Origin of the sequence: Streptomyces triticirhizae (assembly GCF_003696235.1) — a bacterium.
Lineage (GTDB): Bacteria > Actinomycetota > Actinomycetes > Streptomycetales > Streptomycetaceae > Streptomyces > Streptomyces triticirhizae.
In genome coordinates this window covers 1-46,844 of the sequence record NZ_RFFJ01000022.1, presented here as the reverse complement: position 1 = coordinate 46,844, position 46,844 = coordinate 1, and the positions used below count along the sequence as shown (strand labels likewise).

Sequence of the window (46,844 nt, the reverse complement as noted above, 5' to 3'; positions counted from 1 at the left end):
GCTGGCGGCGGCGGCCCTGCGGGCGGCGCGCTGACGGCGGCGCCGGCCGGGGTGTTCGGGAACGGGTTCAGCGGCGGCGCCGGAACCAGCGGCGCCGCCGGCCCGGGGCGGCCCCGCCGTTCCCCGGCTCCGCGCTCCCGTCGTTCTCGCTGTCCTCCTCGTCGGAGAGCAGGTACCGGACCGGGCCCGACAGTCGGGAGGCCGGGCCGGTCTCCGGCGCGGCCGTGACCAGCACCAGCCGTTTTCCCAGGCCGGGCGACATGATCGGCACCACCCGGGTGCGCTCCATCAGCCCGCCCTCGCTGATCTGCCCAAGCCGTTCGTAGAGGCCGACCAGCACCAGGCCCATGCGCCGTTCCATCGTCTCCCCGTCCCCGGGGCCCGCCTGGTTCACCTGGGACCTGACGACGATGCCCGCCCGGTCCTGCCAGGTGCAGGCCAGATCGACCAGGAACTCGGCCTCCTCCCGGTCGACCGGGACGTCCCGCCACAGGATCAGCACATGCTCCAGCTTCTCGGTGAACGAGTTGGCGGGGCAGCCCTGCGGTCGCCCGGTCGGCAGCACCGGCACCCCCAACGTCCCGTCGCAGTCCGGCTCGGGACAGCGCACGTCGGCCAGGTCGTAGCAGGCGCGGCACAGCGAGTAGCGGCAGCTCTGGCACTGCACCCCGAGCGGGTTGGCGACGCTCAGGCCGCCGCCCGCGCGAGGGGCCATGCGCCTGCCGGCGTGGATGTCGTGGGAGGAGAACCAGAAGCGGGCGCAGGCGGCGCACTCCGTGGCGACCGGCGCGAAGTAGGGGTTCGAGCGCCGCTCCAGCGGGATCGGCTCGGCGACGCCGGGGCCGGCGGCGCGCTGCGTGGTGATCAGCAGCGTCGTGGCCCAGAAGAACGCGTCCTCCGATGGCCCCTCCTCGCGCAGCTGCCGCAGGACCAGGTCGAGCGCGGTGGCGTACCGGCCCTCGTCGTGCGGCCGCCGCACCGCGTCGTCCAACTCCGGTACCGGCTCGTGGTGTGCGGGGGCGTGGAACGCCTCCCCGTCGTGCCTGGCCACGGTCGTCCCCTCTCGACTCGGTGCCGGCACCCTACGGGCGACCTCCCGGGACGGGTCCCGGGAGGCGGCGGAACCGCCTGTCCTCGCGGGCAGTTCGCCCCCACCGCGCGCCGCCCGACGAGGAGAGCGGGACCGTGCCCCCGACCGTTCCCGGAGTCCCCTTCCCGTTGGCCGCCCCCGACGCCACGCCCTGGCACGTGGACCCCGACGCCGGACGGCTCACCGCGACGGCGGCTGACCGGACGGCGGCGGCCGGGCCCCCCGGGGTCAGGAGGCCGGACGCCACCACTCCCAGTGCGCGGCGGCGTCCGCGACCGGCTCGATGACCTCCCAGCCCTCCACGATCAGCCCGTCCTCAAGACGCCAGATGTCCACCCCCAGAATCCCGGGGCCGCCGCCGTCCAGCCAGCGCCGCGTGTGCATGACCACCAGGTCGCCCTCGGCGACCACATGCGTGATCTCGACCCGCAGCGCGGCCAGCGGCAGCGCGCCCACGCCGGCCAGCCACTCGTCCTTCGTCCGCGTGCCGACCTCGGGCCTGTGGTGCGCGAAGTCGTCCCGCAGCAGCGGCGCGAGCGCCCCGACGTCCCCGGTCGTGACCAGCCCCGCCAACGCCCGCTCCACGACGGCCCGGTTCGCCCGGGCGGTGTTCTTCCGGGCGGTGTTCTCTTCCGTCCTGCGTTCGCTCATGGGCCGCAGTGTTCACGGCGCGCGGCGAGCCTGTCGATGAACTGGGATGTCATGGCCGCCGGCCCGCCGGGCGGCTACGCTCGCCGCTCGTGCACACCGTTGGGGAGCTGTTGCGCCAGTGGCGCCGCCGACGGCGGCTGAGCCAGCTCGACCTGGCGATCGCCGCCGATGTCTCGGCGCGGCATGTCAGCCTGGTCGAGACCGGCCGGTCCAACCCCAGCGCCGAGATGGTGCTGCGGCTCGCGGAACAGCTCGACGTCCCGCTGCGTGAGCGCAACCGGCTGCTGCTCGCCGCCGGGTTCGCGCCCCGGTTCCCCGAACGGCCGCTCGGCGCCGACGCGTTGGCCACGGCGCGGGACGCGGTGGCCCGGGTCCTGCGCGCGCACGAGCCCTACCCGGCGCTGGTCATCGACCGCCACTGGAACATCGTGATGACCAACCGGGCCATCGGCCCGTTCCTCGCCGACGTCGCACCCGAACTCCTGCGCCCGCCGGTCAACATGGTGCGGCTCGGCCTCGACCCGCGCGGGTTCGCGTCCCGGCTGGTCAACCTCGCCGACGTCCGTTCCGTGCTGCGCGCCCGCATCGGGCGCCAGCTCGCCGCCGCGCCGGACGCCCGGCTCACCGCCCTCTACGAGGAGCTGTTGGCGCCGGCCGAAGGCGAGGAGGCGACGCCCCCACCGGCGGACTCCGACGTCGTGATCACGATGACCTTCCGCTTCGATGACCGCGAGCTGAGGCTGTTCTCGACGATCACGACGTTCGGCACGCCGTTGGACATCACGCTCGACGAGGTGGCGATCGAGTCCTACTACCCGGCCGACGCCGAGACCGCCGCCTACTTCACCGCCGGCGCCGGCGGCCGGGCGGCCGGTTAGGCGAGCCGGTTCGGGTTGGCGCCCGTCACGACGGTGGCGACGCGCTCGCCGTCCACCCTCCCGGCGGCGATCGCGGCGATTCCCGCCGCGCCGGCCGGTTCCGCGAGGACGGACAGGTGGCGGGCGACCAGCCCCATCCCGTCCCGGAGTTCGCGCTCGTCCACCAGGACGATGTCGTCCACGAGGGCGCGCACCCGCTCGACCGACTCCGGGTGCGGCCGTGGGATCGCGATTCCCTCGGCGAAGCCGCTGGTGGGCCTCGCGGTGACGGGCTCGCCCGCCCGCCAGCTGCGCAGCATGGCGGGCGCCTCCGCCGGGTTGACGCCGATGACGCGGGTGCCGGGCGCGTGCCCGCGCATCCAGAGCGCGAGCCCGCTGATCAGGCTGCCGTCGCCGATCGGCGCGACGAGGGCGTCGAACGTTCCGGCACGGGTCAGCTCCTCGGCCATGGTGGCCGCGCCCTCGGCGATCGCGGGCGGCACGCCGTCGACGATCAGGTGCGCGCCCCGTTCCTCGGCCGCCGCCGAGGCCGCCGCGCCCGCGTCTCCCGTGTGGCCCGCGTCTCCCGTGCCCTCGCCGACCTCGACCACCTGGGCGCCAAAGGCCTCCATGCGGGCACGCTTTACGGGGTTGACCGGAGCCGGGGCATAGACGACCACGTTCAGTCCGCGCGATCGACCGATATAGGCGACGGCCTGACCGAAGTTGCCCGATGAGGCACACACCACGGTCTCCCCGGCCGGGATCTCGCCGAGCGCGAAGCCGACGCCCCGCCCCTTGAAGCTCCGGATCGGGTTGGCCGTCTCCAGCTTGACCGTGACGCGGCGCCCCAGGGCGGCGTTGAGAAGGTCGTCCTCGTACTGCGGGGTGTCGAGAAAGCAGGCCGGAATGACGGTGCGCGCCCGCAGCACCCGGCTCAGCCGGAGGTCCGTGAACTCCGCGTGCTCGGTGGCCTCTTCGGGCCGCTGTGAGGTGTTCTCCATGGGACGGACGCTACGCAACACCGCACGAGAGCCGCTTGCGTAGATTGCGCGGGCACGCGAGATTGTTGCGCGTGCGCGAGGTGACCTCGAGACAGCGGCCGTTGGACGAGATCGACACCCGGCTGTTGGACCTGCTCCAGGCCGACGCGGACCAGACGCTGCGCGCCCTGGGCGACCAGGTCGGGCTCTCGCCCAGCGCCGTCCAGCGCCGCATCGCCGGGTACAAGGCGGCCGGCGTGCTGCGCACCGTCGCCGTGGTCGACGCCGAGGCCGCGTCGTCCCTGGCGCAGGCGCTGGTGCTGCTGGCGCTGGTCGAGGAGTCGTTCGAGCACCACCGGCGCCTCGCCGACCGCCTCCGGGCCCATCCGGCGGTCCAGCAGTGTTACTCCCTCTCCGGGCCCTGGGACTATGCCGTCCTGCTCACGGCCCGCTCGATCGGGGACCTGAGGGACCTCGGCAACGAACTGTTCAAGGGCGACGACAACATCCGCCGGTACGACACGATGTTCGTCCTCGACACGGTGAAGAGCGGTGCGGCCCTGCCGGGCGAGCTGCTGCTCGGCTGAGGCCGGGGCCGGCCGGGCCTTCGGGGGCGGGCCCCGGGGGCGCCGGGGCCCCGGGCGTTCCCGGCCTTCGGGTGCGGGCCGGTGGCCGGTGCGGGGCAGCCCGTTGCTCCGTTGGTTCGTTGACGAGTGTTGTGGGTGTGGGGGTTGGGGTTGTGGCGCGGACCACGACGCCGGACCCTCCATGGCGCACGATCGGCCGGGTGCGGGCGTGACGAATGCCGGCAGGAGGCTGGCTGGGAAGGGGGGCGCGGCTTCCGGAGGTGGAGTTTGTTGCCGTCGGGGGGTCGGGAGTGGCGGTGCGTGCCCTCCGGGCGCGGGGACCGCGCCGCGTTCGAGGGCCGGCCGGCCGCTGGGGGCGTGCGTGGCGCGCACCGGCTTCGCCGGCCCTGCCCCGGCATGTCGCCCGTCTCGGACGTAGCGGAGCGTCGGGCGACTCAACGGGCCCGTGCCGGTCGTCGTTTCGGGGTGCGGTGCTTCGTGGGGTTCGGTCAACGACGACGCTGCCGCGCGAACATCGCCTGCCGTCGTGGCAGTCCGCGCGCCGCCCACTCCCGGGGGGGTCTCTTTTTCTAGGTGCCCGTTGAGAGTTGAACAGTTCGTTCGACGGCCCGGGCGTGCATGGTCCCTGCGCGGACGTCGCCGCTCCCGGGGCACCCCGCCGGCCTGGGCCCCGCCTGGACAGGGTCCAGCGCCGTCGCGACGGTCCAGCCCGGTGCGGCAGCGTCAGCAGCACCGTGTTCCGACCCGACCCGGGCGCGGCAGCGCCAACACCCGCCCGGCCAGGGAACGGGGCCGTCAGCAGCCCGCCCGGCCAGGGCCCCGCGCCGGCGCGGCCGGCATCCCCGAAAGCCCGCGCGGCCAGCGCTCAGTGGGGCCAGAGCGGCGGGTCCGTCAGGAAGTGACCGCCCAGATGGGCCTGTTCCGGTCGGCTCGGGTCCAACTCGCCCTCCTTCGCGATCAGTTCGGCCGCGAAGATCTCCGAGTCGTCCTGCGGGGCGTACCCGAGCGCCCGCGCCGGTTCCAGGTCCCAGACCGCCCTCGTGTTGGCCGACGAGCCGTAGACCACGGTGTGGCCCACGTCCCGCGCGCTCAGCGCCGCGTGGAAGAGGCGCGCGCCGTCCGAGGGGCTCAGCCAGACGGACAACATCCGAACGGAAGTGGCCTTCGGGAAGCAGGAACCAATCCGGATCGATACCGTCTCGATCCCGTGCTTGTCCCAGTAGTACTGGGCGAGGTCCTCGCCGAAGCACTTGGAGAGGCCGTAGAAGGTGTCGGGCCGGTGCGGCGTGTCCACCGGGATCGGCGGGTCACCCGGCCGGGGCCAGGGCGTGGCGCCCACGGCATGATTGCTGGAGGCGAAGACGATCCGGCGCACCCCCTCCTCGCGGGCCGCCTCGTAGAGGCGGTACGTGCCCTCGATGTTGGCGCGCAGGATCTTCTCGAAGGTGGACTCCAGGGAGATGCCGGCCAGATGGAGAATCGCGTCCGTGCCGCGCACCGCGGCCCGCAGCGCTTCGCGGTCGGCCGAGTCGGAGAGGTCCGCGACCACCGCGTCCGGTCCGTCCGCGATGGGCGCCATGTCCAGGGAGCGCAGCCGGTAGCCGTGCGCCGGCAACAGCTCGCGCATCAACGTCCCGACGCCCCCGGCCGCCCCGGTGAGCAGAACCAGCGGCGCGTCCCCGCCGGCCGGCGTCTCGGTGTCTCGTTCAGCGGGCTGATCTGCCGGCATCGGGGCTCCCTGGAGGTGAAGGACCGTACGGGGACGGACGTTTCGGGGTCACCGTAGGCGGTGGCCTGGTCGTCGTCAACGGCGGGTTGACCTGGAAATCGCCGCTGAACTAGCGTGGGTTGTTCAGAAACATGGACAATGGTCATCATCGTGTACGGCCCGGGGAGTAGAGACATGACCGACGCCACACTCGGCCAGCGCCTGGACGGCCTGCTGTTCTTTCCGGTGACCGCGTACGGTCCCGACGGCTCCCTCAACCTCGACGCCTACCGCGCCCACCTCCGCGCCGGCATCGACGCGGGCGCCGGCGCGGTCTTCGCGTGCTGTGGCACCGGGGAGTTCCACGCCCTGGCCCCCGACGAGTTCGAGCGGTGCGTGGCCGCCGCCGTCGAGGAGGCGGCCGGCGCCGTGCCGGTGCTGGCCGGCGCCGGCTACGGCACCGCGCTCGCCGTCGACTTCGCCCGCCGCGCCGAACGCGCAGGCGCCGACGGCCTGTTGGCCATGCCGCCCTACCTCGTCGTCGCCGACCAGCGCGGCCTGCTGCGGCACTTCACCGAGCTGGCCGCCGCCACCTCCCTCGACGTGATCGTCTACCAGCGCGACAACGTGGTGCTCGCCCCCGAGACCGTCGTCGAACTCGCCGCCACGCCCGGCATCGTGGGCCTCAAGGACGGCCTGGGCGACCTCGACCTCCTCCAGCGCACCATCTCCGCCGTCCGCACCGCCCACCCGGACCGCCCGTTCCGCTACTTCAACGGGCTGCCCACCGCCGAGCTGACCGGCCTGGCCTACCGGGGCCTGGGCGTCACGCTCTACTCCTCGGCCGTCTTCGCGTTCCTCCCCGAGGTGGCCCTCGCCTTCCACGCCGCGCTCGCCGGGGACACCCCCGAGGACCGGGCGACGGTCCAGCGGCTGCTCGACGGCTTCTACCGGCCGCTGGTCGAACTCCGCAACCAGGGCAGGGGCTACGCCGTCTCGCTGGTCAAGGCCGGCGTGCGGAAGCGGGGCCTCGACGTGGGCGGGGTGCGCCCGCCGCTCTCCGAGCCGCTGCCCGAACACCTCGACCGGCTCGCCGAGTTGATCGAGACCGGCCTGGGCCTGGTGAAGGGCTGATGCGCGCCTCCGCCTTCGTCTACCCGTGGGACGTCGTCGGCGACCCGGCCGCCGCCGAGCGGATCGCCGCGCTCGGCGTGCGCCAGGTCACCCTCGCCGCCGCCTACCACTCCACCCGCGCCCTCACCCCGCGCCACCCGGCGCACCGGGTGGTCACCGCCCGGCACTCCGCCGTCTACTACCCGCCGGACGAGGCGCGTTGGGCCGGCCGCGCGCCGCGCCCCCACCGCCAGGAGTGGCTGCCCGAGGACGACCCCTACGGCCTGGCCGCCGAGGCGCTCGCCGCCGCCGGCCTCGACGTCCACTCCTGGGTGATCCTGGCCCACAACTCCCGGCTGGGCGAGGAGCATCCGGGCAGCACCGTGGTCAACGCGTTCGGCGACCGCTACCCGTGGGCGCCCTGCGTGGCGCGGCCCGAGGTGCGCGCCTACGTCGAGGCCCTGGCGGCCGAGGCGGCCGTCCGGCCGGGCACGTCAGGCGTCGAGCTGGAGTCCTGCGGCTGGTACGGACTGGACCATCCGCACGCGCACGACAAGATCGGCGGCGCCGCGCTGGGCGGGGTCGGAAGCTTTCTGATGTCGCTCTGCTTCTGCGCGGTCTGCGCCGAGGGCTACGCCGCCTCGGGCGCCGACCCGGGCCGGCTGCGCGCCGCCGTGCGCGAGGCCCTGGCGCCCCGCTGGGCGGGCGCGCCGCCGGAGCCGGCCGGAGACCGGGACGCGGAGTGGGCCGGGATCGTCGCCGCGCTGGGCGAGGAGTTGGCGGCGGCCGTCGCCGCCTGGCGGTTCGGCGTCGCCGACGCCTTCCAACGGGCGGCCGTCGCCGCCGTCCGCGCCCGCGCCGCCGAGGTGGGGCTCCCGGACTTCCGCGTGCTGCTGCACGCCGACCCGGCCCCGCACCGCTGCGGCGCCAACGTCGGCGTCCGCCCGGCCGAGGTGCTCTCGCACGCCGACGGCGTGGTGGTGCCGGCCGCCGGCGGGCCGGCGGCCAGGGCGGCGGCGTTGACCCCGTTCACGGAACTGGCTGACCCCGGCCGCACCGTCGCCGCCAACCTGCCCGTCGTCGCCGGCATGGGCGGCTCGCCCGCGACGCTGGCCGCCGACGCGGCCCACGCCGCCGAGCTGGGCGCGACCGAACTCCGGCTCTACCACGCCGGGTTGGCCAACGACGCCGACCTGGACGCGGTGACCGGGGCGCTGGCCACCCTGGCGTGACGCCGGCGCCCGGGGCGTCGGGCGGCGCCGGGGCGGGGCCGGGCGGGGTTCCCCCAACAGGACGCAATTCCGTAACGTTGCCGGCCGATGTTACCTGCACAAAACCCACACACCCGGTGGACCAGGCAGAATCCACGAGTCCCGATCCCGCTCAGTCAAGGATTCAACAATGCCGGTCAATCGGCTGACCAAGGGCGACAACCCGCCCGGCGACGGCGCGGCCGCCTCCGCGCTGGACCGCTTCTTCCAGCTCAGCGCGCGTGGCTCCACCCTGGCCCGCGAGGTGCGCGGCGGCGTCGCCACCTTCTTCACCATGGCCTACATCCTGGTGCTCAACCCGATCATCCTCAGTGGCGCCCAGGATGTGCACGGCAACCAGCTCTCGATCGAGCAGGTGCTCACCGTGACGGCCCTGGTGGCCGGCATCATGACCATCCTCATGGGGCTGACCGCCAACCTGCCGCTGGCGCTGGCGGCCGGCCTGGGCATCAACGCGATGGTCGCCTTCCAGATCGCCCCCCGGATGAGCTGGCCCGACGCGATGGGCCTGGTGGTCCTGGAGGGGCTGCTGCTCTGCGTGATCTCGGCCACCGGCTTCCGCGAGGCCGTGATGAACGCCATCCCCATGGCGCTCAAGCAGGCCATCGGCGTGGGCATCGGCCTCTTCATCGCCCTGATCGGCTTCGTCAACGCGGGCTTTACCGTAGGCCACGAGGGCTCCCCGCCGCTCGGCCTCGGCGCGCACGGCGAACTCACCGGCTGGCCGGTCCTCGTCTTCTGCCTCGGGCTGCTGCTGACCCTCGCCCTGCTGGCGCGCAAGGTGAAGGGCGCGATCCTGATCAGCATCGTGGCGATGACCCTCTTCGCGATGATCGTCAACGCGATCGCCGACATCCCGGACGCGGCCTGGGGGTTGACCGTTCCCAGCTGGCCCGACGCCCTGGTGGCCGCCCCCGACTTCAACCTGGTCGGCGAGTTCAGCCTCTTCGGCGCCTTCGGCGAGATCAGCGCCATCACCGTGGTGCTGATCATCTTCACCCTCTTCCTGACCGACTTCTTCGACACCATGGGCACCGCCGTCGGCGTCACCAGCGAGGCCGGGCTGCTCGACGAGAACGGCCGGGTGCCCCGGCTGGGCCGGCTGCTCTTCGTCGACGGCCTGGCGGCGGCGGCCGGCGGCGCGGCGTCAGCGTCCTCCAACACCTCCTACGTCGAGTCGGCGGCCGGCGTCGGCGAGGGCGCGCGGACCGGCCTGGCCAACGTGGTGACCGGCGTCCTCTTCGGCCTGGCCCTCTTCCTCTCCCCGATCGCCACCGTGGTCCCCGCCCAGGCCGCCTCGCCCGCGCTGGTCGCGGTCGGTTTCCTGATGATGGTCCAGGTGGCGCGGATCGACTGGGCCGACCACACCCTCGCCATCCCGGCGTTCGTCACCATCGCCGTGATGCCGTTCACCTTCTCCATCACCAACGGCATCGGCGCCGGCTTCATCGCCTATGTGGTCCTCAAGTGCGTCACCGGCCGGTTCCGCGAGATCAACTGGCTGCTGTGGATCACGGCCGCGCTCTTCCTGGTCTACTTCGCGATCGACCCGATCCGCCAACTCCTCGGCGTGAACTGACCGTTCCCGACCACCCCGGGTGCGGCGGGCGTCGCACCCGGGGCCGTGGCGGAACGCGTCGCCCGAACTCCGGCATGATGACCCGTCGTCGCGGGGTTTCGGCGGCTGAGGAGGAACGATGGGGCGTCGGCGCAGGAGCGCGCGGGTGTTGTTGGTGGACGGCCGGGACCGGCTGCTGCTGTTCCGGTCCGAGGGGGAGAACGGCGCCCCGACGCTGTGGATGACGCCGGGCGGCGGGGTGCGGCGCCTGGAGTCGCTGCCGCGCGCCGCCGCCCGCGAGCTGTGGGAGGAGACCGGGCTGCGGGTCGCGCCGGCCGCGCTGGGGGAGCGGGTCGCCTGGACCGGCGGCCACGCCGATCTCGGCTGGCTGAACGGCGAGTTCGAGGACAGCTTCTTCTTCCTCCGGGTCGCCGAGCACGCCGTGGACCCCTCCCGGTGGGAGGCCCACGAGGTCCGCACCATCAGCGAGCACCGCTGGTGGTCGGCGGCCGAACTGGCCGCGACGGACGAGTCCGTCGTCCCGCTGGGCCTGGTCCCGCTGCTGACCGACCTCGTCGCCGGCCGCCGCCCGGCCACCCCGGTCCGCCTGCCCTGGCACCACCAGCCGGGGCCGCCCGGGCCGCGCCGGTAGCCGGGGCCGCGCGGGCGGGCGTCGCGCGTCGCGTGCGGCGCGGCTCAGCGTTCGGGGCTCAGCGTTCGGGGCTCAGCGTTCGGGGCTCAGCCCCGCCACCGCCAGTCCGAAGAGGCGGTGTGCCCGCGCCGCCGGGTCGGCATGGTGCTCGGTGGCCAACGCGATGCCCACGATCAGCGTGATCAGGTCGGGCATGGTCACGTCCGCCGCCACCCCGCCCGCCCGCGCCGCGCGGCGCAGCAGCGGCGCGCCCGCCTCCTCCAGCGCCGACGAGCACGCGTTCTCGTGCCGGGCCCGGGCCGTCTCGGGCTCGGCGCCGTCCAGCGCCAGCGCCGGGGCCAGCCCGCGCGCGGCGGCGCAGTAGGCGACGACGTCTCCCAGCCACTCCAGCAGCGCGTCCCTGGCGTTCCGCCCGTTCGCCGTCTCGTCCGTCAACTCCCGGGCGCGGGCGCACAGCGCGTCGATCCGCGTCCGGGACACCGCCTCCAACAGCGCCCGCCGGGTGGGGAAGTGGCGCCGCACGGTCGCCGAGCCGACCCCCGCGACCCGGGCGATCTGCTCCAGCGACGCCCCGGCGCCGTGCGTCGCGACCTCCCGCTCGGCGACGGCGAGGATGCGCGCGTGGTTGCGTCGGGCGTCCGCGCGCTGCCGCGCGGGGGAGTGGGCGGCGGGCATGGCGTCGACCTCCGGGTGACTAAGTGGCGGGGCCCGCCGTATTCTAACGAGAGGCTAAACGGCGGGCCCCGCCGTTTACGCCTCTCCACCCCGCCCACCCGAGGAGCAGCATGTCCATTTCATCCGCCCCGGACCCCGCACCCATCCTCGTCACCGGCGCCACCGGCAAGCAGGGCGGCGCCACCGCCCGTGCCCTGCTGGCCGCCGGCCTCCCCGTGCGCGCCCTGGTGCGCGATCCGGACGCCGCCCCCGCCCGGGAGATCGCGGCCCGTGGCGCCCGACTCGTCGTCGGCGACCTGAACGACCGCGCCTCCCTGGCCCCCGCCGTCGAGGGCGCCCGAGGCGTCTTCTCCGTGCAGATGCCGCCGTTTGTCGACGGCGCCTTCGACTTCGAGGCGGAGGTGGCGCAGGGCGTCAACCTTGTCACGGCCGCGCGGGCGGCCGGCGTGCCGCAGTTCGTGCACACCTCGGCCTCCGGCGCGGGCCGGCACCGGGAGGTGCCCGGCTGGGCCGAGGGGCGCTGGGCCGCGATGGAGGCCACGCTCGAGGCCAAGGCCGCGCTCCAGGACCGGGTGCGGGCGGCCGGCTTCCCCCGCTGGACGTTGCTCAAGCCGGCCTTCTTCATGGAGAACCTGCTGCCCTCGGCGGGCTATCTGTTCCCGCGCGGCGTCGAGGGCGGCCTGGTGACCACGCTCCGGCCCACCACCCGGCTCTCCCTGGTGGCGTCGGCGGACATCGGCCGCGCCGCGGCGGCGGCCTTCGTCGCCCCCGACCGGTTCCACGGCGTCGAGCTGGAACTGGCCGGCGACTACCGGTCGATGACGGAGGTCGCCGCGATCCTCTCCCGTGCGCTGGGAACGGAGCTGGCCGCGCCGGAGATGACCGAGGAGGAGGCGTTCGCCGCCGGGATGCCGGGCATGGGCGTCTCCCACGCGTGGCTGAACGTGGCCGGCCAGCCCGCCAGGCCGGAGTTCGCGCGGGAGTTGGGCATCCCCCTCACCGGCTTCGACGAGTGGGCCGGCGAGCACCTGCCCGAAGCCCGAACGCGGGGGGCGCGGGCCTGAACGCGACCGGCGCACCGGCGGTCCCGGCGCGCTCGGCTCACAGGTGCCGGGTGGCCAGGCTCAGTCGGTCCCGCGCGTCGAAGAGCGCCTCCCTGATCAACTGCTCGTGCGCCTCGGTCAGTCGGGCCACCGGCACCGAGCAGCTGATCGCGTCCCGCGCCGGCTGGCGGTAGGGGATGGCGATGCCGAAGCAGCGCAGCCCCAGCGTGTTCTCCTCGCGGTCGATCGCGTAACCGCGCTCCCGCACCACCGCCAACTCATCGATCAGCGCCTCACGGTCGGTGATCGTGTGCTCGGTCAGCCCCTCCAGCTTCTCCGGCAGCAGCTCCCGCACCTTCTCGTCCGGGTGGGTCGCCAGCAGCGCCTTGCCCAGCGAGGTGGAGTGCGCGGGCAGCCGGCGGCCGACGCGGGTGAACGGGCGTAGGTAGTGCTCGGACTGGCGGGTGGCGAGATAGACCACGTTGGTGCCGTCGAGCCGGGCGAGGTGGATGGTCTCGCCGGTGTCGTCGGCGATCCGGTCCAGGGTCGGCCGGGCGGCGGCCACCACCTCGTCGCCGTCGATGTAGGAGGTGCCAACGAGCAGCGCCCGCACGCCGATTCCGTAGCGGGTGCCGGTGGCGTCCGTCTCCACCCAGCCCAGATCCACCAGCGTGCGCAGCAGCATGTAGAGGCTGGACTTGGGGTACCCGACGGCCGACTGCACGGCGGCGAGGGTGTGCATTCCCGGCCGTCCGGCGAAGAACTCCAGCAGCTCCACCGTGCGGACCGCCGACTTGACCTGCGAACTACCCATCTCACCGGCAGCCATCGACCTTGACCCCCTCGTTTTGCGCCCGATAGAGTCCCCAACAGAAATTCACATATCGGGACGATGTTCAATATCTCGAACGGCAACTATAGCGAACCTCGTCCCTCCGGGAGCAGGACCGTTCAGGAGGATCGATTCCGGTGGCAGTACCAGTGTGGAGTGTGGACCCGCGAACGGGAAACCAGCGTGAGCGGGTGGCCGCCGAGGCCACCGCGGGCGATGTGGACGGAGCCGTCCGCGCGGCCCACGCGGTGCGGGGCGCGCTCGCCGACCGGGAGGTCAGGATCGCCCTGCTGCGGGCCGCCGCCGACGAGTTGACGGCCGACGGCGCGCGGATCATCGCGACCGCCGACGCCGAGACGGCGCTGGGCGAGGCCCGGCTCACCGGCGAACTCGGCCGCACCACCGGCCAGTTGCGCGCCTTCGCCGCCGAGATCGAGGACGGCGGCTACCTCGACGTGATCATCGACCGCGCCGACGACTCCCTCACCCCGCCCCGCCCCGACCTGCGCCGCTACAAGATCCCGGTGGGCGTGGTCGCGGTCTACGCCGCCTCCAACTTCCCGCTCGCCTTCTCCGTGCCCGGCGGCGACACCGCCAGCGCGCTGGCGGCCGGCAGCCCCGTCGTCGTCAAGGCGCACCCCGACCACCCGGCCACCTCCGAGCTGACCGGCGCCGCGCTGCGCCGGGCCGCAGCGAAGGTCGGGCTGCCGGAGGACGTCGTCACCGTGCTGCACGGCTTCGAGGCGGGCGTCGAGCTGATCAAGCACCCGCTGGTCGCCGCCGCCGGCTTCACCGGCTCGGTGCGCGGCGGGCGCGCGCTCTTCGACGCCGCCGCCGCCCGGCCCCAACCCATCCCGTTCCACGGCGAGTTGGGCAGCCTCAACCCGGTGGTGGTCACCGAGGCCGCAGCCGGCGAGAAGGCCGCCGAGATCGGCGCGGGGCTGGCCGGCTCGATGACGCAGGGCGTCGGCCAGTTCTGCACCAAGCCGGGGCTGGTGCTGGTCCCGGCCGGCGAGGCGGGCGAGCAGCTGGTCGCGACCCTCGCCAAGCGGCTCGCCGACGTCGCCCCCGGGGTCCTCCTCGACGGCCGGATGCGGGACGCGTTCCTGGCCGGCGTGGACGCCCGCACCCGGCTCGACGGGGTCGCCGCCCCCGTCGCCGCCGGCGAGGGCGAGGGCCGCACGGTCGCCGCCGGCTTCCTCACCGTGGACGGCGAGCGGCTGCTGACCGGCGGCGAGCACGATCTCCTCCTGGAGGAGTGCTTCGGCCCGATCACGGTCGTCGTCCGCTACGCGGACACCGCGCAACTCACCGCACTCCTCGCCCGGTTCCCGGGCAACCTCACCGCGACCCTGCACCTGGGCGCGGCCGAGGCCGAGGACCCGAACGGCCGGGGCGCGGCGCTGCTCGCCGAGCTGACGCCGCTGGCCGGCCGCGTGCTGGTGGGCGGCTGGCCCACCGGCGTCGCGGTGACCCCGGCCCAGCACCACGGGGGCCCGTACCCGGCCTCCACCTCCCACTCCACCTCGGTCGGCGCCACCGCCATCGAGCGGTGGCTGCGGCCGGTCAGTTACCAGAACGCACCCGAGGCGCTGCTCCCGCCGGAGCTGCGCGACGACAACCCGCTGGGAGTCCCCCGCCGGGTCAACGGGACCCGGCAGGTCTGACAGCTCGGACGGAGAGGTTCGACCGCTCAGGAGAGCCGCTGAGCGACCGCTCAGGAACCGCTCGGCAACCGCTGAGCGACCGCTCAGGAACGAACCGGTACGAACGCGCGGCCCTCGCCGCAGCCCCGGCCGCGACCACAGGCCCGTGACCAGGCACCCACGATTGGGTGAACCGGCACGGTGAATCAGCCGTATGGGCGGAGGTGGCCGCGCGTTCACCTTGGCGGTCACTTTGCGCCACTGTTGACTCCTAGCCTCACCCGGAACCGACAACGTTCCGCCACATCAGTACGTGAGGACTCGCGATGTCAGCACAGCACCCGGTCTTTCCCCAGGTGGACCCGGACGACGTCAGCTCCAACCGTTCCGACAACCCGTCCTTCGGCGAGGTGGTCCAGCGCCGAATGTCGCGGCGCAACGCGCTGTTGGGCGGCACGGCCGCTGCCGCCGCCTTCCTCGTCGGGCCCGGCGCGGGCACCGGCGCGGCGACCACCTCGACCTCCGGGCCGCACCCCGGCGCCGGCCACGGCCACGGCCGGCCGGGCGGGGGCGGCCGGCGGCTGCTCGGCTTCGAGCCCGTTCCGACCTCGGACGCCGACGAGTTCGTCGTTCCCGAGGGCTACCGCGCCCAGGTGCTGATCCCCTGGGGCACCCCGATCCGCCCCGGCGGGCCCGAGTGGCGCGAGGACGCCACCAACACCGCCGAGGAGCAGGCCGAACAGGTCGGCATGAACCACGACGGGATGCACTTCTTCCCCCTCGGCCACGGCCGCGAGGGCAACCAGCGCGGGCTGCTGGTCCTCAACCACGAGTACATCGACCAGGAGTTGCTCTTCCCCGACGGCGCCGAGGAGATGACCGAGGAGAAGGTCCGCAAGGGCCTGGCCGCGCACGGCGTCTCCGTCGTCGAGATCGAGCGTCGTCGCGACGGCGGCTGGGAACGGGTGGACTCCCGCTACGCCCGCCGCGTCACCGGCGACACGCCCGTGACGTTCTCCGGCCCGGTCGGCCCCCGCCACCCCGCGCTCCAGGCCGCCGAAGGACCGCGCGGCACGCTCAACAACTGTTCGAACGGCGTGACACCCTGGGGCACCTACCTCGCCTGCGAGGAGAACTGGAACAACTACTTCGGCACCACCGACGAGAGCTGGGAGCCGACCCCCTCGCAGGAACGTTACGGCGTCTCGGCGGCCGGCGGCGGCTTCGACTGGCACCTGGCCGACTCCCGCTTCGACCTCGCCGCCAACCCCAACGAGATCAACCGCTTCGGCTGGATCGTCGAGATCGACCCCAAGCGCCCCGACGCCAAGCCCGTCAAGCGCACCGCGCTCGGCCGCGTCAAGCACGAGGGCTGCACGGTCACCGAGTCCCGGGGCCGCGTCGTCGCCTACACCGGCGACGACCAGGACGGCGACTACATCTACAAGTTCGTCGGCGAGGGCAACTGGCGGCTGCAACGCGCCCTGGGCCGCAGCCCGTTGGACCACGGCACGCTCTATGTCGCCAGCTTCCGCGACGACGGCAGCGGCGAGTGGCTGCCCCTGGTCCACGGCCGGGGCCCGCTGACCCGCGCCAACGGCTGGGCCGACCAGGCCGACGTGCTGCTGCGCACCCGCGAGGCGGCCGACGCGGTGGGCGCCACCAAGATGGACCGCCCCGAGTGGATCACCATCAACCCCAGGAACAACGACGTCTACTGCACCCTCACCAACGGCAGCGGCTGGGACTCGGCGGTCTCCCCGCGCGACCCCAACCCCTACGGCCACATCGTCCGTTGGACCGAGAAGCGCCGCGACCACACCGCGACCACCTTCGAGTGGGACATCTTCGTCCTGGCCGGCGACCCGGCCTACGACCCGCAGGTCGACCTCGACGAGACCAACGTCTTCGGCTCGCCCGACGGCGTCTGGTTCGACAACGACGGGCGGCTGTGGATCCAGACCGACATCTCCAACGGCAGCCAGCACCTGGCCGAGAAGGGCTACGACAACATCGGCAACAACCAGATGCTGGCCGCCGACCCCGAGACCGGCGAGATCCGCCGCTTCCTCACCGGCCCACGCGGCTGCGAGATCACCGGCGCCACCGCGACCCCCGACCAGCGGACGCTCTTCGTCAACGTCCAGCACCCGGGGGAGACCACCGACCACTGGGGCGAGACCACGGCCGACGACCCGAGGGCGGTCAGCAACTGGCCCGACTTCCGGCCCAACGGCCGGCCTCGCTCGGCGACGGTCGCGATCACGCGGGTCGACGGCGGCAAGATCGGCGCGTAGCGCTGCCCGCGCGGGTCTCGGGGGCGGCCACGCTGGCGCGCCCGGCGCGCGGGCCCCTCAACGGCCGGGGTCTCGGGGCGAGTTGCCCCGGGCCCCGGCCGTCGCACGTGCGGCGGCTTCCCCGTTGGGGTGAACGGGGGCACGCCCGTGCATGGGGTCGGTCGGCGCGGACAGGGTTTCCCCGACGTCAACGCGCGACGGCGGATGGACCGTCAGCACCGGAGGGGACACCATGGGGAAGCACGAAAAGCCCGACCACGACAACGAGTCCGGCGACGCGCTGCCTGGCAAGCCGTTCGAACCCGCCCCACCCTCACCTGACGGCGGGGCGCCGGAGGGTAGTGGAGAGCACCGCAAGTGACGACGGGGCATGACCAGGAGGGCCGCGTCAGCGCTCACGTGGAGCTGACGCGGTTCCTCCGCGAGCACGGCCAGCTGACCGACGACTGGGTTCCGGCGTTCGAGGCGGCGCCGCGCGCGGCGTTCCTGCCCGAGCTGATCTGGGCCCACGACATGCGGACCAGCACCAACCAGGCGGTGGATCGGCGGACCGATCCGGCCGACTGGGAGCGCGTCGCCCATGCGAACGTCCCCGTGACCACCCAGTGGGACGACGGCGCGCACGAGGGCCCCGATCCCGGCCGCGCGCCGACCAGTTCGGCGAGTATGCCGTCCGTGGTCACGCGGATGCTGGCCGCCCTGGAGGTCTTCCCCGGTGCCCGCGTGCTGGAGATCGGCACCGGAACCGGGTGGAACGCCGGTCTGCTGGCCGCGCGTCTCGGCGACGAGCGCGTGGTGACGGTCGAGATCGACGAGGCCGTGGCGACCCGTGCGCGCCCGGCCCTCCAGGGTGCCGGCCTGCACCCCGAGGTGATCTGTTGCGACGGCCGGGACGGCTGGCCGAAGGGCGCGCCCTACGACCGGATCATCGCCACGGCCGGCGTGCGGGAGGTCCCCGTCGCCTGGCTGGAACAGACCCGTCCCGGCGGCCTGATCGTCGGCCCCTGGGGTACCCACTTCGGCCACGAGGACGCCCTGGTGCGGCTGACCGTCGCCGAGGACGGCGGTGCCAGCGGCCCTTTCCTGGACTGGGTGGAGTTCATGAAGCTCCGCGCCCAGCGGCTTGACTGGGACCTTTTCGAGCACCATGTCCAGGAGTACCCCGGGGACGCTGACGTCTCCACCACATCCCTGACCTCGGCGGAGCTGGGGGCGGCGAACAGGTATGACGGCACCACGTTCATCCTGGGCCTGCTGGTGCCCGACTGCACCCATCTGGTCAACGAACGCGACGGGGTCACCACCGTCTGGTTCTTCGACCGGACCGCCGGCTCGCGGGCCTGGGCCTCGGTCGTGTTCCGGCCCGAGGGGGAGCGGGCCACCGTCTACCAGTCGGGGGCACGGCGGCTGTGGGAGGAGGTCGTGCGCGCGCTGGAGTGGTGGCGGGCGGTCGGCTCGCCGCCGTTGACCTCGTTCGGCCTGACCGTGACGGCGGACGGGGCGCAGCGGCCCTGGCTGGGCGGTCCCGCGCACCCCGTTCCCGCCGTCACCTTGCGGGAGTGAACTCCCGCCCGCTCAGGCGTCGTTGTCGGACTCCGCCACCGGGTCGAACGGGGTCGGCGTCGCGCCCGTCCAGCGGTAGAGGTGGATCTCACCCTCCTGCAACGGCCGGTCCTCGCCCGGGACCGAGCGGCCCTCGGCGCCGTAGTAGTAGCCGTCGCCCAGCGACTCCAGGCCGTAGGAGCCGTCGAAGTCCCAGCCCCACGTGTCCGTGGCCTCGTCGTACCGGCCCTGCGGCAGCAGGTTCAACAGCGTGCCCCGCTCGTACTCGGGCTGGCCGACGATCTCCCCGCGCCGGGGCCGCTCGCCGCCGTCCACCATGAACAGCGGGTAGTTGGGGAACTCCGCCTTGGTGCCCGGGTAGACCGCCATCAGCCAGTTGCCGGTGTGCCGGTCGTACTCCAGGTTCTGCACGCCGTAGGTGGTGTTGCCGGTGTAGAGGAAGTACTTGTCGTCGACGCGGCGCGGCCCGCTGCGGTGCGGCTCGGCCTCCGACAGCGGCCGCTCGTAGCGCCCCCAGTCGCGGATGTCGTACTCCAGGATCACCTGGTGATCGTTGTCGGTCCGTTCGGTGTTGGCATAGACGCCATACGCGACCATCAACTTCTGTCGGCTGTCCGCACGCGCCCCGAACGACGGACCGAACGACACCCCGTCGATCCCGCTGCACCCGTAGCGGTGGTCCGGGGTGTCCCCGGTGTCGCCGTCGAAGACGCCGTCCCCGTTCATGTCGGCGGTGAAGTCCTCGACGACCTCGGCGAGATGAACGGTGGTCAGCACCCCGTCCGTCTCCGCGTCCATCCCGATCCGGTCCACCCGGGCGACGTCCACGATGGCGATGTAGAACGCCTCCTCGGCCTTGTACTCCAGGGAGCCGTAGACCCGCCCGTCGCGCGGGTTGAGGTCGATGTCGCCGAGGTGACCGGTGATGCCCTCGACCGTTCCGATGACGTTCCCGTCCAGATCGGTCTTGACCAACATCTGGGTGAACGACCAGTAGACAAAGCCGTTCTCCTGGTCCACGACCACGCCCTGGACGTGACTCGTCGGCCAGGCGCCGCCGTTGACATACTCCGGCCAACGCGGCGGGTGCGGTCCGTCCAGCGCGTCCTGGGTCTCCTGCTCCAGCGTGGTGCGGGGGGTGGTACCGCTGCTCTCCGGGGTCTCGCCCGGGGCGGCCTGTGCGGTGGGCGCCGCCGCGACGGCCAGCCCGGCGGCGGCGAGGGCGGCGACAACGATCAACCTGGCCTGAGACACGCGCATTCTCCCATGGTGTGACGGCACGAACCGGCGCAAAGTGAGCCACGGGAACGGTAGGAAGCGCGCGTTATCGGTTCCCCCGCCCCGGACGACCAGCGGACGACGACGTCGTGAACGCGCCGTTATCGTAACCGAGTTGTTAGGAAACTGGAACCAGTGGGGTGCGAGGGACGTGCGCGACGGGCCGTCGCCCCGGGGGTGGGGTGACGGCCCGTCGGGTGTCGGGATGGCTCAGTGCTTGATGTGGTGCAGGAAGGAGGTCCAGGCGTCGGCACCGATGGTGAGGGTGTCGCCGTTCTGCACCTTGCTGTCGCGGACGGGGACGATGCCCGGGGTGTCGTCCCGGACTTCGAGGCAGGCCCCGCCCTGGCCGTCGGAGTAGGTGGACTTGCGCCAGCCGTTGTCAGCCATGTACTTCCTTCGCGATTCTCTGGATGAGCCCGATGGACTCCCGGGGGCTCAGGGCCTCGGCCCGCAGCAGGTCAAACGCCCTGCGGCAGGTCAATATCCTTCCCGCGCCGCGCCGTTGGGAAGCTGGAACCGACGGGCCGTCGCCCCGGGGGGTGGGGTGACGGCCCGTCGGGTGTCGGGATGGCTCAGTGCTTGATGTGGTGCAGGAAGGAGGTCCAGGCGTCGGCACCGATGGTGAGGGTGTCGCCGTTCTGCACCTTGCTGTCGCGGACGGGGACGATGCCCGGGGTGTCGTCCCGGACTTCGAGGCAGGCCCCGCCCTGGTTGTCCGAGTAGGTGGACTTGCGCCAGCCGTTGTCAGCCATGTACTTCCTTCGCGATTCTCTGGATGAGCCCGATGGACTCCCGGGGGCTCAGGGCCTCGGCCCGCAGCAGGTCAAACGCCCTGCGGCAGGACGATACACGCTCCTCGTCCTCGCTCAACTGCCCGCCGAGCGCGGTGTCCGTGTAGACCACGGAGCGGCCGGTGGGCAGCTCAAGCAGCCAGAACGGCTGAATCGCCGGCGGGGCGCCCACCTCGAACGGCAGCACCTGGAGCTTCACCGAGGGCATCTCCGTCAGCCGCGCGAGAAACTCCAACTGCTCCCGCATCACGGCCCGACCCCCGACGGCGGGATGCAACGCGCCCTCGTGGACGATCGCCCAGAGACGCGCGGGATTGCTCTCCTCCAGCGTGGCCCGCCGGGCCACCCGGTTGCGGACCCGCAGCTCGATCCACTCCTCGCTCTGGTGCGGATGGCCGGCCCGGAAGAGCGCCCTGGCGTACTCCTCCGTCTGCAACAGGCCCGGGATCGACCACAGTTCGTAGGCAAGGATCTCCTCGGCCTCCGCCTCCATCTTGGCGTAGGGCGCGAACCAGCTCGGGTGGCCCCGTTCGAGAAGCCGCTTCCGCATCCGCTGGAACATGCCGTCCGTCCCGAGAACGAGATCGCACTTCTTCGCGTACTCGGCCGAGGGCACGATCACGCCCAACTCGACCTTCGAGACATAGCTCTGCGAGAAACCGGTGGCCTGGCTGAACCTCCGCTGCGTCAGGTTCCGCTTCATCCGGGCCTCCCGGAGTTCACCACCGAGGTATTCGAGATCATTCATCGGCCTCTGGTCCGACGGTTCGTCCGGGCCGTTTGACCTGCGCTTCTTCTGTCTGGGCACGCTGTCTCCGCAGGTAGTTCCTATGACGGTGCCCTCTTCGTACTCCCATGACCCCCGCCGCGTCTGGTGTTCTGTCGGAAAACCACCCCAACGAGGAGGCGGAAGCCCGTGATGATCTATCTGCACGACGACGACGTGGACTTGGCCTACGACGGAGACGACCCACTGGGCCTGGTCGGGGAGTTGGCGAAGGTCGCCGGCCCGCACAACATCAGGGTGGTCGATGTCGGCCTCAACCCGACGTTCCTGGACGTCCTGACGGGCGCCTTCCGTGGCAACCGACTTCCCGACCCGAAGCCCGCCACCACGGACCTCCCGACGTCCTGAAGCAGCCGGCCACCGGCCGGGCGGCCACCTGGGCCGCCCGGCCGGGCCTCCGGTCGGCCCTCAGCGGGCCATCAGCGCGAAGACTCCCCAGCCCAGGTACTCGCGCTGGTACCGCGCGTACCGCGCCGGCTCGGCGGTGAGTTCGGCCCGCACCTCGGCGGCCAGCTCGTCGTCGGGGTGGGCGTCGAGCCAGCGGCGCATGGTGAGCCACTGCGCCGCCTGGTACCGGTCCCAGCTGTCCTGGTCGGCCAGCACCATCTCCACGACGTCGTACCCGAGTGCGCCGAACCGCTCGACCAGCTCCGGCAGGAGCAGGAAGTCGTTCGCGGCGCCGCTGAGGCAGCCGTCGAGGGTCTCCTGGTCCGGCACCTCCCGGCGCCAGTACGGCTCGCCGATCAGCGTCAGCCCGCCGGGCTTCAGGCTCCTGGCCAGCAGTTCGACGGTGCCGGCCACGCCGTTCCCGATCCAGGTGGCCCCGACGCAGGCGGCGAGGTCGACGGGCTCGTCCGCGACATGGCCGGCGGCGTCGCCGTGGACGAAGGCCACCCGGTCGGCGACCCCGAGTTCGACGGCGCGGGCGCGGGCCTGCTCGGTGAACGCCGTGCTGATGTCCACCCCGGTCCCGGTGATGCCGTGGTCGCGGGCCCAGGTGCACAGCATCTCGCCCGAGCCGCTGGCGAGGTCGAGCAGGCGGGCCCCGGGCGCCAGCCGCAGCGCCTCGCCGAGGTCGGCGAGCTTGCCGGGGGTGAACGGATTGTGGATGCGGTGGTTACTTTCGCGAATGGTGAAGATGCGTGGCAGATCCACGAGCGGTGTTCCCTGCGTTCGATGAGGTCATGGGGTCTACGTGGGTCAGCCGACCGAAGCCGACCGCCGCTGCACGGGCCGTCATCAAACACACCTCATCTGGTCACGCGATCGATCGGAACCCGGGAACTCTAGACCGTCCCGGGCGACCGCTCCACCGCGTTCTCCCCGCCCGCCCCCGGGCCCGCCGACGACCGCCCGGCTCAGCCGCTGTTGATCGAGCCGTCGATGTCGTCGTTGATCGACCCGTCGATCTCGTTGTTGGTCTCGTCGGGGCAGTTGATGTTGGTCTTGAAGTCCGGCCACGCCGCCTCGCAGATGACGACGGACAGCCCCTCGTCGCGGTAGACGGTGATGGTGACGTCCGTCGAGGCGTCGAGGCCGGCGGCGTAGTGGCCGATGGCGGCCATCGCGTGCGGGGGGCCGGCGTCGTCCATGAGGAGGTCGACCCGGCCGGCGTCTAACTCCTCGTTGGCCACCGAGTACTGAAGTACTTCTCTGGTCTCGTCGCTGTTGTCGCCGTCGTCGCCGCCACAGGAGACCAGCGCCAGCGTGAGCGCGCCGGCGGTGAGGGCGACGGGGATGCTCTGTCCACGCGTCATCCGTCCACTGTGGCATTGCGAGGAGCGGCACCGCCCGGCCCGGTCGGCGTCACGGGGCAAACCCGGTGGCGGTGACGGACGTTGCCGGAGGAGCATGGCGAACATGACACCGACGGAGCGCGACCCGGGCCGGCGGACACCCACGCGGTGGAGCCGGGCGACCGTGTACCCGGACATGTGGGTGGACCCGGCGGACGATCCGCGCGACACCGACGGGTCGGCGCCGGACGGCGAACTCCCCACCCTGCGCGAGTTTCTCGCCGACTACCGCACCACGCTGTTGATGAAGTGCGAGGGCCTCGATCCCGAGCGGCTGGCCCGCCGTTCGGTGCCGCCGTCCACGATGTCGTTGCTCGGGCTCGTCCGACACCTCGCCTGGGCGGAGCGGGACTGGCGCGACTGGATCAGCGAGGGCGAGCCGTTGCCCAGGCTGTACGGCGGGCGGGACGCCGACTTCGACGGCGCGGCGGGTGAACAGGCGCTGGTGGACGAGGCGTTCGCCGACCTCGCGCGCGAGCAGGCGGCGACGGACGCGGCGCTGGACCAACACCCGGACCTCGGAACGCGGTTGGGGAAGGACCGCACCTCGGTCCGCGAGCTGATGGTGCACCGGATCGAGGAGTACGCCCGCCACTGCGGGCACGCCGACCTGCTACGCGAGTGCATCGACGGGCGGGTCGGCCAGTAATCGGGGGGCGGGTCGGCCGGTGGTTGAACGGCCGCGCGGCGCGAACGGCCGGCTGCGGAACGGGGGGCCGGCCGTTCGCACCCTCGCCGGCCGTCCGCCGCCGAGCACCGAGGCGTGGGGATGCGCAGGACTGGGTCGGTCGTGCTGGGGATGAGGCCGAACGTCTCCAGCGAGAGGGGGAGCGGGAGAACGTCGAGCCGCCCGACGAGGCCGACGTTCGTGCCGCCGCCCGCGACCAATGAACGGGCGGAACGCGTGCGGCTACCACCTCGGCATCACCACCGGCACCGACCGGGCGTTGGAGTACCGCTACGCCTACGACGCGGAGGCGCACCGCACGGTCGTCACCGACTCACTGGGCCACGACACCGTCTACCAGATCACGGAACCCTTCGAGCCGCCTGCCTCCGCTGACACCCCGCTGCGGTTCTCCGGGCAGTACCAGGACCGGGAGACCGGCTGGCATGACAACCTGTACCGGCACAACGACCCGGTGACCGCGCGGTTCACCTCAGCCGACCCCCTGGGGCTGGCGCCGGCGGGGAATGCTCGCGCCTACGTGCACAACCCGACCAACTGGGCCGACCCGCTGGGGCTTGCGCGTTGCACGCTCCCGCCACACCGTGCCCCGACGCCTGTATGCCCCTTCTGGAGAATCTGGGAATCAACTTCGCCCGCTCGGTGTGACAGTCCGGTGCCCGACGGCCGGGTCCCGCGTGGGGCGCGGGAGAGAGTGCGGAAAGCGGAAAGGACGGAGACAGTGATGCGGATCGAGGATCTCTTCCCTCTCGCCACACGGGTGCGGGAGCGGGCTGAGGTGCTCCGGCGCACCACCGATGTGACCTCGTACCGTCAGGCGGCGCGCGAGTTGGTGGATCTCGTCTTCACCGAGGACACGGAGTATCTGGACGCCTTGCCGCCAACCGTCGAGACGTCGCTGGTCCCGGCCCTGGAGTCGCTTGACCAGGTACTGGAGGCGGACCCGGCCACCGTTGACCCGGACGTGCTGGAGAACCGACTGCTGGTCGCGGCCATGTCGGCGCGGCAGTCGGTGATCGGCCAGTCGCACCTCGCGCCGCCCGAGCTGCGCGCGTTGATCCTCCGTCTCCCGGCCGGCCCGGCGGAGGCGGAGGAGCACTCACCGTCCGGGGAACGCGAAGGTTCGGTGGGTTGGAGATGCCGCCGGGCGGCGTTCGCCAGAACGGCGGACCCGCCGGGCCGTTGTCCCAGCGCCGCCGCCCGCACCTTCGCCGGCCGGTCGCGGAACGGGGGGCCGGCCGTTCGCCGCCGGGAGGCGCCGCTCAGGCCGTGTCGCGGACGACCAGCTCCGTCGGGAGGATCACCGCCGAGGTGTCCTCGCCCGCGATGCGGGCGAGGAGCACGCGGACCATCTCCTGACTGATGCGGTCCCACGGCTGCCGCACCGTCGTCAGCGCCGGCGCCGAGGCCAGCGCGGCGGCCGAGTCGTCGAAGCCGCCGACCGCGACCTGTTCGGGAACGGACCGCCCGGCGCGGGCCAGCGCCTCCAACGCGCCGCGCGCCATCAGGTCGGAGGCGACGAACAGGCCGTCCAGGTCCGGGTGTCGGGCCAGCAGCCGACGCGCGCCGGCGGCGCCGCTGGCGCGGCCGTAGTCGCCGGTCTCCACCAGCGACTCGTCGAACGGCAGCCCCGCCTCGGCCAGCACCTCGCGGAAGCCGGCCAGCCGGTCAACGCCGCCCGGGGTGTCCTGCGGCCCGGCGATGGTGCCGATCCGGCGCCGGCCGGCGGCCAGCAGATGGCGCACCATCTCCCGCGCGCCCTCCCGGTCGTCGGCCGCGACATGCGCCAGCCGGCCCGCGCGCGGGTCCATCGGCTTGCCGCAGGCGACCACCGGGATGCCGGCGCGGGCGAGTTGGGCGGCCACCGGGTCGCCGGTGTGGCTGGACACCAGCAGCACCCCGTCCACGTGCCCGGCCGTGACATAGCGCACGATCCGCCGTTGCTCGTCCCGCGAGCCGGCGATCATCAGCAGCAGCGGGATGTCGTGCGCGGCCAGCGCCTGCGTGCAGCCGCGCAGCAGCACGTTGAAGTTGGGGTCCTCGAAGAACCGCTCCTGCGGCTCGGTCAGCAGGAACGCCGCCGAGCCCGAGCGGCCGGTGATCAACGAACGCGCGTGCCGGTTGACGACATAGCCCGTCTTGCGGATCGCGGAGTTGACCGCCTCGGCGGCGGCCGGGCTGACATGGTGCCCGCCGTTGAGCACCCGCGAGACCGTGCCGCGCGAGACGCCGGCGACCCGCGCCACATCGTGGATCGTGGGGCGCTGACGTCGAACGGGGTTGCTCATGGTTCACGACTTTACGGCCCCCGACAGCAGGTCGAGGCTCCAGAAGCGTTGGACGAGGAGGAAGAGCGCGATCAGCGGCAGCACCGCCAGCAGCGCGCCGGTGATCACCAGCGTGTAGAGCGCGGGCGTGGTCGAGCCCTGGTTGAGCAGGGTGAACAGGCCCAGCGTCAACGGGAACTTCTCGTCGTCGCTCAACATGATGTACGGCAGCAGGAAGTTGTTCCAGATCGCCACGAACTGGAAGAGGAACACCGTCACCAGCCCCGGCAGCATCATCGGCAGCGCGATCGAGCGGAAGATCCGCCACTCGCCCGAGCCGTCCATCCGCGCCGCCTCCACCACGTCGGCCGGCACCGCGGCCGCCGCGTAGATCCGCGCCAGATAGATGCCGTAGGGGGAGAGCAGCACCGGCAGCAGCACGGCCAGGCGGCTGTCGGTGAGGTCGACCTCGGCCAGCAGGAGGTACTGCGGCACCGCCAGGATCACCGGCGGCATCAGCACCCCGGCCAGCAGCACGTTGAAGATCGTCTCCCGTCCGGGGAAGCGGTAGAGCGCCAACGCGTAGCCACCCAGCGCCGAGACCGCGCAGGACAGCAGCGCGCCAAGACCCGCGTAGAGCGCCGAGTTGACCATCCAGCGCCAGTAGATCCCGTCCCGGTAGCCGTGCAGGTCGGAGACGTTCTCCCACAGGCCGCTGCCGGGCGCGAAGGTGAACGTCGAGAACAGCTCGTCGCCCGCCTTGGTCGCCGCGATCGCGACCCAGGCCACCGGCAGCAGGCAGTAGAGCGCGCCCAGCAGCAGCGCGGCGGTCGGCAGCGGGGCGAACCGGCGCGGACGACGGGCGCCGCCGCCCTCGGATGCCGGGCGGGCGTTCGCGGGGCTCGCGGCGTCCACGGTGTTCAGGGGGCTGGCGGTGCTCATCGGGCGTTCTCCTCGCGGCGGTCGCGGGCGGTGGCCAGCCGCAGGAAGCCGAACGAGAGCACCAGCGTGACCAGGGCGATCACCACGGCGGTCGCGGCGGCGGCGTGGATGTCGCCGCCGGTGAACGCGTCCTCGTAGACCTTCATCAGCGGGGACCAGGTGGTGGACAGGCTGTTGGTCAACGGCCGGAGCGTCGTCGGCTCGTTGAACACCTGGAGGGTGGCGATGATCGAGAAGAAGAAGGTGAGCACCAGCGAGGGCAGCACCATCGGGATCTTGATCCGCAGCGCGGTCTGGAGCGGGGTGCAGCCGTCCAGCCGCGCCGCCTCGTGCACCTCGGCGGGGATGGCGCGCAGCGCGGTGTAGATCACGATCATGTTGAAGCCGGTGCCGCCCCAGATCGCGATGTTCGCCAGCGCGCCGAACAGCGGCGCCCCGTCGAGCAGGTCGGGCGCCGGCAGGCCCACCGCCTCCAGCGCGTCGGTGAGCGGGCTGACCGACGGCAGATAGAGGAAGCCCCACAGCAGCGCGGCGATCACGCCCGGCACGGCGTACGGCAGGAAGATCGTCAACCGGCCGAACCGCCGCCCGCGCACCCGCTCGTCGTCCAGCAGCAGCGCGAAGAACAGCGCGAGGCCCAGCATCACCGGCACCACGATCGCGCCGTAGCCCAGCACCCGCAGCGCGCCGGCCAGCAGCTCGGAATCGGTCAGCGCGCGGCGGTAGTTGGCCAGCCCGGCCCACACCTCCTCCCGGCCGTCGGGGCCCAGGCCCAGGCCGACGATCTGGACCTTACGGACGCTGAGGTAGAGCGCGTAGCCGATGGGCAGCGCGAAGAACAGCGCGAAGAGCGCGGCGGTGGGCGCCAGGAAGCCGTAGGGCGCCAGGCGGGCGGAGGTGGCGCGCGCCGAGGCGCCTCCGCGCCGGCGCGCTGGGGCTTCCGCGCCGGGCGCGCGCCCCGGGGCGCTCACTGGACGACCTCGAAGCCGAGCCGGTCCATGTCGTCGAAGGTGGTCTGTTGCATCTCGGCCAGGGCCTCCTCGAAACCGGCGCGGCGGCCGGCCGCCGCGCCGAAGGCGTTGTTGAACGCGCTGTAGGCGACGGTGACGTTCGGCCCCCAGGCGGCGGGCGCAGCGCCCTCGGCCACCTCGGCGACGGTCTCGTAGAACTCGGGCTGGTTGGCGAGGAACGGCGGCGGCGCGGCGAGGGCCTCGCCGGTCTGCGCCGCCGTCGCCGCCGGGTAGATCCCGCAGGTCTGGACGAGGGCGGTCAGCGCCTCGGGGTCGGTGTTGAGCCAGACCGCGAACTCGGCGGCCTCGGCCCGGTGTTCGGAGTCGGTGGTGACGGCCGTGGTGGAGCCGCCCCAGCTGCCGGTGACGTTGGCGCCCGGCTCCCACTGCGGCAGCGGGGCCGCCTCCCAGGTGCCCTCGGTGTCGGGGGCGGCCGTGGCCAGGGTGCCGGGCGCCCAGACGCCGCTGATCCAGGCGATCTGCCGGCCCTCGTTGAGCGCCTGGTTCCAGGCGGGGGTGTACATCGGCTGGTTGTCCACCAGTTCCTCGGCGACGAGTTCCTCCCAGAACGCGCTCACCCGGCGGCCCGCCTCGTCGTCGATGGCGACCCGCCAGCGGTCGGTCTCGGTGGTCCACCACTGGGCGCCGGCCTGTTGGGCCAGGCCGGCGAAGAGGCCGGCGTCGTTGGCGGAGAACGTGGTCAGCCGGCGGTCCGGGTCGATCTCCCGCAGCGCTCGGGCGGTCTCGGCGAACTCGTCCCAGGTCTCCGGCACGCTCAGCCCGAACTCCTCGAAGAGGTCGGCGCGGTAGAAGAACAGCAGCGGCCCCGAGTCCTGCGGGAGCGCGTAGACGGCGTCGGTGCCGAGGGTGACCTGCTGCCAGACGGCCGGGGTGAACGCGTCCTCGACGCCGGCGACCTCGGCGGAGATGTCGGCGGTGACGTTGTTGCTGGCCAGGGTGGGCAGCGCCTGGTACTCGGCCTGCACCAGGTCGGGCGCCGTGCCGGCCTGGGCGGCGGTGACCGTCTTGGTCACCAACTCGTCGCCGCTGGCCTGCTTCTTGACCGTGACCTGAACGTCCGGGTTCGCCTCGTTCCAGAGTTCGACAACCTCCTCCATCCCGGGCGCCCAGGCCCAGTAGGTGAGGCGAACGGCCCCGTCGTCGGCCGCGCCGCAGCCCCCGAGCGCGGTGGCCGTCAGCAGCGTCGCGACGCAGGTGGCGGTCGCGCGGTGACGCATGGTCCCTCCCGAGGGGTGGTGCGGCACGGCGTATGCCGCATGGCACGGCCGCCGTGGCGCATGACTGTGAACGTGCACAGTGAAGAAATGTTTCGGCCACTTGTCAACCGTTGGGTACTTGAGGTTTCGTGGAGCTGCACGGCGGGTCATGCTGTGCACGTTCACATGAAGCGGGAGAGGAATCCATGCCGCACGCCACCCCCAGAGGGCTGGGCCGACTCGCCTTTGGCGGCGACTACAACCCGGAGCAGTGGCCGGAGGAGGTGTGGCGTGAGGACATCGCCCTGATGCGGCAGGCCGGGGTGAACCTGGTCAGCCTCGGCATCTTCAGCTGGGCGCGCCTTGAACCCAGGCCCGGCGCGTTCGACTTCGGCTGGCTGGACCGGGTGATCGAGCTGCTGCACGCGGCGGAGATCAGGATCGACCTGGCCACGCCGACGGTGGTGCCGCCCGCCTGGTTCTACCGGGAACACCCGGAGGCGCTGCCGGTCAGCCGCGACGGCACCCGCTGGGCCTTCGGCTCGCGCGGCGCGATCTGCCACAGCTCACCGGCGTACCGGGAGGCGATCACCGGGATCGTCACCGCGCTCGGCGAACGGTACGGGCGGCACCCGGCGTTGGCGATGTGGCACGTGCACAACGAGTACGGGGTGCCGGTGCTGGAGTGCTACTGCGACGTCTCAGCCGCGCACTTCCGCCGCTGGCTCGCCGAGCGGTACGGGAGCCTGGACGCGCTCAACGAGGCGTGGGGGACGGCGTTCTGGGGGCAGGGCTACGGCGACTGGGAGGAGATCCAGCCACCCCGGCTCACCCCGACCGTCGCCAACCCGGCGCAGCGGCTGGACTTCGCGCGGTTCGCCAGCGACAGCGCGCTGGCCAACTTCCGCCACGAGCGCGAGCTGCTGCGCGAGCTGTCCCCGGGGACGCCGGTGACCACCAACTTCATGGTCTCGCCGACCCAGTGCGACTCCATGGACTACTGGGCCTGGGGCCGCGAGGTGGACCTGGTCACCAACGACCACTACCTGGTCGCCGAGGAGGACCGGAACCACATCAACCTCGCCATGGCCGCCGACCTCAGCCGCTCGGTGGGCGGGGGCCGGCCCTGGCTGTTGTTGGAGCACTCCACGAGCGGGGTCAACTGGCAGCGGCGCGGCATCGCCAAGCGGCCGGGGGAGATGGCGCGCAACAGCCTGGCGCATGTGGCGCGCGGCTCCGAGGGCGCGCTGTTCTTCCAGTGGCGGGCCTCTCGGGCGGGCGCGGAGAAGTTCCACTCGGCGATGGTGCCGCACGCCGGCACGGACAGCAGGATCTGGCGCGAGGTCGTGCAACTCGGCTCCGACCTGGGGCGGTTGGCCGAGATTCGCGGGAGCGAGACGGTCGCCGACGCGGCCGTGGTGTGGGACTGGCAGTCGTGGTGGGCGCAGAAGCTGGAGTGGCGGCCCAGCGAGGACCTGGACACCCGCGAGCGCGCCGAGGCGTTCTACGCGGCGCTCTACGACCGTCATCTGACGGTCGACTTCGTCCCGCCGGAGGACGGGGCGCTGGACGGCGGGGCGTTGGACCGCTACCCGCTGGTGGTCGTGCCCGCGCTCTATCTGGCGAGCGCGCGGGCGGGGGAGCGGCTGCGCCGCTATGTGGAGGGCGGCGGAACGCTGCTGGTCTCCTACTTCTCCGGGATCGTGGACGAGCACGACGCCGTGCACCCGGGGCCGCATCCGGGCGCGCTGCGCGGGGTGTTGGGGCTGACCGTCGAGGAGTTCCAGCCGCTGCACGCGGGGCGCGCGGTGCGGCTGACCGGCTCCGAGGGCGTCCCCGACCTGTCCGCCGACACCTGGGCGGAGACCGTGGTGACCCGGGGCGCCGAGCCGGTCTGGCGGTATGCCGACGGGCCGGCGGCCGGCGGGCCGGCCGTGACCCGGCACCGGCTGGGCGAGGGCACCGCCTGGTACGTCTCGGCGCGGCTGGGGCGGGACGACCTGGACGCGGTGCTGGCGTTGGCGCTGGCCGACGCCAGGCTGCCGGACCGGGACGAGCTGCCCCGCGACCTGGAGGTGGTGCGCCGCCGGGGCGGGAGCGGCGCCGTCTACCTGTTCGCGATCAACCACAACGACGCCGAGGTCACCATGCCGCTGCCCGGCGCGGGCGTCGAGCTGCTGACCGGGGCGGATGTCGCCGGGAAGCTCGGCGTCCCGGGCGGCGGGGTGCGGGTGGTGCGCCTGGCGGGGTGACCGGCGGCGGAAGGGACGCGGCGGGAGCCGGCCCCGCGCGCCGCACAGACGGAACGACTCGATCGGACAAGGGAGTTCATGATGGGTACGTCCAGCACGTTCAACGCGTCCAGCACGTCCAACGCGTTCGGCGCGGGTGACGGGAGGGCCCGGAGCGGGGGCACCAGCAGGCGGGCGGTGCTGCGCGGGGCCGGCGCGGCGCTGGCCGCGCCGTTGGCCTGGCCGCTGCTGGCCGGCGGGGTCGCCCGGGCCGCCGACGGGCCGATCAGGGGCGTCGACGTCTCCTCGCTGCCGAAGGCGGAGGACCTGGGCGCGGTCTTCCGCCGGGCCGACGGCAGCACGGCCGACGCGCTGACCATCCTCGCCGAGAACGGCGCCAACTGGGTGCGGCTGAAGGTCTGGGTCAACTCCCCTGACGGCTACCACGACACCGCCCGCATCGCCGCGCTGGCCCGGCGGGCCGCAGCGCTGGGGATGGAGATCCTGGTCGACTTCCACTACTCGGACAGCTGGGCCGACCCCGGCCAGCAGCACAAGCCGGCCGCCTGGGCCGGGTTGGACGCGGCCGGCCTGGAACGGGCCGTCGCCGAGCACACCTCGGCCGTGCTGGGCGCGCTGGTCGAGCAGGGCACCCCGGCCGGCATGGCGCAGATCGGCAACGAGATCAACGCCGGGATGCTCTGGCCCGACGGCTCGACGGACGACTTCGACCGGCTGGCCGCGCTGCTGACCGCCGGCGCCGAGGCCGCCGCCGAGGTCTCGCCGAGCACCCGCAGGGCGCTGCACCTGGCCGAGGGCGGCGACAACGCGCTCTTCCGCTGGTGGTTCGACAACGCCACGGCCCGCGCGGTGCCGTTCGAGGTGATCGCGCTGTCCTTCTACGGCTACTGGCACGGCACCCTGCCGGAACTCCAGGCCAACCTCCATGACCTGGTGGCCCGTTACGACCGTGACGTGGTGGTGGTCGAGACGGCCTACCCGTTCACGCTGGGCAGCGACGACGACCACGAGGACATCATCGGCGAGGAGTCCCAGCTGGTCGCCGGCTACCCGGCCACCCCGGAGGGCCAGCTGCGGTGGGTGCGGGACATCGCCTCCGTGGTCGCCGGCGTGCCGGGCGGGCGGGGCCTCGGCGTCTTCTACTGGGAGCCGGCGTGGACGGCCGTGGCCGGCAACGGCTGGGACCCGGCCGACCCCGCCTCCGGCAACGCCTGGGAGAACCAGGCCGTCTTCGACTACCAGGGCACGGTGCTGCCGGCCGCCGGCTGGTAGCCGGGGCGGCCCGTCGGGGGGCCGGTGGCTCAGGTCTGCCGCACCGGCGCGTAGGCGTCCGCGTCCAGGCCGAACGTCCATGCCACCCCCTCCCGCGCGGTCCGCGTGCCGGGCGGCACCCGCAGCCAGTAGACGCGGTGGGTGCCGTCCGGCTCGGGCGTGGAGTTGACCACCTCGACCATGGCCACGTCCTCGTCGCCCGGCAGCGCGATCCGCCACAGCACCCCCGTCTCGTCCCGGTGGACCGGCCGGGCGCCGGACTCGGCCAGATAGCGGTCGTAGCCGTAGTGTTCGAGCATCACGCGGCGCAGCTCCGCGTTCTCCTCCGCCCTGATCCGTTCGGGCGTCAACGCGTCCAGCCGGTCGAGAAACTCGCCCGGCACCGGCAGCCCGCGCCAGGCGTGGAGCGCGAACCCGTCCGGGTAGGCCAGGGCGGGCCCGTCCGCCCGGTCCAGCCGGCCGGCCTCGTCCCGGTGCAGCTCGGCCGGGCGCTCGCTCAGCACCGCGATCCGCTCGTAGGGCCACCACCAGCCGGCCGAACGGGCCACGGCCGCCAGCCCGTCGAGCCCCGAGCCCGAGCCCGGGCCCGGGCCCGGGCCCGGCTCCAGGGCCGCCAGCCAGGCCGCGTCCTGCTGGCCGAGCACCGCGTCCAACAGCAGCACCCGCAGCGCGGGCTCCTCCCGGCGGTCGGGCGCCAACTCGGCGAGCGCGGCCGCCCGCACCCGCTCCACCAGCGGCGCCGTGGCCTCCCACAGCTCGGCGCCGGTGGCGCGCCAGTGCGCCGACCAGCCCGAAGGACCCAACAGGCCGTGCAGGCGCGCGCGTTGGGTGGCCACCGGCCGGTCGCGCACGGCGGCCCGCACGCTCGCGCCCCGCTCGCCGCCGGAGCCGTCCCGCAGCAGCCGCACCGCGGCCAGCGGGGAGTCCACCCACACCACCGAGGCGGGCTCCGCCAGACCCGCCCGCCGGTAGGCCAGCCGGACGCCCTCCTCGGCGGCCCTCCGCTCGCCCGGCCCCGTGGCCAGAGCCACCGCACGCCAGTCCACCCGCTCGTTCATCGCGTTCCTCCCCTTCGTCGTCCCCGTCATCGCCGCACCCCTCAACTCCCGATCCATCCCCGGACTGCCGAACCGGCGGCGCCTAGTCCGCCACGACCCGCACCGAGCCCGGCACGTACTCGCGTTGCCGCACCACGCGGTACCAGCCTCGGGGCAGCGAGATCGCCGCGTGCTCCTCGTGCACCACCCGCGCGCCCTCCGGGACATGGAGCAGCGCCGGGCCGAACGCCCCGCCCTCGCGCACCAGTCGGCCGGGGCCGACCACCGCGTGCGCGTGCCCCGTCGCCTCGCCCAGCGCGAGGACCAGCCGCCCCCGCCCGTCGCGCGGCTCGGCGGCGGCCGACCCGGCCCCCTCCGGCACGGCCGCCTCGTCCAACGGCACGATCAACACGTCTCCCTGCCGGTACACGGCTCTCCCTTCCGTCGTCGGCACCCGTCGTGCCACGACCACGAACAGTGATACGGACCGTAGACGAGGGCACTGACAACGACCCGCGCCCACCGGTCGACGCGGGGTCACCGACCGTGTTGTCAGTGGCGCTTGGTAGAACTCCCGTACCGACCCATCCATGGGACGGGCCCACACGACGACGAGGAGCGGGCGCGGTATGACCATCGGAGACCACCTGGAAGAGTTCCACGGCCTGCCCGCCGTCGACTTCCCCGAAGAGGCCAACGGACCCGAGGGCGCGGCCGGCCTGCCGGCCGCCGACGAGGCGGCCTGGCGGGTCGCCATCTCGTCCTGGGAGGCCAAGGAGGAGTGGCAGGCCGCCTTCGCCCGCTTTCTCGCCACCGTGGACACCACCCGTGTGCGGGCGCTGATCGTCGGCTCCTGGGGCGAGTCCTACGAGAACCGCCCGACGGCCGTGATCAGCGCGATTCTCGACGCGCGGGACCGACTGCCGGCGCTGCGCGCCATCTTCCTCGGCGACATCGTGATGGAGGAGGCGGAGATCTCCTGGATCTACCAGGGGCGGGTGACCGATCTGCTGGAGGGTTTCCCGGAGTTGGAGGAGTTCGGCGTCCGGGGCGGCACCGAGCTGGAGTTCGCGCCCGTGCGGCACGAGCGGCTGCGGAAGCTGGTCGTCGAGACCGGCGGGATGCCGGCCGAGGCGGTGCGCGGGGTGGGGGCCAGCGAGTTCCCCGCGCTGACCCACCTCGAACTGTGGCTGGGCACCCCGGAGTACGGCGGGGACGCCGAGGTGGCCGACCTGATGCCGATCCTGGCGGGCGACCGGCTGCCGGCGTTGAAGCATCTGGCGCTGTGCAACAGCGAGATGCAGGACGCGGTCTGCGCCGCCGTCGCCTCGGCCCCCGTGGTGGCGCGGCTGGAGACGCTGGACCTGTCGATGGGCGTGCTCACCGACGACGGGGCGAGCGCACTGCTGACCGGCCAGCCGCTGACCCATCTGACGTCGCTTGACCTCTCCTACAACTACCTGAGCGAGGCGCTGCGCACCCGGCTGCGGGAGACCCTGGAGCCGGCCGGCGTGGAGCTGGACCTGGACGCGAGCGGCGCTGAGGAGGACGAGGACGGTGACGGCGACGTCTGGCGCTTCGTCGCGGTGGGTGAGTGACACGGCCCCGGCGGCGCGCCCCCATCGCCTGGCCGTCGTCGGGAACCCGGAGAACCGGCGGGTGACCCACTTCCTGCGGGCGGCCGAGGCGGCGGGACACGACCGGCCCCGGGTCGTGCCCTGGGCCCGGGTGCTGCGCGAGGGCGGCCACGCGTTCGCCGACGACGAGGTGGTGCGGCTGGACTCGCCGGGGGAGAACGCCGAGGTGGACCTGCTGCTGCGCGGCGTCGACGACCCGACGCGGGTGGAGGGCTCGGCCACCTGGTACGCCCGGCTGCTGGCCGCCGTCCGCTCGCTGCGCGGCGGGGTGCGGCTGGACGACCCGGACGAGCTGGCGGTGCTGTTCGACAAGCGGCTGACCCACGCCCGGCTGGCCGAGGCGGGCGTGCCGGTGCCGCCCTCGCCCACCTCCGGCGGGGCGCGCCCGGTGCGCGGCTGGGACGAAGTCCTGGCGGCGGCACGGGAGGTGGGCGCCGCCCGGTTCTTCGTGAAGCCGGCGCACGGCTCCTCGGGCTCGGGCGTGCTGGCCGTCGAGACCACGGCGGCCGGCCGGGTGCGGGCGACCACCCCGGTGGAGATGGCGCCGGACGGCCGGCTGCACAACACGCTGCGGCCCCGCCGCCTGACCGAGGAGCGGGCCGTCGCCGCCGTGGTGGACGCGCTCGCCCCCGACGGGCTGCACATCGAGCAGTGGGTGCCCAAGGCGAGCCTCGACGGGCGGGCGACCGACCTGCGGGTGGTGGTCGTGGCCGGCCGCGCCACCCACGCCGTGGCCCGCACCAGCCGCCTGCCGTTGACCAACCTCCATCTCGGCGGCGCCCGGGGCGAGTTGGCGGCGGTCCGCGAGCGCGCCGGGGAGCGCTGGGCGGAGGCGCTCGCGGTCTGCGAGCGGGCCGCAGCCCGCTTCCCCGGCACGCTCTGCGTCGGGGTGGACCTGCTGCCGGCCGCCGGCTGGCGCCGGTTCCTCGTCGGCGAGGTCAACGCCTTCGGCGACCTGCTCCCCGGGCTGACCGGGCTGCCGGGCGGCCCGGCGGAGGGTCTGGACACCTATGGCGCGCAGCTCGCCGCCCTCCCGGCCGCGTTGCCCCTGGCGCCCCCGTTGAACGAGTCGAACGAGCCGAACGAGCGGCCGAGGAGCGCACACCATGCCGCACGCTGAGACACCGGAGGTTCGTTCCGCCGCGCCGGCCGCCGGTTCCGCCGCCCCCGACCTGGCCGACCCCGACATGAACGCCGTCGTCGGCCGCGACGACCTGCTGCTGCTCACCCTCGACACCCTCCGCCACGACGTGGCCGTCGAGTTGGCCGCCGCCGGCCGGCTGCCGCACCTCGCCGCCCACCTCCCCGGCGGCACCTGGGAGGAGCGGCACGCCCCGGCCAGCTTCACCTACGCCTCCCACCAGGCCATGTTCGCGGGCTTCCTGCCCACGCCCGCCCGGCCCGGGCCGCATCCGCGCCTGTTCGCTGCCCGGTTCGCCGGCAGCGAGACCACCGCCGACGGCACCTTCGTCTTCGACGCGCCCGACCTGCCCACGGCGCTGGCCGAGCGCGGCTACCACACGGTGTGCGTCGGCGGCGTCGGCTTCTTCAACCAACAGGGCGCGCTGGGCCGGGTGTTGCCCGACCTGTTCGCCGAGAGCCACTGGGAGCCGGAGTTCTCCGTCGCCTCGCCCACCTCCTTCGAGGCGCAGGTCAGCAGGGTGGAGGAGGTCGTGGCCCGACTGCCGGCCGAGCGGCGGCTGTTCCTCTTCCTCAACGTCTCGGCGCTGCACCAGCCCAACTGGTTCCATCTGCCCGGCGCGACCCGGGAGGCCGGCGACACCCGGGCCAGCCACGCGGCGGCCCTGGAGTACGTGGACCGCCATGTGGGCCGGCTGTTCGCCGCGCTGCGCGCCCGGCGCCGCTGCTTCGCCATCGTCACCTCCGACCACGGCACGGCCTACGGCGAGGACGGGTACACCGGCCACCGCCTCGGCCACCCGGCGGTCTGGACCGTTCCCTACCGCCACTTCTTCCTGGAACCCACGAAGTCCCAGGAGCCCCCGCAGTCCCCGCCGTCCCCGGAGCCGCCGGCATGACCACCACCGCAGCGCCCGTCCGCCCCTACCAGCACTACGTCTACGCCTACCCGCACAAGACCGCCTACCGCCCGCTGCCCGACCGGCCGGCGCTGGCCGACGTCTGGGCGGGCGAGCCGCGCGACGCGCTCTCGTTCTACGTCCACATCCCGTTCTGCGAGGTGCGGTGCGGGTTCTGCAACCTCTTCACCCGGGTCGGCGCGCCCGAGGGGCTGACCGGCCGCTATCTCGACGCGCTGGAGCGGCAGGCGGTCGCGGCGCGGGAGGCGTTGGGCGACGCGGCGCCGGCGCGGTTCGCCAACGCGGCGTTCGGCGGCGGCACCCCGACCTTCCTGGAGGCGGACGAGCTGACGCGGCTGTGCGACATCGCCGAACAGCGCATGGGAGTGGACCTCCGGGCGATACCGCTCTCCGTCGAGGCGTCCCCGGCGACCGCGACGGCCGACCGGCTGGCCGTGCTCGCCGAGCGGGGCGCGACCCGGCTCAGCCTGGGCGTGCAGTCCTTCGTCGAGGCCGAGGCGCGGGCGGCGGTGCGCCCCCAGCGGCGCGCCGACGTCGAGGCGGCGCTGGGCCGGATCAGGGAGGCGACCATCCCGGTGCTCAATATCGATCTGATTTATGGCATCGACGGTCAGACGCCGGCCAGTTGGCGCCACTCGCTGGACGCCGCGCTGGCCTGGCGCCCGGAGGAGGTCTACCTCTACCCGCTCTATGTCCGCCCGTTGACCGGCCTGGGCCGCCGCGCCGACTCCGGCACGGGCCCGCCGGCGGCCGAACCGGAGTGGGACCGCGAGCGCCTGGCGCGCTACCGCGAGGGCCGCGACCACCTGCTCGCGCACGGCTACGAGCAGCGCTCGATGCGGATGTTCCGCCGGGCCGACGCGCCCGAGCAGGGCCCCGACGACCACGCCTGCCAGACCGACGGCATGGTCGGCCTGGGCTGCGGCGCCCGTTCCTACACCTCGACCCTGCACTACGCCTTCGACTACGCCGTCGCCATGCCGGAGATCCGGGGCATCATCGACGCCTACGCCGCCACCACGGACTTCTCCCGCGCCCGCCACGGCCGCCGCGTCGACGAGGACGAGGCGCGCCGCCGCCATCTGCTCCAGTCCCTGCTCCAGGCGGCGGGGCTGCCCGTCGCCGAGTACCGGGAGCGGTTCGGCACCGCGCCGCAGGACGACTTCCCCGAGGAGCTGGGGGAGTTGGCGGACCGGGGCTGGCTCGCCGAGGAGGACGCCGGCCGGCTGCTGCGGCTGACCCCCGAGGGGCTGGCGCACTCCGACGCGGTGGGGCCCGCGTTCTTCTCGCCCGCCGTCCGCGCGGCGATGGCCGCCCACGAGCCGCGATGACGAGATGAGGAGCACCGTGCACCTGACCGTCCTCTACCGGGGCCCGCTGGCCTCCTGCGACTACGACTGCCCCTACTGCCCGTTCGCCAAGCGGCGCGACACCCCCGCCCAACTCCGCGCCGACCGGGCCGCGTTGGAGCGGTTCACCGGCTGGGCCACCGGGCGTCCCGAGGAGCGGCTGTCGATCCTGTTCACGCCGTGGGGCGAGGGCCTGACGCGCTCCTGGTACCGCCGCGCCCTGGTCGAGCTGTCGCACGCCCCGGGGGTGGCGCGGGTGGCGATCCAGACCAACCTCAGCTGCCGCACCGGCTGGCTCGCCGAGGCCGACCGGGACACCCTGGCGCTGTGGTGCACCTACCACCCGGGGCAGACGCCCCACGAGCGGTTCCTGGCCAGGACGCGCGAACTGGCCGCCCTGGGCGTCCGGTTCAGCGTCGGCGTCGTCGGCCTGCCCGAGCACCTGGCCGCCGCCCGGCGGCTGCGCGCCGAGCTGCCCGGGCACGTCTACCTCTGGGTGAACGCGGCCGAGGGCCACCGCTACCGGGACGCCGAGGCCGACGACTGGACGGAGATCGACCCGCTCTTCCCGTTCAGCCGCGACCCGCACCGCTCCGCCGGCCGCCCCTGCCGCACCGGCGACACGGTGGTCTCCGTCGACGGCGAGGGCACCGTCCGCCGCTGCCACTTCGTCCGCGACGCCCTGGGCAACCTCTACGACGGCTCCTACCGCGCCGCCCTCGCCCCGCGCCCCTGTCCGCTGGCCGTCTGCGACTGCCACATCGGCTATGTCCACCTCGAGACGCTGCCGCTCTACGACGCCTTCGCCGGCGGCGTCCTGGAACGCGTCCCGACGCCCGAGGCGCTCGCCAACCCCGGTGTCTTCCTGGGGGTCCCCCTGCCTCTCCGAAGAGGAGCGACCAGGGACTCATCGGATCTCTCGGCGGGTCTTCCGGTGGATCTACCGGCCGGGGCCGGGGCTGGCCCGCACGCTCGACCGCTGCCCTGACGGGCACCGAACAGGAGGCCGCCGCAGGGGAGTTCACCCTCACGACCGCCGTTCCGCTCGGCGTGAACAACGCGCCCTCGTCGGCCTGACGGCCCTCGCCACCGTGGCGGGCCCGGGCGTTCAGGGCTCGGGCGTTCAGGGCTCGGGGGGCGAACCCGTACACCCGGTGACAAGCGGATGACAAAGGACGAGCACCGATGCCAGAGTATGACCGTGATGCCCCCGCCCCCGCACTCCGTCCCGGACGCCGCCCACGCGGCCGCCGAGGTGATCGAGCTGCTGGAGGTGCTCTGGGAACGCGGCAGAGACCCCGCCCCGCCGGCGCCCGTCTCCGCCTCCCAACTGCGGGTCCTCTACGTCCTGGAGCGCGAGGAGGGGATCAACCTCCGCGCCCTGGGTGAGGTGTTGGGCTCGGCGCCCTCCTCGGTCAGTCGGCTCTGCGACCGGCTCCAGGCGGTCGGCCTCGTCGAGCGCGAGCCGAGCCCCGCCAGCCGCCGCGAGCTGCGGCTGGCGCTGACGCCGAGTGGACGCCGCTTCCTGGCCGAGCTGCGCACCCACAGGGAACGGGAGTTGAACGCGGTGGTCGCCGCCATGGCGCCGGGCGCGCGCCGAGCCCTGGCCGAGGGGCTGGCCGGGTTCCGGGCCGCCGTCGAGCGGACGACGCCCGCCCTCGGGGCGCGGGCCGAGGGCCGACCGGCCAGGTCGGCGTAGTCTCGGCGTGATGCGCGTCAACACCCCCCGGCCGGGCGGCGAAGGAACGACTCCCTCGCTGGTGGTCGGCCGGCTTCCGACCGTGGCGGCAGGAACGCTAACATTTGCCGAACGGCAACTATCGGCGTGTGTGCGGTTCCTGAGGGGGGTTTCCCGCAGAGGTCCCGGCAGTCGGCGACGCCCCAAGACGTCCAACGGGGAGAGCGATCCTCCGGTGCGCCCGGAGCGACGACCCGGTACGAGAGGGTTTGATGTGAGTGCCATCGAGTCGGCGGGACGGGAACGCGTCGTCGTTCACGCCCCGCGCGACCACGGAGCGGAGACCACCGAGAACCGGGGCCGGCTCCGGATCGACCGGGGTGTGCTGGTCGCCGGCCTGCCGGAGGAGTTGGACGACCGCTCGGCGACGGCGTCCCCGGCGGAGCCCACCGCACGCGGCGCCATCACCCCCGTGGGGCTCGGCCCGCGCCCGGACGGCGTGGAGACCGCGCCGACCGCCGAACGTGGAATGGCCGCCCTGGGCCGCTTCCGCACCGCATCTTCCCAGGAGGCCGGACATGGTGACGATGCCGGATGAGCCGGTGGTGCGGCTGGCCAGCCGCCAGCCCCCGGCCAACGGAACGGTGACCAGCCGCACCGAGCTGCCCGTGCGCGTCGAGGAGGACCTGCTGGAGGCCCGGCACGCGGTGCGGGCCGCCGCGCTCGCCGTCGACCTGGGCTTGGTGGACCAGACCCGGGTGGTCACCGCCGCCAGCGAACTCGTGCGCAACGCCTATATCCACGGCGGGGGCGGCACCCTGGTGATCGAGCGGCTCGACCGGCGCGGCCGGCTGGGCATCCGGCTCACCGTCACCGACCAGGGGCCCGGCATCCCCGACCTCGACGCCGCCCTGGACGACGGCTTCAGCACCGGCCCCGGGCTCGGCCACGGCCTGGGCGGCGCCCGGCGGCTCATGCACGAGTTCGAGGTGCTCAGCCCGCCCGAGGGCGGCACCACGGTTCGGGCCACCCGCTGGGCGGCCGGGTAGCGCGGGTGACCGGCGCCGCCACCCCGAACCGGCCTGCCCGCCGGGTGCGGATCGACCACCCCTCGGCCACCCACCTCGCACTGGTTGCCGCCGACCCGGGCTCCGGCATCCCCGACGTTCGGCCCGACGTTCGGCCCCGCTCGCCGCGCCGGGCCCGGGGCCGGGCCGGACGCCGTTCCGCCGCCCGCGCGACGACGCCACGGCCGTCGCGATCCCCACCTGAAGGCCACACCCCCACGATGACGAGCCCAGCGAATCCAGCGAATCCAGCGAGCCCATGACCAGCCACGAGCGCCACGAGCGCCACGACAGCCACCGTTTCACCAGCCTCGCCGAACTGCGCCGCGCCGTGCGGGGGATCGCCCGGCGCCACGGCCTGCCCGTCGACCTCCGCGCCCGGCTGGTCGTGTCGGCCAGTGCCGTCGCCGGCGTGGAGCTGGCCGCCGGCCGCCCCGTCGTGTTGGAGAGCGCCGTGCGCCGCGCCGCCGCGCGCCCCCCGCTGCTGACCGTCGCCTGCCGCTGGACGGACCGCGACGCCGTGCCCGACCTGGCCGAACTCCCGCTGCCCGCCGAGGTGTTGGCCGACGGTTCGGTCCGCTGGGAGATGCCCGTCACCTGGTCGGGGCGCCCCCAGCAGGAGGGCCCCGAGGACGAGGCGCTGGAGCACGAACTCCAGCACGCGCTGGCCAGGGCCGACGCGTTGGCCGCCGACCACCGCCGGCTCCAGCACGAACTCTCTGAGACCAACAGCGGGGTGCTCGCCCTCTACGTCCAACTGGAGGAACGCGACGAGCGGTTGCGGCGCGCCCACGGCCAGACCCTGCGCGAGCTGGAGGACGCCCTGCGGCCCCCGCCCGTCGAGGTCGAGGGCGTGGAGATGGCCGTGCACTACGCGCCCGCCGGCACCGACGCCCCCACCGGCGGCGACCTCTACGACTGGTTCACCCTGCCCGACGGCTCGATCCACATCACCGTGGTCGACGCCCTCGGCCACGGCGTCGCCAGCACCCGTTCCGCGCTCAACGTCACCCACGCCGTGCGCACCCTGGTCCTCGAAGGCCACCGCCTCGACCGGGTGGTGGAACGCACCGACGAGGTGCTGCTGCCGTTCGACCCGGCGCTGATGGCGACGCTGCTGCTGGTGCGGATCGACCCGGTCAGCGGCGCGGTCACCCTCGCCAACGGCAGCCACCCGCCCGCGCTGCTGCTGCGCGGCGACGGGCGGCACGGCTATCTGGAGCTGAAGGGGCGCGGGATCGGCTTCCCCATGGCCGGCAGCGACGAGATGCTCAACACCCGCCTCGACCCCGGTGACCTGCTCGTTCTCTATACCGACGGGCTCACCGAGAGCCGCAGGAACCCGCTGGAGGGCGAGGCCAGGCTGGTCGAGGCCGCCGCCCGGAACGCGCGGCGGCCGATCGACGAGATTCCAGGCCGGCTCGCCGACGAGATGCACACCGTGATCCTGCACCCGGACGACACCCTGGCGTTGGCGATCCGCCGCACCGCGCCGCCGGGCGCCGTCCCCGGCGGCGCGGGCGACTACGGTGAGCGCGATGGACACCCCTGAACCGCTCGCCGGCCCGCCCGAGGCCGTCGGCCCGCCCGAGGCCGTCGGCCGGCCCCGGGTCCTGCTCTCCTGCGCCGCGTCCCTCGACGGCTTCATCGACGACCGCACCGACCGCCGGCTGGTCCTGTCCAACGCCGAGGACCTGGACCGGGTGGACGCGGTCCGGGCCGCCTCGGACGCGATCCTGGTCGGCGCGGCCACCGTCCGCGCCGACGACCCCCGGCTGCTGGTGCGCTCCGCCGAGCGCCGTGCCGCCCGCGAGGCGGCCGGGCTGCCGGCCGAACCGGCCCGGGTCGTGCTCACGGCGGGCGGCCAACTCGACCCGGCCGCCCGGGTGTTCACCGTGGGCACCGAGCGGCCGCTGGTCTACTGCCCGGGCGAACGCGTCCCGGTCACGGCGGCCCGGCTCGGCGCCGCCGCGACCGTGGTCGGCGCCGGGGACCCGCTCGACCTGCGGCGCGTCCTGACCGATCTGCGCGGGCGCGGGGTGCGCCGGCTGATGGTGGAGGGCGGCAGCGCGGTCCACACCGCGTTTCTGGCCGCCGGCCTCGTCGATGAACTGCACCTGGTCATCGCGCCGTTCCTGCTGGGCTCGGCCGGCTCGCCCCGCTTCACCGCGCCGGCCGACTTCCCCCAGAGCCCGGAACGGCCCCTGCGGCTGGCCGAGGCCAGGCCGCTGGGCGACTGCGTGCTGCTGCGCTATCTGGTTCACCCAGGGCCGGAGACGGAACCCGCGTCGGAGACGGAAGGAGCCTCCGCATGAACGAACCCGGCTCGTCGGGCCCGCCGCCCCTCCCTGAACCGCCGCCGCTCGACGAGCAGTTGCGCCGGCTCGGCCAGACCGTCGACCTCGCCCGCCGCTGCCCGCCCAGCCCGACCGCCTTCGCCGTCGGCGCGGTGATCGTGGCCGCCGACGGAACCGAACTCGCCACCGGACACTCGCGGGAGACCCACCCCACCGACCACGCCGAGGAGGCCGCGCTCGCCAAGCTCGACCCGGGCGACCCCCGACTGGCGACCGCCGTCCTCTACAGCTCCCTCGAACCGTGTGGCGAGCGCGCCTCGCGCCCCACCACCTGCGCCGAACTGATCATCGCCGCCGGCATTCCCACCGTGGTCTACGCCTGGCGCGAGCCGCCGCTCTTCGTCGCCAGGGCCGGCGCCAGCCGCCTCCGCGCGGCCGGCGTCACGGTGGTCGAACGCCCCGAACTCGCCGCCGAGGCGCGCGAGGTCAACCGGGACCTGCTCGACGGCGGCTCCTGACGGAACGGCGGCCCGGCTCCCGGGGCGCGGGAACGCCCCCGCGTCCCGGGCCCGCGCCGTCACTCCAGGGCCGTCACTCCCGCGCCCGGAGATACCCCTCCAACTCGGCGGCCCCGTTCAGCATCGCCCGCGCGCGGGCGGTCAGCCGGCCGCGCCACTCGCGCAGCGCGCCCTCCAGCGGCTCGACCCCGCCCGCCGTCCGCACCCGCTCGATCAGCGGGGCGATCCGCGCCAACGGGTAGCCACCCCGGCGGAGTTGATGGGTCAACCTGGCGTCCCGCACGGCGGCCTCGTCATAGACCCGGTACCCGGTGCGCGGGTCGCGGCGGGGCCGCACCAGCCCGGCGCGCTCCCAGGTGCGCAGCGTCGCCGGCCGGATGCCAAGCCGGCCCGCCAGCGCCCCGATGAACAGGCCGCCCGACTCGCCGCCCACCCCTGGCCAGGACCTGGACGTCCCCGGCCGGGAGACCGGGTGCGGCGCCAGGTCGCGGAGGGCATCCGCCACGGCCTGGAGCGTCCGCCGGTCGTCGAGGAGTTGGGCGTGGCTCTCGTCGATGAGCCGAAACGCCTCATCGACGTCGCCCTCGTTCACCTCCCGCATGACGGCGGTCGCCGTCCGGTGCCCGTGGCCGGGCAGCAGCGCGAGAAACGCGCGCAACGCCCCCGCGTGCAGCGGCGTGTAGACGCGGTAGCCGTGGGGCGTGCGGGCGGCGGCCGGCAGGACGCCGGCCTCCTCGTAGTTCCTGACCGCCTGCGTGGACAGCCCGTGCCGGCGCGCCAGATCAACCGGCCGCAGCCGCTGGGCCGGCTCATGGCTCGTTTGAGGGTTTTCACCCACGATCCCGCCTCCAACTGGCGCCGAACGAACGAAAGTTTCCACCGAACCTTCAACGATAGCGTTGAAGGCATGGCCACAGGAACCGAAGAAGTCGCCCATCCCGTCCAGGCGGCGGCCGTCATGAACCTGCTCCCGAACCGGCCCCGGCTGCTCGCCCTCGGCGAGCCCACCCATGGCGACGGCACGCTGCTCGACGTGCGCAACGACCTGTTCCGGCAGTTGGTCGAGGAGGAGGGCTACCGGACGATCGCCCTGGAGAGCGACTGCCTGGCCGGCCCGATCGTCGACGACCACATCACCACGGGCCGGGGCTCCCTGGACGAGGTGATGGAGCGCGGCTTCAGCCATGGCTGGGGCGCGTGGGAGGGCAACCGCGCCCTCGTGCGCTGGATGCGCGCCCACAACGCCCGCCTCGAACGAGAGGGCCGGCCCGCCTCGGAACGCGTCCGGTTCGCCGGCATCGACGGCCCGTTGGAGATCACCCACGCCGCCAGCCCCCGGGAGGCCCTCACCGCGCTCCACCGCTGGCTCGCCGCCGGCGTTGACCCGGGCCTCCTGCCCAGCACCGAGGGGACGCTCGACCGCCTGCTGGGCGCCGACGACCGGTGGACCGAGCCCGCCGCGATGCGGGACCCGGCCCGGTCCTTCGGCCGCTCGGCCGAGGCCCGCGAACTGCGCCTGCACGCCGACGAGTTGGTGGCGCTGCTCGACGAGCGCGCGCCCGAACTGATCGCCGCGACCTCCCGGGACGAGTGGGAACGGGCCCGCCTGTACGGGCGGACCGCCGTCGGCCTGCTGCGGTACCACCACTGGATGGCCGCCCGCTCGCCGGCCCGCATGACGCGGCTGGTGGGGCTGCGGGACCAGATGATGGCCCACAACCTCCTCGCCCTCGCGCGGCGCGGCCCGAGGTTGGTCAGCTCCCACAACGCTCACCTCCAGCGGTCCCGCAGCACGATGCGGATGGACGACGGGCAGGTGGCCTGGTGGAACGCCGGAGCGCTGGTCGGCGCGCGGCTGGGCGACGACTACGCGTTCCTGGCCACGGCGATCGGCACGCTCCGGCACCGGGGCGTGGACGCGCCGCCCCGGGACACGGTGGAGGGCCTGCTCCACGCGCTCCCCGGGGACCGTTCCCTCGTCGACGCGCGCCGGTTGGCCGCCACCCTCACCGACCGGCCGCCGGCCGCCCGGGTCTCGCCCTGGTTCGGCTATGCCCCGCTCGACCCGGCCCACCTGGCCGAGCTGGACGGGATCGTCCACGTCCGCGACGTCCGGGAGCGTCGCGAGGAGTGACCGGCGTGCGCCGGCACCCTGGGGAGTGTCACAACGGGCGCCTACGATGGGGGACATGGTCATCCGGCAGCCGTCGCCCGTGGCGCCGCGTCGCGCGGCGCGGCGGCTCGCGCTGCTGGTCGGCCTGGTGGTGGCGGGGCTGCTGGCGATGCACGGCCTGACGCCGCCGGCCCACCCGGCCGCCGCCGAGCGGCCACCCGCGAGCCACGACCACGGCCACGGCCACGAACGCGCCGCC

The 46,844-nt window shown here is 73.7% G+C and carries 46 protein-coding genes and 1 pseudogene; 28 read left to right on the top strand and 19 right to left on the bottom strand.

Annotated elements, in window-relative coordinates; all coding sequences use genetic code 11:
- Positions 1 to 67 precede the first annotated feature (67 nt).
- Entirely contained in the window at positions 68 to 1,051 is a 984-nt protein-coding gene (locus tag EBN88_RS06925; RefSeq protein ID WP_233580506.1) for a hypothetical protein, read from the bottom strand.
- A 267-nt stretch (positions 1,052 to 1,318) separates the two neighbouring features.
- On the bottom strand, positions 1,319 to 1,741 hold the full coding sequence (locus EBN88_RS06920) for a nuclear transport factor 2 family protein (protein WP_122182920.1): 423 nt from the start codon (positions 1,739 to 1,741) through the stop codon (positions 1,319 to 1,321).
- 89 nt (positions 1,742 to 1,830) lie between these two features.
- On the opposite strand from EBN88_RS06920, the gene EBN88_RS06915 reads away from it, so the two are divergent.
- Entirely contained in the window at positions 1,831 to 2,619 is a 789-nt protein-coding gene (locus tag EBN88_RS06915; protein WP_122182926.1) for a helix-turn-helix transcriptional regulator, read from the top strand.
- On the opposite strand, the gene EBN88_RS06910 is transcribed toward EBN88_RS06915, so the two are convergent.
- On the bottom strand, positions 2,616 to 3,602 hold the full coding sequence (locus EBN88_RS06910) for a threonine ammonia-lyase (protein ID WP_122182919.1): 987 nt from the start codon (positions 3,600 to 3,602) through the stop codon (positions 2,616 to 2,618). The genes EBN88_RS06915 and EBN88_RS06910 overlap by 4 nt on opposite strands.
- A 71-nt stretch (positions 3,603 to 3,673) precedes the next feature.
- Here EBN88_RS06910 and EBN88_RS32565 point away from each other — a divergent pair, with 71 nt between their 5' ends.
- Complete coding sequence (locus EBN88_RS32565; RefSeq protein WP_407703383.1) at positions 3,674 to 4,168, top strand: Lrp/AsnC family transcriptional regulator; 495 nt, start codon at positions 3,674 to 3,676, stop codon at positions 4,166 to 4,168.
- An 865-nt stretch (positions 4,169 to 5,033) separates the two neighbouring features.
- Here the strand turns inward: EBN88_RS32565 and EBN88_RS06900 are convergent.
- Positions 5,034 to 5,897 carry an NAD-dependent epimerase/dehydratase family protein gene (locus tag EBN88_RS06900; RefSeq protein WP_122182918.1) on the bottom strand — a complete coding sequence of 288 codons (864 nt, stop codon included), beginning with the start codon at positions 5,895 to 5,897 and terminating at the stop codon, positions 5,034 to 5,036.
- Positions 5,898 to 6,071: 174 nt separating this feature from the next.
- Between EBN88_RS06900 and EBN88_RS06895 the strand changes: the two genes are divergently transcribed.
- The 4 genes from EBN88_RS06895 (at position 6,072) to EBN88_RS06880 (ending at position 10,470) form a co-directional block, all read left to right on the top strand.
- Positions 6,072 to 7,010, top strand: coding sequence for a 5-dehydro-4-deoxyglucarate dehydratase (locus tag EBN88_RS06895; RefSeq protein WP_122182917.1), 939 nt, complete (start codon positions 6,072 to 6,074; stop codon positions 7,008 to 7,010).
- Positions 7,010 to 8,221 carry a hypothetical protein gene (locus tag EBN88_RS06890; protein WP_122182916.1) on the top strand — a complete coding sequence of 404 codons (1,212 nt, stop codon included), beginning with the start codon at positions 7,010 to 7,012 and terminating at the stop codon, positions 8,219 to 8,221. Before EBN88_RS06895 ends, EBN88_RS06890 begins: the two co-directional genes overlap by 1 nt.
- Before the next feature lie 169 nt (positions 8,222 to 8,390).
- On the top strand, positions 8,391 to 9,839 hold the full coding sequence (locus tag EBN88_RS06885) for an NCS2 family permease (protein WP_122182915.1): 1,449 nt from the start codon (positions 8,391 to 8,393) through the stop codon (positions 9,837 to 9,839).
- A 118-nt stretch (positions 9,840 to 9,957) separates the two neighbouring features.
- Positions 9,958 to 10,470 (top strand): NUDIX hydrolase, encoded by a 513-nt coding sequence (locus EBN88_RS06880; protein ID WP_122182914.1) that lies wholly within the window; start codon positions 9,958 to 9,960, stop codon positions 10,468 to 10,470.
- A 72-nt stretch (positions 10,471 to 10,542) separates the two neighbouring features.
- Here the strand turns inward: EBN88_RS06880 and EBN88_RS06875 are convergent, their stop codons facing one another.
- Positions 10,543 to 11,145, bottom strand: coding sequence for a TetR/AcrR family transcriptional regulator (locus EBN88_RS06875; RefSeq protein ID WP_122182913.1), 603 nt, complete (start codon positions 11,143 to 11,145; stop codon positions 10,543 to 10,545).
- 110 nt (positions 11,146 to 11,255) lie between these two features.
- Here EBN88_RS06875 and EBN88_RS06870 point away from each other — a divergent pair, with 110 nt between their 5' ends.
- Positions 11,256 to 12,209 (top strand): NmrA/HSCARG family protein, encoded by a 954-nt coding sequence (locus tag EBN88_RS06870; RefSeq protein ID WP_122182912.1) that lies wholly within the window; start codon positions 11,256 to 11,258, stop codon positions 12,207 to 12,209.
- 37 nt (positions 12,210 to 12,246) lie between these two features.
- Here EBN88_RS06870 and EBN88_RS06865 read toward each other — a convergent pair whose 3' ends face one another.
- Positions 12,247 to 13,017, bottom strand: coding sequence for an IclR family transcriptional regulator (locus EBN88_RS06865; protein ID WP_122182911.1), 771 nt, complete (start codon positions 13,015 to 13,017; stop codon positions 12,247 to 12,249).
- Between the two features lie 140 nt (positions 13,018 to 13,157).
- Between EBN88_RS06865 and EBN88_RS06860 the strand changes: the two genes are divergently transcribed.
- The 3 genes from EBN88_RS06860 to EBN88_RS06845 all read left to right on the top strand — a co-directional run bounded on the left by EBN88_RS06860 (position 13,158) and on the right by EBN88_RS06845 (position 18,526).
- The gene (locus tag EBN88_RS06860) at positions 13,158 to 14,687 is read left to right on the top strand and encodes an aldehyde dehydrogenase (NADP(+)) (RefSeq protein ID WP_199742284.1); all 1,530 of its coding nucleotides are present in this window, start codon (positions 13,158 to 13,160) and stop codon (positions 14,685 to 14,687) included.
- 305 nt (positions 14,688 to 14,992) lie between these two features.
- On the top strand, positions 14,993 to 16,963 hold the full coding sequence (locus tag EBN88_RS06855) for a PhoX family protein (protein ID WP_122182909.1): 1,971 nt from the start codon (positions 14,993 to 14,995) through the stop codon (positions 16,961 to 16,963).
- A 357-nt stretch (positions 16,964 to 17,320) separates the two neighbouring features.
- Positions 17,321 to 18,526, top strand: coding sequence for a methyltransferase domain-containing protein (locus EBN88_RS06845; RefSeq protein ID WP_233580505.1), 1,206 nt, complete (start codon positions 17,321 to 17,323; stop codon positions 18,524 to 18,526).
- Between the two features lie 12 nt (positions 18,527 to 18,538).
- Here EBN88_RS06845 and EBN88_RS06840 read toward each other — a convergent pair whose 3' ends face one another.
- From EBN88_RS06840 to EBN88_RS06825, 4 genes are all read right to left on the bottom strand, one after another.
- On the bottom strand, positions 18,539 to 19,786 hold the full coding sequence (locus tag EBN88_RS06840; protein ID WP_122182907.1) for a hypothetical protein: 1,248 nt from the start codon (positions 19,784 to 19,786) through the stop codon (positions 18,539 to 18,541).
- A gap of 228 nt (positions 19,787 to 20,014) precedes the next feature.
- On the bottom strand, positions 20,015 to 20,194 hold the full coding sequence (locus EBN88_RS06835) for a DUF397 domain-containing protein (protein ID WP_122182906.1): 180 nt from the start codon (positions 20,192 to 20,194) through the stop codon (positions 20,015 to 20,017).
- A 185-nt stretch (positions 20,195 to 20,379) separates the two neighbouring features.
- Positions 20,380 to 20,559, bottom strand: a complete 180-nt coding sequence (locus EBN88_RS06830) for a DUF397 domain-containing protein (protein ID WP_122182905.1) — start codon at positions 20,557 to 20,559, stop codon at positions 20,380 to 20,382.
- Complete coding sequence (locus EBN88_RS06825; protein ID WP_122182904.1) at positions 20,552 to 21,346, bottom strand: helix-turn-helix domain-containing protein; 795 nt, start codon at positions 21,344 to 21,346, stop codon at positions 20,552 to 20,554. Before EBN88_RS06825 ends, EBN88_RS06830 begins: the two co-directional genes overlap by 8 nt.
- Positions 21,347 to 21,514: 168 nt before the next feature.
- Here EBN88_RS06825 and EBN88_RS06820 point away from each other — a divergent pair, with 168 nt between their 5' ends.
- Positions 21,515 to 21,733 (top strand): hypothetical protein, encoded by a 219-nt coding sequence (locus EBN88_RS06820; protein ID WP_139666632.1) that lies wholly within the window; start codon positions 21,515 to 21,517, stop codon positions 21,731 to 21,733.
- A 60-nt stretch (positions 21,734 to 21,793) separates the two neighbouring features.
- On the opposite strand, the gene EBN88_RS06815 is transcribed toward EBN88_RS06820, so the two are convergent.
- Together EBN88_RS06815 and EBN88_RS06810 are read right to left on the bottom strand one after the other, a co-directional pair.
- Positions 21,794 to 22,540: an SAM-dependent methyltransferase gene (locus EBN88_RS06815; RefSeq protein WP_122182902.1), complete on the bottom strand. Its 747-nt coding sequence runs from the start codon at positions 22,538 to 22,540 to the stop codon at positions 21,794 to 21,796.
- A 203-nt stretch (positions 22,541 to 22,743) separates the two neighbouring features.
- The gene (locus EBN88_RS06810) at positions 22,744 to 23,142 is read right to left on the bottom strand and encodes a hypothetical protein (protein ID WP_122182901.1); all 399 of its coding nucleotides are present in this window, start codon (positions 23,140 to 23,142) and stop codon (positions 22,744 to 22,746) included.
- A gap of 103 nt (positions 23,143 to 23,245) precedes the next feature.
- Here EBN88_RS06810 and EBN88_RS06805 point away from each other — a divergent pair, with 103 nt between their 5' ends.
- A complete protein-coding gene (locus tag EBN88_RS06805; RefSeq protein WP_407703382.1) occupies positions 23,246 to 23,830 on the top strand; it encodes a DinB family protein in 585 nt (194 codons plus the stop codon).
- A gap of 238 nt (positions 23,831 to 24,068) precedes the next feature.
- Positions 24,069 to 25,232, top strand: coding sequence for an RHS repeat-associated core domain-containing protein (locus EBN88_RS31640; protein ID WP_122182899.1), 1,164 nt, complete (start codon positions 24,069 to 24,071; stop codon positions 25,230 to 25,232).
- Here the strand turns inward: EBN88_RS31640 and EBN88_RS06795 are convergent.
- The 4 genes from EBN88_RS06795 to EBN88_RS06780 all read right to left on the bottom strand — a co-directional run bounded on the left by EBN88_RS06795 (position 25,132) and on the right by EBN88_RS06780 (position 29,326).
- Positions 25,132 to 26,157, bottom strand: a complete 1,026-nt coding sequence (locus EBN88_RS06795) for a LacI family DNA-binding transcriptional regulator (protein WP_122182898.1) — start codon at positions 26,155 to 26,157, stop codon at positions 25,132 to 25,134. The two genes, EBN88_RS31640 and EBN88_RS06795, sit on opposite strands and share 101 nt — an antisense overlap.
- A gap of 3 nt (positions 26,158 to 26,160) precedes the next feature.
- A complete protein-coding gene (locus EBN88_RS06790) occupies positions 26,161 to 27,078 on the bottom strand; it encodes a carbohydrate ABC transporter permease (protein WP_122182897.1) in 918 nt (305 codons plus the stop codon).
- Positions 27,075 to 27,965, bottom strand: coding sequence for a carbohydrate ABC transporter permease (locus EBN88_RS06785; RefSeq protein ID WP_226961506.1), 891 nt, complete (start codon positions 27,963 to 27,965; stop codon positions 27,075 to 27,077). Before EBN88_RS06785 ends, EBN88_RS06790 begins: the two co-directional genes overlap by 4 nt.
- Positions 27,966 to 28,045: 80 nt before the next feature.
- Positions 28,046 to 29,326, bottom strand: a complete 1,281-nt coding sequence (locus EBN88_RS06780) for an ABC transporter substrate-binding protein (protein WP_122182895.1) — start codon at positions 29,324 to 29,326, stop codon at positions 28,046 to 28,048.
- Between the two features lie 185 nt (positions 29,327 to 29,511).
- On the opposite strand from EBN88_RS06780, the gene EBN88_RS06775 reads away from it, so the two are divergent.
- Complete coding sequence (locus tag EBN88_RS06775; RefSeq protein WP_122182894.1) at positions 29,512 to 31,557, top strand: beta-galactosidase; 2,046 nt, start codon at positions 29,512 to 29,514, stop codon at positions 31,555 to 31,557.
- A gap of 81 nt (positions 31,558 to 31,638) precedes the next feature.
- Positions 31,639 to 32,829, top strand: a complete 1,191-nt coding sequence (locus EBN88_RS06770) for a glycoside hydrolase family 53 protein (RefSeq protein ID WP_325052728.1) — start codon at positions 31,639 to 31,641, stop codon at positions 32,827 to 32,829.
- A 29-nt stretch (positions 32,830 to 32,858) separates the two neighbouring features.
- On the opposite strand, the gene EBN88_RS06765 is transcribed toward EBN88_RS06770, so the two are convergent.
- Together EBN88_RS06765 and EBN88_RS06760 are read right to left on the bottom strand one after the other, a co-directional pair.
- On the bottom strand, positions 32,859 to 33,887 hold the full coding sequence (locus EBN88_RS06765; RefSeq protein WP_122182892.1) for a DUF6745 domain-containing protein: 1,029 nt from the start codon (positions 33,885 to 33,887) through the stop codon (positions 32,859 to 32,861).
- An 82-nt stretch (positions 33,888 to 33,969) separates the two neighbouring features.
- Positions 33,970 to 34,296, bottom strand: a complete 327-nt coding sequence (locus tag EBN88_RS06760; RefSeq protein WP_122182891.1) for a hypothetical protein — start codon at positions 34,294 to 34,296, stop codon at positions 33,970 to 33,972.
- A gap of 199 nt (positions 34,297 to 34,495) precedes the next feature.
- On the opposite strand from EBN88_RS06760, the gene EBN88_RS06755 reads away from it, so the two are divergent.
- The 11 genes from EBN88_RS06755 to EBN88_RS32555 all read left to right on the top strand — a co-directional run bounded on the left by EBN88_RS06755 (position 34,496) and on the right by EBN88_RS32555 (position 44,472).
- Entirely contained in the window at positions 34,496 to 35,464 is a 969-nt protein-coding gene (locus tag EBN88_RS06755; RefSeq protein WP_122182890.1) for an STM4015 family protein, read from the top strand.
- On the top strand, positions 35,457 to 36,623 hold the full coding sequence (locus EBN88_RS06750; RefSeq protein WP_122182889.1) for an STM4014 family protein: 1,167 nt from the start codon (positions 35,457 to 35,459) through the stop codon (positions 36,621 to 36,623). Before EBN88_RS06755 ends, EBN88_RS06750 begins: the two co-directional genes overlap by 8 nt.
- A gap of 67 nt (positions 36,624 to 36,690) precedes the next feature.
- A complete protein-coding gene (locus tag EBN88_RS06745) occupies positions 36,691 to 37,542 on the top strand; it encodes an STM4013/SEN3800 family hydrolase (RefSeq protein ID WP_122182923.1) in 852 nt (283 codons plus the stop codon).
- Positions 37,539 to 38,894, top strand: coding sequence for an STM4012 family radical SAM protein (locus tag EBN88_RS06740; protein WP_122182888.1), 1,356 nt, complete (start codon positions 37,539 to 37,541; stop codon positions 38,892 to 38,894). Before EBN88_RS06745 ends, EBN88_RS06740 begins: the two co-directional genes overlap by 4 nt.
- Positions 38,895 to 38,910: 16 nt before the next feature.
- A complete protein-coding gene (locus tag EBN88_RS06735; RefSeq protein WP_122182887.1) occupies positions 38,911 to 39,900 on the top strand; it encodes an STM4011 family radical SAM protein in 990 nt (329 codons plus the stop codon).
- Between the two features lie 207 nt (positions 39,901 to 40,107).
- Positions 40,108 to 40,611: a MarR family winged helix-turn-helix transcriptional regulator gene (locus tag EBN88_RS06730; RefSeq protein ID WP_122182886.1), complete on the top strand. Its 504-nt coding sequence runs from the start codon at positions 40,108 to 40,110 to the stop codon at positions 40,609 to 40,611.
- Between the two features lie 253 nt (positions 40,612 to 40,864).
- Complete coding sequence (locus tag EBN88_RS06725; protein ID WP_233580504.1) at positions 40,865 to 41,188, top strand: hypothetical protein; 324 nt, start codon at positions 40,865 to 40,867, stop codon at positions 41,186 to 41,188.
- A complete protein-coding gene (locus tag EBN88_RS06720) occupies positions 41,169 to 41,639 on the top strand; it encodes an ATP-binding protein (protein WP_199742283.1) in 471 nt (156 codons plus the stop codon). Before EBN88_RS06725 ends, EBN88_RS06720 begins: the two co-directional genes overlap by 20 nt.
- Before the next feature lie 277 nt (positions 41,640 to 41,916).
- A complete protein-coding gene (locus EBN88_RS06715; RefSeq protein WP_122182885.1) occupies positions 41,917 to 43,209 on the top strand; it encodes a PP2C family protein-serine/threonine phosphatase in 1,293 nt (430 codons plus the stop codon).
- A complete protein-coding gene (locus tag EBN88_RS32560; RefSeq protein ID WP_122182884.1) occupies positions 43,196 to 43,972 on the top strand; it encodes a RibD family protein in 777 nt (258 codons plus the stop codon). The genes EBN88_RS06715 and EBN88_RS32560 overlap by 14 nt, the downstream gene beginning before the upstream one ends.
- Positions 43,969 to 44,472, top strand: coding sequence for a deaminase (locus tag EBN88_RS32555; protein ID WP_122182883.1), 504 nt, complete (start codon positions 43,969 to 43,971; stop codon positions 44,470 to 44,472). Before EBN88_RS32560 ends, EBN88_RS32555 begins: the two co-directional genes overlap by 4 nt.
- A gap of 73 nt (positions 44,473 to 44,545) precedes the next feature.
- Here EBN88_RS32555 and EBN88_RS06700 read toward each other — a convergent pair whose 3' ends face one another.
- The gene (locus EBN88_RS06700; RefSeq protein WP_233580503.1) at positions 44,546 to 45,310 is read right to left on the bottom strand and encodes a TioE family transcriptional regulator; all 765 of its coding nucleotides are present in this window, start codon (positions 45,308 to 45,310) and stop codon (positions 44,546 to 44,548) included.
- A gap of 69 nt (positions 45,311 to 45,379) precedes the next feature.
- Between EBN88_RS06700 and EBN88_RS06695 the strand changes: the two genes are divergently transcribed.
- The gene (locus tag EBN88_RS06695) at positions 45,380 to 46,606 is read left to right on the top strand and encodes an erythromycin esterase family protein (protein ID WP_122182881.1); all 1,227 of its coding nucleotides are present in this window, start codon (positions 45,380 to 45,382) and stop codon (positions 46,604 to 46,606) included.
- Positions 46,607 to 46,661: 55 nt separating this feature from the next.
- Positions 46,662 to 46,844: pseudogene (locus EBN88_RS06690) on the top strand (hypothetical protein); the annotation flags it as partial.

Excerpts from the sequence above, each read along its gene's own strand:
- EBN88_RS06695 (WP_122182881.1), top strand. The coding sequence starts at position 45,380 with ATGGCCACAGGAACCGAAGAAGTCGCCCATCCCGTCCAGGCGGCGGCC.
- EBN88_RS32555 (WP_122182883.1), top strand. The coding sequence starts at position 43,969 with ATGAACGAACCCGGCTCGTCGGGCCCGCCGCCCCTCCCTGAACCGCCG.
- EBN88_RS06790 (WP_122182897.1), bottom strand. The coding sequence starts at position 27,078 with ATGAGCACCGCCAGCCCCCTGAACACCGTGGACGCCGCGAGCCCCGCG.
- EBN88_RS06775 (WP_122182894.1), top strand. The coding sequence starts at position 29,512 with ATGCCGCACGCCACCCCCAGAGGGCTGGGCCGACTCGCCTTTGGCGGC.
- EBN88_RS06875 (WP_122182913.1), bottom strand. The coding sequence starts at position 11,145 with ATGCCCGCCGCCCACTCCCCCGCGCGGCAGCGCGCGGACGCCCGACGC.
- EBN88_RS06720 (WP_199742283.1), top strand. The coding sequence starts at position 41,169 with ATGGTGACGATGCCGGATGAGCCGGTGGTGCGGCTGGCCAGCCGCCAG.
- EBN88_RS06765 (WP_122182892.1), bottom strand. The coding sequence starts at position 33,887 with ATGAACGAGCGGGTGGACTGGCGTGCGGTGGCTCTGGCCACGGGGCCG.
- EBN88_RS06900 (WP_122182918.1), bottom strand. The coding sequence starts at position 5,897 with ATGCCGGCAGATCAGCCCGCTGAACGAGACACCGAGACGCCGGCCGGC.
- EBN88_RS06755 (WP_122182890.1), top strand. The coding sequence starts at position 34,496 with ATGACCATCGGAGACCACCTGGAAGAGTTCCACGGCCTGCCCGCCGTC.
- EBN88_RS06825 (WP_122182904.1), bottom strand. The coding sequence starts at position 21,346 with ATGAATGATCTCGAATACCTCGGTGGTGAACTCCGGGAGGCCCGGATG.
- EBN88_RS06805 (WP_407703382.1), top strand. The coding sequence starts at position 23,246 with ATGACACCGACGGAGCGCGACCCGGGCCGGCGGACACCCACGCGGTGG.
- EBN88_RS06715 (WP_122182885.1), top strand. The coding sequence starts at position 41,917 with ATGACCAGCCACGAGCGCCACGAGCGCCACGACAGCCACCGTTTCACC.
- EBN88_RS06890 (WP_122182916.1), top strand. The coding sequence starts at position 7,010 with ATGCGCGCCTCCGCCTTCGTCTACCCGTGGGACGTCGTCGGCGACCCG.
- EBN88_RS06870 (WP_122182912.1), top strand. The coding sequence starts at position 11,256 with ATGTCCATTTCATCCGCCCCGGACCCCGCACCCATCCTCGTCACCGGC.
- EBN88_RS06835 (WP_122182906.1), bottom strand. The coding sequence starts at position 20,194 with ATGGCTGACAACGGCTGGCGCAAGTCCACCTACTCCGACGGCCAGGGC.
- EBN88_RS06730 (WP_122182886.1), top strand. The coding sequence starts at position 40,108 with ATGACCGTGATGCCCCCGCCCCCGCACTCCGTCCCGGACGCCGCCCAC.
- EBN88_RS06745 (WP_122182923.1), top strand. The coding sequence starts at position 36,691 with ATGAACGCCGTCGTCGGCCGCGACGACCTGCTGCTGCTCACCCTCGAC.
- EBN88_RS06910 (WP_122182919.1), bottom strand. The coding sequence starts at position 3,602 with ATGGAGAACACCTCACAGCGGCCCGAAGAGGCCACCGAGCACGCGGAG.
- EBN88_RS06795 (WP_122182898.1), bottom strand. The coding sequence starts at position 26,157 with ATGAGCAACCCCGTTCGACGTCAGCGCCCCACGATCCACGATGTGGCG.
- EBN88_RS31640 (WP_122182899.1), top strand. The coding sequence starts at position 24,069 with ATGAACGGGCGGAACGCGTGCGGCTACCACCTCGGCATCACCACCGGC.
- EBN88_RS06830 (WP_122182905.1), bottom strand. The coding sequence starts at position 20,559 with ATGGCTGACAACGGCTGGCGCAAGTCCACCTACTCGGACAACCAGGGC.
- EBN88_RS06895 (WP_122182917.1), top strand. The coding sequence starts at position 6,072 with ATGACCGACGCCACACTCGGCCAGCGCCTGGACGGCCTGCTGTTCTTT.
- EBN88_RS06855 (WP_122182909.1), top strand. The coding sequence starts at position 14,993 with ATGTCAGCACAGCACCCGGTCTTTCCCCAGGTGGACCCGGACGACGTC.
- EBN88_RS06880 (WP_122182914.1), top strand. The coding sequence starts at position 9,958 with ATGGGGCGTCGGCGCAGGAGCGCGCGGGTGTTGTTGGTGGACGGCCGG.
- EBN88_RS06840 (WP_122182907.1), bottom strand. The coding sequence starts at position 19,786 with ATGCGCGTGTCTCAGGCCAGGTTGATCGTTGTCGCCGCCCTCGCCGCC.
- EBN88_RS06770 (WP_325052728.1), top strand. The coding sequence starts at position 31,639 with ATGGGTACGTCCAGCACGTTCAACGCGTCCAGCACGTCCAACGCGTTC.
- EBN88_RS06865 (WP_122182911.1), bottom strand. The coding sequence starts at position 13,017 with ATGGCTGCCGGTGAGATGGGTAGTTCGCAGGTCAAGTCGGCGGTCCGC.
- EBN88_RS32560 (WP_122182884.1), top strand. The coding sequence starts at position 43,196 with ATGGACACCCCTGAACCGCTCGCCGGCCCGCCCGAGGCCGTCGGCCCG.
- EBN88_RS06885 (WP_122182915.1), top strand. The coding sequence starts at position 8,391 with ATGCCGGTCAATCGGCTGACCAAGGGCGACAACCCGCCCGGCGACGGC.
- EBN88_RS06810 (WP_122182901.1), bottom strand. The coding sequence starts at position 23,142 with ATGACGCGTGGACAGAGCATCCCCGTCGCCCTCACCGCCGGCGCGCTC.
- EBN88_RS06920 (WP_122182920.1), bottom strand. The coding sequence starts at position 1,741 with ATGAGCGAACGCAGGACGGAAGAGAACACCGCCCGGAAGAACACCGCC.
- EBN88_RS06780 (WP_122182895.1), bottom strand. The coding sequence starts at position 29,326 with ATGCGTCACCGCGCGACCGCCACCTGCGTCGCGACGCTGCTGACGGCC.
- EBN88_RS06740 (WP_122182888.1), top strand. The coding sequence starts at position 37,539 with ATGACCACCACCGCAGCGCCCGTCCGCCCCTACCAGCACTACGTCTAC.